This window comes from Maricaulis sp., from assembly GCF_017642925.1.
Taxonomy (GTDB): Bacteria; Pseudomonadota; Alphaproteobacteria; order Caulobacterales; family Maricaulaceae; genus Maricaulis.
Genome location: NZ_JAEPOL010000011.1, coordinates 1 through 56,592 on the forward strand (window position 1 = coordinate 1; position 56,592 = coordinate 56,592).

The window sequence follows — 56,592 nt, forward strand, 5'->3', positions numbered from 1 at the left end:
TGCCGCAACCGTGTTGGATCCCGCCCTCAAAGAGCGTCACCCTGACGAAGGTCAGGGCCCAGGTCGGAAGGCTGGGTAGCGCCAGACTGGCTCCAGCTCGCTTTGTGAACTGGGTCCCGATCTTCATCGGGATGACGGTGTTTTGGGTGGCGGTGGCGCTGATGTTGAAGCCGCACCGCCTGCCGCAATCGTGCTGGCCGTTGCCCTCAAAGAGCGTCACCCTGACGAAGGTCAGGGCCCAGATCGGAAGGCGGGATCGTGCCAGACCTGGCTCCAGCTCGCTTTATGAACTGGGTCCCGACCTTCGTCGGGATGACGGTTGAGCGGAAAGCCCGGACCAATTGGCCGATGTCGAGCTCCATGACGGTCGTCACAGCGTGTCGCGTCGACACCAGCTATCGTTTTGCTGACAAGGACGGGATGACAGTTTGAAGGCAAGCGGGCATGGCCAGACATCCGTGTGTCTACATGATGGCCAGCCAGCGCAACGGGACGCTCTATATCGGCGTGACGGGCGATATCGCGATGCGGGTCATGCTGCACAAGCAGGGCAAGGGCTCGGCCTTCGTTCGCAAGTACAAGGTCCATCGCCTCGTCTGGTGCGAGTTCCACCAGGACTTCGGATACGCCATCGAGCGCGAGAAACGCCTGAAGAACTGGCATAGGGCCTGGAAGATCAATCTTATCGAAGCGACCAACCCCGACTGGGTGGATCTCTACGAGAGCATCCAGATGTGGGCGCCGATCGACTGAGGGGAATTGGCGATGTCTGCGCCTACTTCCCCGCCCGTTCGTCCGGTTCCCATTGGGGGCGCAGCCAGACATCACCCTGGGCGTCTGGCTTGCCGTCGGAACCGTAGCGGCCGCGGCGGAGATTGCGGCGGCGGTTGATTTCGCTGGGGGCGGGCTTTTTCTCGCCATCGCCGAGGGCGGCTTCCAGGATGCGCAGATCGGCGATCATGGCGGCGAGTTCGTCGAATTCCATCGCAAAGGGATGATCCGGCCCGTCGAGCGAACGGTCGAAGGTGACATGTTTCTCGATCACCGTGGCGCCCAGCGCGGCGGCGGCGATGGGGGCGGTGTGGCCGGGCGAGTGATCGGACAGGCCGACCGGACGGCCCAGCGCGGTTTTCAGCGTGGTGATGGCAGACAGGTTCATGTCGTCCCAGCCGGGCGGATAGCTGGCGGCGCAATGCAGCACGGTAATGTCGTGACAGCCGGCATGCTTGAGCGTGGTGACGGCGTCCTCGACCTCGTCGAGATAGGCGGCGCCGGTCGACAGGATGACCGGCTTGCCGGTGCGGCCGAGCTTTTCCAGCAGCGGGACAAAGGTGAGATCGCCCGAGGCGACCTTGTAGCGCTTGACCCCGATCCCCTCCATCAGATCGACGGCGGCCAGCGAGAAGGGCGTCGACATGAATTCGATACCATTATCCTCGCAGCACGCCTTCAGCGGGGCATGCCAGTCGTCCGGCAGGCCGGCATTTGAAAAGGCGGCATGTTTGGGATTGGCGACGATCCCGCCGCTTTGCGGATCGCGCACGAAACGGGCGATCAGCCCGTCGCGGGTGAGGGTCTGGAATTTGGCGACATCGGCACCGGCGCGGGCCGCGGCCTCGATATAGCGTTTCGCCGTGTCCAGATCGCCGCCGTGATTGGAGCCGATTTCCGCGATGATATCGATATGGGGCATTACGAGGCGAGGCTTTCCAGGCTGGCGTTCGGACCGCGCTTCTCGTCCATCAGGCGGCAGATATGCACCGTGTCGACGGGCCAGTTGCGGGCATTGAGTTCGGCCAGGACCGCGCGGGCACTGGCCAGATCGGCGGGCGTGTCGACCGACAGGTCGATCTCCGGGTGATGAAGCGCGTCAGGGAAGGTGACGGTGTGGATGCGGTAGGCCTCGCGGTTTTCCCGGATGCGCAGGGTGACGTGCTCACGGTCGCGGTCGGTCGTCGCCGGGTCGGCTGCGATCTGGCGCAGCACGGCGGTCTCGACCACTTCGGCGCGCAGCCCTTTGGGCAGATGCCCGTCGGCCGGACGGGTGTACTCGGCACCATGGGCGCGATGCCCGGCGACACAGGCCTCGATCACCGCCGGATCGCGGAACGGGCTGTCCGAGGTGATGCGCACCAGCGTGGTGGCCAGCGTGGCGTCGGCGACGGTGAGGAAACGGCTCAGCACATCATGCTCGGAACCGCGGAAGACGCGCAGGCCTTCGGCTTCGCCCAGCGCGACCAGGGCGTCGTCATCCGGGTTTTCCGTGGTGGCGATCACCAGCTCGTCAATGCCGGGAATTTGGCGCAGGCGGCGGCATTGATAGGCGAGCAGCGAGGTGGCGTCCTCGATCGGTTCGAGGACCTTGCCCGGCAGCCGGTTGGAGCCGGTGCGGGCCTGAATGACGGCGACGGTACGGGTCACGTATCACCCTCCTGGAGCGGCGGGAGCGCAATGTCCTGCCAAGTACGAACCATACGCGCGGGAGCGTAGGGCGGAAAGGTTGACGGGATATGGCCTGTCAGGTGTTCCCGGCCGGCCAGCATGCGCACGAGCAGGGCCGGCACGTTCAGCCCGGCCAGGGTCATCAGATAGCCGAACCCCCACATGCGCGGATTGATCTCCAGCAGGAAGGCCGGCTCGCCCGGCGCCGGGCGTTTTACCTCGACGGCGGCGAGCCCGTGCCAGGGACCACTGGCGCGCAGCACGGCGAGGCCGGCATCGCGCAGGCCTTCGTCGGCCACGGTCTCGCCCGCGACAGCCACGCCGCCCGTGGGCGGGTTGGTCTGAAGCTTTCGGTGCAGGGTGGACACGATCAGTTCGCCGCGATCCCACAGCGAGCCGATCGTGTAGACCGTGTCGGCGCCGCCGGGGATATATGTCTGGACCACGCAGGGCCCGTGTTCCTCAGCCGTGTCGGCCCAGATGCGGCGCAGCTCGTCCATGCCCTGCGGATAGGAGACGCCGCGGGCGCCGCGCGAGCAACGCGGCTTCACCACACAGGGAAAACCGCCGGTCCAGGCGTCCAGATCGGCCAGGCTTTCCGGCTGCAGGGTGACAGGGCAGGGCAGGCCGGCCTCGGCAGCGCGCGCCAGCAGCTTGCCCTTGTCGATGCCGAATTCGAGCACGTCCGGATCCGGCACGGGCACGCGCAGGCCTTCGGCTTCCCATTGACGGGCGACGGGGGCCAGGGCGGCGGCTTCGGCCTCGGAGCCGGGAATGATCGTGTCCAGGCTCTGCAGGGCGCACAATTCGCGAACGGCATGAAGATAGGCTTCGCGATTGCCGGCCGACGGCAGCACACAGCGCCCGGCGCCGGGCTCGTAGAGCCCGCCGGCGAGCGGATTGATGTCGGCAGCGACGAGTTTGAGATCCGCATCGGCCTGGCGCAGCGAGCGCAGCGTGCCCAGGCCCGGCGGTGCGCCGACCCCGGTGACCAGCACGCCGGTGGAGAGTTCGGAGAGCCTCATGAGGCCCGCCAGTCCGGGATATCCCGGCCGATCAGGTCTTCCAGGGCGGCGATCTCCGGCGCGAAACGGTCTTCCAGCATTGCGCGGATGGCCGGATCCATGGGCGGTACGGTGACCTTGTCCTGCTGGATGGGCGGGTAGACGCCATCGGCCGAGGTCGCGCCCGAAATGCCGCTGACCGGCGCGACGAGTTCGGCGTGCAGGGTTTCGAAGGGCGTGTCCGCGCGGCCGTCACAGAGGCCGTCGAGGATCGGGATTTTCGAGGCGGGGATGCCGCCGGTATTATAGCGCTTCTCCATCGCAACCGGCACGGGATCGAGTTCGAGGAAGCGGAAGATGCGTTTCATGACGGCCTCGCCATCGCGGTCGAGTTCGTCCTGCAGCAGGATCAGCGTATCGAACCGGTCGGCATAGTGGCGCAGGCGGCCGGCATAGCGGCCGGTGTCGGTATAGAGCCACTGGAAGCCCCAGTTTTGCGCCACGCGCTGCGGCTCCACCTCGAGCGTCTTCGCGAAGGAGAGAAATTCCGCATCGCGGCGGACATTCTGGAGATAGTGGGAATACGCCCGGTCGACCGGGTTGCGCAGGATGGCGATGATCTTGGTGGCGGGGCCGCAATAGCTCATCACCCGCGGTGCCGCGATGGGCGCGTAGGCGTAGTAGTCCGGCGAGACGTCGCCGATGCGCGCCGCGCCGTCATAGTCCGCGAACAGGGCCTGGTAGGCCTCGACGGTCGGCGCGGTGTCGAAATGATAGAAGCCGGGCCAGTAGACCGAACCGTCGCCGACGCCGGAGAAGAAACGCCCTTCCTTGCGGACTTTGGACAGGAAGATCTCCGGATGCTGGCTGAGATAATGGTAGAGCGAGGTCGTGCCGGATTTCGGCGCGCCGATCACCAGGAAGTTCGGCCACACCTCGCGGGGCTTGTCGGTCTGATTATCGCTCGGATCGGTCACGCGGGGCTCTTTGATGGACTGGGTCAGGACGGTCGAATCAGGGGTGGAACCGGGCACAGGAGCGCCCGGCCGGTCTTAAGAAATTACTGCATCGCCGCGCCGGCCGGCAGGACGCGTTCGATCAGCCGGCGCGCCACGCGTTCGGCACCCCGTCCGTCGACGAGCGTCTGGCCGGCGCGGGCCATGGTGCTGCGGCGCTCCGCATCGGGGATCAGGGCCTCCAGCGCGGCCGACAGACGTTCGTCGAAAGCCTCGCCCGGCGCGATGGTGAGGCCCAGGCCCAGCGGTTCGATCTGGGCGGCCCGGTCTGCCTGATTGCTGGCGATGGGTACGCAGATCACCGGCAGGCCGGTGGCGGCCGCCTCGTGCAGCGTGGTGCCGCCGGCGAGAATGCCGATATCGGCTTTCTCCAGCGCAGGCCGCAGGCGCGGCGGCATGCCGGGCCGGGCGCCGGGACGGCGGATTTCCACCTGCAGGCCGTGCGCGATCGACAGGCGGTCGAGCACATGTTCGATCATGCCGAGAAGCGGTGTGTCGGTACCGCCCAGGCTGACCAGGACGCGCTGCGCCTTCGGCGCAATCCCGCGCGGCGGCAGGCCGGCATAATCGGGATGCAGCAGCAGGACTTCGGGGCCGTCGAGCACGGGGATGGCCGGCTCCGACGGGCTTTCGACCAGGGTCTGGCGGATCAGGAGATCGGGTGTGGCGCCGTCGGTGCGGCCGCCGACCAGAACGGTGAGGATGCCGGAGGCCCGCACGGCAGCGACAAGGGCGGCATCGACCTGCTGCCAGTCACCGACCAGCAGCGCGGTGCCGGCACTGGCGAGATAGCCGGTCAGGCTGGCCCCGGTCTCATCGCCGTCCAGGCAGCGGATATCGGCGACGGCGTCGAGGCCTGCGGGCAGGTATTCCGGTGTGGCGGTGATGAAAAGCGGGCGCTGGCCCTGGCTGTTGAAGGCGCCGGCCAGCGCGCTGCAGCGCATGACATGACCCAGGCCGATCTCCCCGCCGCCATCGGCGCGAATTGCGATGCGGCCGGGGAGGGGCGGGGTCATCAGCGGGCTCCTGCCTCTTGCGCAAGAGCTTGTTCGACCTTGCGCATCGTGTTCTCCCAGTCCTGGAAGCCGGTGCCGAAGAAGGAGCGGCTCTGGGGATACCAGTGCTGCTGGCCGGTGCCGAGCAGGGTCCAGGCGCTGGAGCGGGCATGGACGAACCACACCTTGCCGCCGCAGGCCGCGGCGAGGTTCGAGGTGGCGTTCATCGGTGCGATCACCAGATCACAGACGCTGGACAGGGCGGCCACCTTGTCGAGATCCATCTTCAGATCGATATCGCGCGGCTGGTGGATGGTGATGCCGAAGCGCTTGCCGGCCAGTTCGAGTTCTTCCTCGACGTCGCCGTATTGCAGGTTCACGAACTGCACGCCCGGCACGCGCAGCACGCCTTCCCAGGCATCGAAGGCCGAGAAGAAGCGCGAGCGGCGCGGATCCATTTTCAGCGACTTCCAGAGAATGCCGACCTTGAGGCCCTCGCCGAAACTGTCGAGCTGTTTGCGGAAGGCGGCCTGGTCGGCCGGATCGGCCTTGAGGAAGCCGGGTTCGGACGGGAAGTCCTCGATCTTGTTGCGGAAGGCGCGCAGCGGCGTCGCCATCGGCGTCCAGAAATCGGCGCCATCGCCGATCTTCGGCACGGCCCGTACTTCGCGACCCTCGACGGTGGCCGACATGTGGTGGCCGACAACGGCCTGCGGGAAGGAGCGTTTGACGATCGGCATCAGGCGGTATTCGCAGGCAATGCGCAGCTCGCCGTCCGGGCCGATGGCCTCGATCAGGTCCTTCACCGTGTTCATGAACAGGACTTCGTCGCCCAGACCCTGCTCGCCGACCAGGACGAGGGTCTTGCCGCGGATCTGTGCCGGGTCGACGCCGTCCCACATGGGCGCGTCGATGGTGAAGAGTGTCGCCTGGGCGCGGTTCGGGTCGAGGCGGGCGGCATTGGCGGCCCAGCCTTCCTCCAGCTTGCCGCAGGCCAGGAGCACCATGGAGCGGGAGTGGCGCATCGAGGCCTCTTCCATCTCGTCGGCCGGATCCTTTAGCGCCATTTCATAGTGCGGCAGGGATTTTTCCGGCTCGCCCAGCAGCTCATAGACATTGGCCATATTGTTGTGGGAGCGGCCATAGCCCGGATTCAGGCGCAGCGCTTCTTCATAGAAGGTGATGGACTCGAGCGGCCGTCCGGCATCGTTGAGCACCGTGCCCATCGAGTTCCACAGCTCGTAATTCTCCTGGTGCGCATAGATCGCGGTGCGCAGGAGTTCGATGGCTTCCTCGAACTTGCCCTGGTCGCGCAGCACGCCGGCCAGGTTGATGATGGCGTTGGGATTGCCCGGCGCGAGCTGGCATTCCAAGCGGTAGAACTTCTCCGCCGCCGGCAGCATGTCGAGCTTCCAGGCGACGAGGCCGAGCTTCTGGTAGATTTCCGCATCCTGGGGGTCGATCTTCCAGGCGGCCTCGAAGAAGTCGAGCGAGCGCGACAGGCGGCCCAGCCGGTAGAGCATCAGCCCCATGACGTGATTGGTCAGGGCAAGGTCGGGCGCGATCGTGACGGCCTTGTAGGCAATGCGCGCGGCTTCGGAATGCTGGTTTTCGGCAGAGAGCTTCAGGGCCCGCTTGGCCTGGGCGACGACTTTCTGATAGTCGCGCCGGCGGTTCTCCGGAATGCGCAGGGCCGTCTTGTCGAGCTGCAGGGACGTGGCGTCCAGCGGGACGGCATCACGGGCCTCGTTCTTCTCGACTTCGGCGTCTGCGGCGAGTTCCGCATCCAGATCCAGCGCGGGTGCGTGGGCCATGATCAACAAACCTGTCCTTATTTTCCTCGCATGAGGGCCGGGATTCGCTTTAAGAAGTTGCTAACGATACAGGCGCGGCAGGCTTTCAAGGCGGAAACGATTTCTTCACCCCGACTTGCCAACCTGCCGCCAGTCCGGCTGTGACCGCCGTCCTGCGCAACGGAGTTTGCTCATGCCCCTGAAGATCTCGCTCAAACCCGGCGAGAAGTTTGTCCTCAACGGGGCCGTCATCGAAAACGGTGACCGGCGCGCCAATCTTGTGCTCAAGAACAAGGCCGCCGTCCTGCGCGAAAAGGACATCCTCCAGGAAGGCGATGTCACCACGCCGGTCCGCCGCATCTATTTCCCCATCATGATGATGTACCTGTCCGACAGGAAGGATGACTCCCTTTACGACGAGTTCGTGCTGCGCATGAACGAGTTCATGGGCGTCGTGTCGGATCCGGGCGTGCTGTCGATCTGTGTATCGGTCAGCCGCGATGTCATGGCGGGCGAGCATTACAAGGCCCTGATGGGCTGCCGCAAACTGATGACCTACGAAGCCGAGAGACTGGCCTGATGTCACTTCAAGCTTACCAGCAGGCAAGCCAGCGCAGCGAGGACCCGCGGGCAACCGAATACCGGTTGTTCGCCCAGGTCACGCGGGCACTGATGGCGTCCAAGACACTTCCCAAGGAAGACGTGAAGGGCCGGGCCGAGGCGCTCGACTGGAACCGCCGCGTCTGGAGCAATCTGGCGATCGACTGCGCCAGCCAGGACAACAAGCTGCCGGAGAGCCTGCGCGCCGCGATCATCTCGCTCTCCATCTTCGTGTCCAAGCATGCCAGCGTGGCGCTGCGCAATCCCGATGCGGTCGACGACCTGGTCGATATCAATCGCACCGTGATGCAGGGGCTGATGCCCCAGGCCAATGCCGGCGCCGAGGGCCAGGCCGTCGGGTAGGAATTGCCGCCCCGGCAAAAAACGACAGGCAGGAAAGGGCGTCTCCGGTGAGGAGGCGCCCTTTCCTTTTCCAACCCACTGAAATTTCGAGGTGATTTGTCAGGCCTGCGCGGCACGCTGCTTGCGAAGTCGTGCGCAGGACAAAACGTCCACGGCCGAAAAATTCGGTTTGGATACTTCCAGAATGGAGGACTGACAAAATGGCACTTTCTGTCAACACCAACGCTGGGGCGATGATCGCCCTGCAGAACCTGAACAAGACGAACTCGGAATTGGGAATGGTCCAGAACCGTATCAATACCGGCCTCGAGGTCTCGAGCGCGAAGGACAATGGCGGCATCTACGCCATCGCCCAACGCATGCGCTCGCAGGTCGCAGGCTATGGTGCGGTGAGCAACTCGCTCGACCTGGCGATTTCCGTGACCGATGTGGGCCTGGCTGCCGGTGAGGCGATTTCGGACCTGCTCGTCGAAATGAAGGAAAAGGCTCTTGCTGCAGCCGATGCGTCGCTCGACTCGGCCTCGCGCACAGCCCTGAATGAAGATTTCAAGGCGTTGCGGGACCAGATCACGACCATCACCAGCAATGCCGAGTTCAACGGTACGAACCTGATCAACGGGTCCGTCACCTCGATCTCGGCTCTGGCCAATGCCGATGGCTCCAACACCATCACGGTCTCCGATGCGAACCTTACGCTCGGCGGCGGTATCGTGACGGTGGCGGCCACGGCCTCCTTCGCTTCGGCTGGCGACGCGTCCACGATGGTGACCACCATCGAGACCTCGCTCGACAACCTGAATGCCTCGCTGGCGAAACTCGGTACGGCGTCGAAGTCGCTGGAGGTCCACAAGACCTTCACGTCCAAGCTGTCCGACTCGCTGGAAAAGGGCATTGGCAATCTGGTCGATGCGGACCTGGCGAAGGAAAGCGCCCGGCTCCAGTCGCTGCAGGTCAAGCAGCAGCTGGGTGTCCAGGCGCTCTCGATCGCCAATCAGGCCCCGCAGACCATTCTGTCGTTCTTCGGCTAAGTTCGCCCGTCGGGACCGCCTTCTGGCGGTCCCGACTTTTTTTCTGCATCGCCGGCGCTGGCGCATTCGCGTGCCCGAAATCCGGAATTAACTCATTTTTAAGCATAAATTCTTGCCGATCGGCAAAAATTGCCGGCCATTTTTGCCGGTTTGCCCGGCAGATTTTTCCCAGTGAATGGTTACCGCGGCAGGCCTTGCCGGGTGAAAAGGTCCAGCCGAATCAGGGGCGGCCGCATTAACCAGATATAGCAAGGGAAAACTGGCCCCGGCTTTGCTCTCTTCGTTGATGGGTCAGAAGACCTGGCGAGCAAAACGCTCGTTACATCACTAGAATGGAGAGGGCCAAGAAATGGCTACCATCAACACCAATGCCGGCGCCATGGTTGCGCTGCAGAACCTGAACCAGACCAACCGTGACCTGGAGCAAGTCCAGAGCCGCATCAACACCGGTCTGGCGATTTCCTCCGCCAAGGACAATGGCGGTATCTACGCGATCGCCCAGAAAATGCGTTCGGACGTTGCCGGCTACGGCGCTGTCCGCAACTCGCTGGACCTCGCGCAGTCGACGACCGACGTGGCCCTCGCCGCCGGTGAAGCCATCTCCGACCTGCTGGTCGAGATGAAGGAAAAGGCCCTGGCCGCTTCCGACACCTCGCTCGACACGGCCTCGCGTACCGCTCTGAACGAAGACTTCAAGGCGCTCCGCGACCAGATCTCCACGATCACGTCGAACGCCGAATTCAACGGCACGAACCTGATCAACGGTACCGTGACCTCGATCTCGGCCCTGGCCAATGCTGACGGCTCCAACACGATCACCATCTCCGACGCGAACCTGACGCTCGGCGGCGGTACCGTGACGGTTGCTGCCACGGCGTCCTTCTCGTCCGCTGGCGATGCGGCGACGATGGTCACCACCATCGAAACCTCGCTGGACAACCTGAACGCTTCGCTGGCCAAGCTCGGCACGGCGTCGAAGTCTCTGGAAGTTCACAAGGGTTTCGTCGGCAAGCTGTCTGACGCCCTGGAAAAGGGTATCGGCAACCTGGTCGACGCGGACCTGGCAAAAGAAAGTGCCCGCCTTCAGTCTCTGCAGGTCAAGCAGCAGCTGGGTGTGCAGGCGCTCTCGATCGCCAACTCGGCGCCCAGCACGATCCTGGGCTACTTCCGTTAATCGCGGGATTTGGGATGGCGGAGCCTCGCTCCGCCATCCACGTCCGCGGTTGACGTGAGGGATTAGGAGGCGTCGGCGCCTCCGCGTCGACGATTAGGACAATGGCAGAAACGGGGTTCAATCCAAGAACTGTTCCGGTGTCCGGCTACACCGAAAACAGGGATCTCAGCGTCGACCGTCCACGCGAAGGCGTGCGGCGGGTCGAACCGCTTGAGCAAGCCGACAAGCCGGCCGAGGCTGGTATCGGCCAGGAACAACGCGCTGAAGAGATCGCGCGCATGGTGGAATCGGCGCTGAGCAATTCGCGCCTGAAAATCCTCCAGGACGAAGCCGATGGCGACTATATCTATCTGATGGTCGACCAGGACACCGGTGAGACTGTCCGCCGCTGGCCGCCGGAAAAGCATGGCGACCTTCTCGAATATCTCCGCACCCGCCAGGCCGGTCTGATCGACCGTCTCGCCTGAGCCTGACCGGCAGGTCGGCGACCCGGCAAAAACTGACCGGTCCGGCCGACCTTGCTGGGCAAATTCCGCAAACCAAAAAGACGCGCTCCGGCAGGCCTTTCCGTAACCTGCTGATTTTTATCGCTTTGCCGGTTTAACCATAACCGGCACGGCATTTGCGCTTGTGTGTTCGAACCGCCGCTGAAGGTGGCGAATTGGATACGCGGGAGAATGTCGCATGACGATGAGCGTCCACACCAACACCGGGGCCATGATCGCCCTGCAGAACCTGAACAAGACCTCCTACGAGATGCAGGACGTCCAGAACCGCATCAATACGGGTCTGAAGATTTCGGGTGCCAAGGACAATTCGGCGATCTACGCCGTGGCCCAGGGCATGCGTTCGGATATCGGCGCGCTGGATGCAGTCAAGAACGGTCTCGACCGGGCCTCCACCATCGGCGATGTCGCCCTGGCGGCCGGCGAGTCGATCTCGGACCTGCTGGTCGAGATGCGCGAAAAGGCGACGGCGGCGATGGACCCCTCGCTCGACGCCTTCTCCCGTCAGGCCTATGACGCCGACTTCAAGGCCCTGCTCGACCAGGTCCAGGTGATCATCCAGAACGCCGAGTTCGACGGTGCCAACATCCTCAACGGCTCGATCACCGGCGGTATCGAATTCCTCGCCGACGCCGATGCAGCCCGCACGGTCACGCTGAAGTCGCAGGATCTGAGCGTCGGCGGCACGGTCATCACGCTTGCCGCGACGGCCAGCCTGACCTCGGTGACCCTGGCCACGGCCGCGGTGACCGCGATCAAGACCAGCCTGGAAAACGTCAACCAGGCGCTCGCCAATCTCGGCTCGGATGTGAAGAAGCTGGAAGCCCACTCCGGCTTCGTCGACAAGCTGCGCGACAGCCTGACCGAGGGCGTCGGCAATCTGGTCGATGCGGATCTCGCCCGGGAAAGTGCACGCTTGCAGGCCCTGCAGGTGAAACAGCAACTGGGTGTGCAGGCGCTGTCGATCGCCAACTCCCAGCCGCAGACCATTCTCAGCCTCTTCCAGGGCTGATCCGGTCTGGCAACACTCTCCACCACCACGGCGCGGCCTCCGGATTTCCGGAGGCCGTTTCCGTTTGGGCGACTCATTTCATGATCGCTGTCTCAAGGAGGCCCGCCGATGTCCGCATCCTTCCTGCCCTATGGCCGCCAGGCCATCGACGAAAGCGATATCGAGGCCGTTGCCGAGGTCCTGCGCGGTGACTGGCTGACGACGGGACCCGCGGTCGATGCCTTCGACGCAGCCTTTGCCGAAGCCGTCGGCGCGCGGCATTCGGTGTCCTGCTCGAACGGCACGGCCGCGCTGCATCTGGCGCTGGCCGCGCTGGGTGTGAAAGAGGGCGATACCTGTGTTGTGCCGGCCATCACCTTCATGGCGACGGCCAATGCCGCGCGCTATTGCGGTGCGGAAGTGGCCTTCGCCGATGTCGATCCGGATACCGGGCTGATGACGCCGGAAACGCTCGACGCGGCCCTGGGGCGGGCCGAGGGCACGGCCCGGGCGGTGCTGCCGGTGCATCTGGCCGGCCAGTGCGGCGCGCTGGACGAGCTGGCTCATGCGGCGACGCTGGCCGGTGCGGTTCTGGTCGAGGATGCCAGCCATGCGGCGGGTTCCTTCTATCAGGGCGAACCGGTGGGCAATGGCCGCTATTCGGCGGCGACCACCTTCTCCTTCCACCCGGTCAAGACGATCGCGGCCGGCGAGGGCGGGGCGGTGACGACAAATGACGATGCGGTCGCCGCACGGCTTCGTCTTCTGCGCAGCCATGGCATTGAGCGCGATCCGGCGCGGCACCGCCGGCAGGAAGGCGAGCCCTGGTGGCACGAAATGCACGCGCTGGGCTGGAATTACCGGCTGAGCGACATCCATGCGGCGCTGGCGCATTCCCAGCTGAAACGCCTGCCGGCCTTCATCGAACGGCGCCAGGCGCTGGCGCGGGCCTATGACATGGCGCTGCAGGACCTGCCGGATACGGTGCGGCCGCTGGCGCGCACGCGCGACTGCAATCCGTGTCTGCATCTCTATCCGGTGCGGATCGATTTCGAGGCGGCCGGACGCTCGCGCAGCGCCGTGATGGAGGCGCTGCGGGCGCACGGTATCGGCACCCAGGTCCACTACATCCCGGTCAATGAGCAGCCCTATTACCAGGACCGCTATGGCCGGCAGGACCTGCCCGGCGCGCGCCGCTACTACGAGCGCACGCTGTCGCTGCCGCTGTTTGTCGGCATGGCGGATGACGATCCGAAACGGGTCGTTGACCGGCTGGCGCAGGTGCTGGGATTCTATAACCGGACCGGTTCCGACTTCACCTGATCACGCTTCACTTGAGCGGTCGCGTGATCGAACCGGTGAACCGGTACCCACTTCACCTGATCACGCTCGACTTGAGCGGTCGCGTGATCGAACCGGTGAACCGGTTTCCACTTCACCTGATCACGCTTTATGCGGCTTCGGCCTGTCCGATCAGGCGGCGCAGGGCCTTGCCGTCCAGCTGTTCCGGATTGGTGTTCGAGGCATAGCTGAACCCGTCCGGCACGAGGTGCGCGCCGGTGGCCAGATAGCGGGCCATCAGCTTGGCGCTGTGTGCGGGCAGGATGGCGTAGCGGTCCTCGAGCTCTACCGTGGTGCGCGAGTCGTCCTCGGGGATCATGATCTCGTGCAGCTTCTCGCCCGGCCGGATGCCGATGATGCGGTGGGGCACGTCCGGCGCCATGGCGCGGGCCAGGTCGGCCGTACTCATCGAGGGGATTTTCGGCACGAAGACTTCACCGCCGCGCGCCATCGCCAGGCTGGACATGACGAAGTTCACGCCCTGCTCCAGCGTGATCCAGAAACGCGTCATGCGCGGATCCGTGATCGGCAGTTCGCGGGCGCCGTCTTTCACGAGCTTGCGGAAATAGGGAATGACCGAGCCGCGCGAGCCGACGACATTGCCGTAGCGCACGACCGAGAAGACCGGTCCGCCATCGCCGCCCATGTGCTGGGCTGCCGTGAATATTTTATCCGCGGCCAGTTTCGAGGCGCCATAGAGATTGATCGGGTTCGCCGCCTTGTCCGTCGACAGGGCGCAGACATTCGAGACGCCGCGCTTGATCGCGGCGCGGACCACGTTTTCCGCGCCCATGACATTCGTCTTGATGCATTCGAACGGGTTGTATTCGGCGATCGGGACGTGCTTCAGCGCCGCTGCGTGGATGACGATGTCGACATCGCGCATCGCCTGGTCCAGCCGCGACTCGTCGCGCACATCGCCGATGAAATAGCGCAGGAAGGGATAATCGCTGGGCGAAAAATCCTGAGCCATTTCATACTGTTTCAGTTCGTCGCGTGAGAAGATGATCAGCTTCTTCGGCTTGAACTCGGCACAGATCGCCGCGGTGATCTGGCGCCCGAAGGAGCCGGTCCCGCCGGTGATCAGAATGGTCTTGCCGTCCAGCGGCATGCGCGGTTCGAGAAAGCTGCGCTGCGGCAGCAGTTTCTCGAGGGGCGTCTCGGGCGCAGTCCTGTCAGACATGCATGGCCTCGCGATTCGATTTCGATGACCGACGCTGCGCCGACAGGGTTAACGGCGCGTTAGGCCCCGCCGGAGCCGCGATCCTAGCAGGTTTTCGCCCTGCGGGCCGCAGCTGCGGTATCCGGCGTCAAAAAAAGTGTTTCGGAGCAAGTTATTTACGCTGTCTGGCAACACTTTGTTTGCGTTCTCCGCCGACACTCTGCAACCAGGATAAAAGGGTATCGGATCGTGGCAATCGTCGGGATCAACCAGTCACTGCTGACCAGCTGGTATTCAGCGCGGGTCACCACCGCAACGGTGGGCTCGTCGCCGCTTGCCCAGTCGGCTGCCGGCCGCAACCAGGCGGGCGAGGATGTGGCTGCACCCTGGGAACTCGAATCCGAAAACCTGCAGACCCTCGAGGAGATGCGCCGCCGCGTGATGGCGACGCAGGATTTCTTCCTCGATCCGGGCCGTGAATTCTCCGATGTCGATGCACCGGACGATCACAAGGCCCTGTTCTCCCTGCACCAGGGCCTCAAACGCCTGGTCTCGCTGGCCGAAGAAGCTCGCGACAAGACCACCAATGACGCGCGCCGGATGATACTGGAGAAGGCTTTCCAGAACGGTCTCGGCCAGCTCGACGAATACTTCCAGGGCATGCGTCTGGAAGAGCTGACCCTGCTGAAGGGCGAGGAGCTGCGCAAGATCGAGAGCGATGTCGCCGTGTCGCGCGGCCTGTCGCAGTTCAAGTCCGGCATCATTCATACCGGCGAGTACGACGCCGAAGTGCCCAGCCTGACCGGCGATGTGCAGTTCAATATCTCGGTGAAGAAGAATGGCGTCACCACGGATGTCGCCATCAATCTTGCCGATATGGGCGGCCAGACGCGCAATCTCGACAACATCGTCGCCCACATCAATACCGAGCTGGAAGCGGCCGGCATGGTGACGCGTTTCGAGCGCACCAAGATCGGCGAGAAGAACGATATCGGCGTCATCCCCGGAAACGATCACGGCTTCCTGGTGCGCGGTGTGTCGACGGAACAGATTTCCTTCTCCGCGCCTGCTGCCCAGCCTGCGCTCTACTTTGCCGGCGTGTCCGGCATCAACGAGACGGCCGGCGGCCAGATCGTCAAGCTGACGGACCTGGCCAGCGGCGACCCGTCGATCGGCTATTCCACCCGCTTCTCGGCCGACCCGACCAAGAGCGAGGTCGATGTTGTCGGCGGCGAGGACGGCGAGACCCGCACCAAGCTGGTCGACAATCCGCTCGAGATCCAGGCGACCGCGGCCGCTGCCGATGGCGGCATTTTCGTGGTCGGCAAGACAACGGCCTCGACCGACGGCCAGACGCTGAAGGGCGAGCAGGACCTGGTCCTGGCCAAGTATGATTCCGCCGGCAATCGCGTCTGGAGCCGGGTGCTCGGTGCGGCCGACGATGCCGAGGGCGCCAGCGTCGCTGTCGATGCGGACGGCAATGTCGTCGTGACCGGCCAGGTGACCGGCGGTCTGGGCGACACCACCGATATCGGCGGCTCCGACAGTTTTGTGGCCAAGTATAATGCGGCCGGTGTCGAGCAATGGGTGCAGCGCTTCGGCGGCACCGGCGACGACAAGGGCACGGCCGTTGCGGTCGGCGATGACGGCACGATCTATGTTGCCGGCAAGGCGGCCTCGGCCTTCGGCAACCAGCCGCACCAGGGCGGGGTCAGCGACGGTTATCTGCGCGCCATCGGCACCGACGGACAGACATTGTGGACCCGCCGCATCGGCGATACCGGCGACGAGACGGTGTCCGCGATCGCGGTCGCCGATGACGGCAATATCCTGGTTGCCAGCAATGAAGGCGGCACGGCCGTCTTGCGCAAGTTCGATGCGTCCGACAATACGGCGCCGGCCCTGTGGGAACAGTCGTTGGGCGATCTGGACGACGGCTCGATCGGCGGCATCGCGGTCGACGGCACCGATGTCTACATCACCGGCGCGGCCGGCAGCGCTTTCGCGCCAAGCGCCCCGGTGGGCGCCCACAATGGCGGCGTGCGCGATGCCTTCGTGGTCAAGCTGACCGACGGCGCCAGCGCCAGTGTCGATTACACGACCTTTGTCGGCTCCGACTCCGATGACGGCGCGGCCGGCATCCAGGTCTTCAACGGCAAGGTCTATATCGCCGGCAAGACGCTGGGCGGGATCAATGGCGATACGCTGAACGGCGAGCGCGATGCCTTTGCGGCGCAGCTCGATGCGGCGACCGGCGCGCTCGACTGGTCGCACCAGATGTCCGGCCGCAACGGCCTGTCCCAGGCTACGGGCCTGGCGATCGGTGCGGGCGACGACTCGGTGCTGGACGCGCTGGGACTGCCGTCCGGCACGCTGACCTATTCCGACACCCGCGTGGTGACCGACCGCAGCTCGGCGCGCGAGGGCGATCATTTCTACGTGTCCGTGGATGGCGGTCGCCGCAAGAAGATCACCATCGACGGCGACGATACGATGCGGTCGCTGACCTTCAAGATCAACGCGGCCCTCGTGCTCAACGGCACGGCCGACGTGCGCCGCTCCTCCGATGGCGACCAGCTGCGGATCAAGGCGGCCGAAGGCAAGACGATCGAGCTGTTTGCCGGCGCCGATGGCCGCGATCTGCTTGAGTCGCTGGGCATCCAGCCGGGCGCCATCGTCAATACCGGCTCCCTGCTGGACGATGACGAGAAGACCTCCGACAGTCCGCCGCTCTTCGCGCTGGAATTGCCGGTGTCGATGTCGCTGGCTGACGAGAAGTCCGCGGAATCCGCCTTCGAGGCGATCCAGGATGCCATGTCCAAGGTGCAGCGCGCCTATCGCGAGATCACCATGGATCCGGCGCTGAAGGCGCTGCTGGAAGGTCCGCAGGCGGGCAAGAAGGGCGGCACGGTTCCGGCCTATTACAGCGCCCAGCTGGCCAATTACCAGGCCGGCCTGTCGCGCCTGAGCGCCGGCCCGCCGGCCGGTGCCGGCCTCTTCCTCTAGTTCTGACCCGTCGCGGTCAAAGCGGTTTCGAGAAGGTGAGGGCGAGCAGGCGCGGCGGGGTGTCCTCGTCGACCTCGGCACCGGCCTCGATGGCCTCGTTGAGACCCGTCAGCACAAGACCCGCAGCCTCGGCGCCCGCCACATAATCCGACACGGAATGGACATAGGCCTCGACGAGCGCGGCTTCGCCATTGCGCTCGAACTGTGCCCGGCTGCCGCGCATCTGGCGGTCCGGATGAAGTTCGCAAATGAAGAGCAGGCCGCCGGGCTTCAGGGCGCGGCCGATCTCGGCATAGACCGGCGCCAGATCGTCGACATGCTCCAGCACGAGATTGCCGATGACCAGGTCGGCGACCGCATCGGCGCAGGGCCAGGGACGGGTGATGTCGTGTTCGGCAAAGCGCACATGATCGCCCAGCCCGCGGGCCCGGGCACGTTCCAGCATGGCGGGTGACAGATCGAGGGCCAGCACGGAGGCGGCGCGCGAGGCGAGATATTCGGTATTCTTGCCGGTGCCGGCACTGATCTCGATCACATCGGCGCCGTCGAGCGGCAGTTCAGTGGTGCGCAGGACCAGGGCATCGAGATCGCGGGTGCGGTTCTCGTTGCTGTCATAGATCTTCGCCCATTCGGTATAGGCGTCGCGGGTCGGAATCGGCTCGGTCATGATCGGCTCCTTCACCGTATGACCGCTTGCCGCGATTGGCCCGGCAAGTAAAGGCCGGGCCGGCTTGCGGCGGATGTTCCGGGCAATCAGGCGGTATGATTGACCGCCATCGCGAAACCGCTGGTGGGGGCGGACGGACGGTTGCCATTGGCGCCATAGCCCGAGCCGGCATGACGCTGGCGGGCGGCCTCGTCGGCGATGGCTTTCACCACGCCTTCGGTCAGTACTTTCATGGCGTTGACCACGCGTCCGTTTTCGTCGAGCGCCGTGTGGAAGGCCTTCGTTGCTTCGCGCAGCAGGGCCTTGGCCTGTTCCGGAGCACCGGAAAAGCGGCCCGGTTCCTGGCGGGCGCGAGCGACTTCGGCGCGGTAGATATTGGCGAGCTCGGTCTTTTCGGTCTGCAGCTCGATCGCCTCATGGGGACGGCGGGCCTTGAACAGGCGCGTCTCCTCCTGGATCAGCGCGGTCAGGCGCTGGGTCAGCTTGAGCAGGGCCTGGGTGCGTTCCGACCCGTTTGCGGCTGCCAGTTCCGTCATGTCAATTCCCTCCTCCGGCTTCCTGATAGCGCAGGATCTCGGCCGTCAGCCGGTCGGCCAGGCCCAGCCCGCCCGATTGCGCCATCACTTTTGCGTATTCCTCGTGCAGCAGTCCCTTGAAGGCCTTTTCGCCCGGACCGCCGCCAAACGGATTGTCCTCGCCCACGCCCGAGAACATCTGTTCGAGCATCTGGGAGAGGAAGAAGGCTTCGAACTCCTCGGCGGCCGCGCGGGCCTCGGTCTCGGTGCGCGCAGCGGCGGTGTTCGGGGCGCCCTGGGAGCGTCCCGCCGCGGCGGCATTGGCCATCTGGAGTTCGAACAGATTGTCCATGGTGCCTACAGGACCTCGATATCGGCCTGCAGGGCACCGGCCGCCTTGATCGCCTGGAGAATGGTGATCATGTCGCGCGGGCTGACACCCATCGCGTTGAGGCCGTCGACCAGCTCGCTCAGCGAAACGCTGCCGCGGTCCAGCACGCCCAGCTGCATCGTGTCTTCCTCGGCGGTGACATTGGTGCGCGGCAGCACCACCGTCTCGCCGGCGTCGGCGAAGGGCGAGGGCTGGCTGGCGACCGGGGTCTCCGAGACGGTGATGGTCAGATTGCCCTGGGCGATGGCGACGGTGGAGACGCGCACATTCTCGCCCATGACGATGGTGCCGGTATTCTCGTCGATCACGATACGGGCCGGCAGGTCGGGCTGCACACGCAGCTGCTCGACTTCGGCCAGCAGGTCGATCATGTCGCCGTCATAGCTGGCCATGCGGTTCAGGCGGACCGTGGACGGGTTTTCCGCCCGCGCGGCGCCGCGGCCGATATAGGCATTGATGGCGTCGGCCATGCGGCGCGCCGTGGTGAAGTCGGGATTGCGCAGGGACAGGCGCAGGCTGTCGCGGTTGGCAATCTCGGCCCACGGGTCGATACCGGTGCCGTCGAACGGGTTTTCCACGATACCGCCATTGGCGATCCGGCCGGAGGTCGGCACGCCGCGGGTGATCGTCGCCGCATCGCCGCCGGCTTCGAAACCGCCGACGGTCAGCGAGCCCTGGGCGACGGCCCAGGCGCGGCCATGGCTGTCGAACAGCGGCGTGGCGATCAGCGTGCCGCCCTGCAGGCTGTCGGCATCGCCGATGGCCGAGACCGTCACGTCGATGCGCGAGCCCTGGCCGGAGAAGGCCGGCAGGCTGGCAGTCACCATCACGGCGGCAACATTATTGGTGTTCAGGTTGGCGTCGCGGGTATTGACGTTGAAGTGTTCCAGCATCGCGTTCAGCGACTGGTTGGTGAAGGCCGAGTTGCGCAGGCTGTCGCCCGAGCCGTCGAGGCCGACGACCAGGCCGTAGCCGACCAGCGGGTTTTCGCGAACGTCTTCGACGTCCACCATGTCCTTGATGCGCGAATTGGCCAGGGCCGGGGTGGCCAGGGCGAGGGCGGCGATCAGGGCGGTCAAGATGCGCATTTTGCGGTCTCCGGAACGGGTTCGCCCACGTCCTTGCGAAGACCGTGCCAGTCTGGCAAACTTGGTTAATATAATAAAACACTGAAAAATATAGGGTTTGGCGCCAGGTTGGCTGCGGATGGGGCGGAAAACCTGACCTGTGCGGCCGATTGCCGGGCATAAATTGCCGGGCAAATCGCGTCGGTTAAGCCTCTATTAAGTGGCCCGGTTCATCCATTAACGCATTGCAGAGAGGCATCGATTCTCGCCATGAAGATCCAGGGACCCAGCTCGAACTCCGCCGTTTCGGCCGGCAAGCGCAAGACCACGTCCGGCGCGTCCTCCCAGGGATTCTCGGTCGATACGGGCAGCCCGGCGGGCCGCACGGCCTCGACCGGTGCCGCGGGTGCGACCTCGGCGGTCCAGTCTGTCGATGCGATCCTCGCCCTGCAGGGTGTGGAAGATGCGACCCAGGCCAAGAAAAAGGCGACCGAGCGGGCGATGGATCTGCTCGATGTGCTCGACGAGCTGAAGCTCGCCCTGCTTGAAGGCGGCTTGCCGCGTGCCAAGCTGGTGGCTTTGATGAACCTGCTTCAGACCCGCCGCGACCAGACTCACGATGCCCGGCTGGAAGCCGCGCTGGACGAGGTGGAGACGCGTGCCGCGGTGGAACTGGCCAAGTTCTCCTGATCGTGACTGCCTCGCGCAGGTCTGAAAACTCACACTATTTCTGATGCTTTCCGCTGCGGCCGCTGAATTGCAGTGCCGCCAACAGCGCCTGCGCGTTGACTTGCGGGGATCGGCGCATATTCTCCGGCCCGCTTTCAGGGGAGCGTGGGAAACCGTATTGTGGTGAGTGGAAAGCGATGAGTGAATCAGAACGCATCGAACTGCCCAAGAACTATTTCCCGTCGGACGACGAGCCGTTCATGAATGACCGGCAGAAAGAGTATTTCCGGCGCAAGCTTATGGCCTGGAAGGAGGAGATCCTTCGCGAGAGCCGTTCGACCATCTCCAACCTCCAGGAAGACATGGGCTCGCTGCCCGATCTGGCCGACCGCGCCTCGACCGAGACCGACCGGTCCCTGGAGCTGCGGGCCCGCGATCGCCAGCGCAAGCTGATCTCCAAGATCGACAGTGCCCTGCGCCGCATCGAGGAAGACAATTACGGCTATTGCGAAGAGACCGGCGAGCCGATCTCCCTGGCCCGCCTCGACGCCCGCCCCGTGGCGACCCTGAGCCTGGAAGCCCAGGAACGCCACGAACGCAAGGAACGCGTCCACCGCGACGAATAGGATTTCGCGCGGACGAGAGCCTGCGGGCTCTGCTTTCCTTTTTGCATCGCTTTCCCCGGCCTTGTTGTTCAGCCCGGGGAAAGCGGAAGTGTTCATTTCAACCTCTCCATTTTTCCCGGATGCAAGCCTGCGCAGGCAGGCTGCAGATCCGGGATCGACCGAAGATCACTTCAGGCGATGAGCTTCCTGTAGATCCCGGCACGCCGCCCGGCCTGCGCCGGGCGTCCGGCCGGGAAAAATGCGGGTGGTGTTTTGGGGGCTGTCATGGCTCCAGCCCCGCGCTGACCGACCGTCACCCTGACGAAAGTCAGGGCCCAGTTCACAGAGCGAAGTCGTCACGATCTCGCGCCTGGCCTGCTTTCTGGCCTCGCTCCGATAGAGCCTGCCCTGCCTGAATCTGGCTTTACGATCTGGGTCCTGACTTTCGTCAGGATGACGGTGGCTGTAGCGGTTTCCGCGGGCGCCATCTCCCCGGGAGGAGAGAAGGGCGTATCGTCTCGCAAAAAAATAGGCCGCCGCGAGTGAACGCGACGGCCTCAGTGGAACCCGATGGTGGCGGGGTCTTTGGTCCTAGAACGGCATCAGGAGGTCGTAGATCTCCTGGCCGTAGCGGGGGCGCTGGACGTCGGTGAGATGTCCGCGGCCGCCATAGGAAATACGGGCTTCGGCGATCTGGGTGTGGGCGATCGTATTGTCCGAAGCGATGTCCTGCGGGCGCGCGATGCCGGTGATCAGCAATTCGCGCACTTCATTGTTCACACGCACTTCCTGACGGCCGGCGATCACCAGATTGCCATTGGGCAGGACCGAGGTGACCAGGGCGGCCACGGTCAGGGAGATGCTTTCCGTCCGGTTGACCGAGCCGGCGCCCTGCGAGGAGGAGGACGAACCCAGGCTGGCGAGCGAGGACGGGTCGATATTGTCGTTGAAGAAGCCGGTCAGGTCGGCGCCGAAGAATTGCGTCAGGTCGGCATCTTCCGCCGAGGAGCGCGTCCGGTTGGTCGAGTTCTGCAGCTGGGCGCGGTCGGAAATGTCGATATTGACCGTGACGATGTCGCCGACGCGGGCGGCGCGCGGGTCGCCGAAGAAGGTCGGCGAGTTGGCGTTCCACAGCGAGTTGGTCTGCGAGGTGTGCTGACGCGGCGTCGCATAGACCGGCGGCATCGGGATCTGCTGCGGACCGGCACCGGCGAGGACGGCGGGGTTCTCGATCGGCGTCATGGGCGGCGTCTGGCCGACATAGGACAGGCGGTCGGTGGCTGCGCAGGCCTGCAGGGTCGCCGCGCCGATGATGAGGATTGCGATTTTGCGGATCATGGGGGTTCTCCCTGGATATCAGAAGCTGGCAGCCGGCGAGGCGCCGACGCGGGCACGGCCCGGCCCGTCGACGAGGGCCTCCACCGTGCGGCTGGATTGCAGATTGACGAAGCGGGCCACCTCGCCGTCGGCGGCGTTTTCCATGGCGCGGGCGCGCACGGAGAGCTGGATGCCCGGAGCTTCGAAGACGAGGGTGACGAGTTCGCCGCGTTCGATCATCAGCGGGCGCTGCAGGTCATAGCCGCGCAGCGGCTCGCCCGGGCGCAGGGCGCGGCGGGTTTCCAGGCCGATGATGGCATCCGGATCCAGCAGCGAGTCCGGACGCAGGCGGTCCGAGCGCAGCGAGACCCATTCGATGTCGGCGTCGGAGATCTCGGCGCCGGCCGGAATGGCGCGGGCCAGGACCGGCACGTCGACCGTGACATAGGCGCGGCCGGTGATGCGCACCGTCTGGGCGCCGTCATAAGGCGTGATGTCGGCGACGAGCATGCCCGAGCGCGGGTCGAAATTCATCGATGCGACCTGCAGCCCTCCGGTCGCATCGACCGGAGCATGCAGGGCCAGCGCGGTGTTCGACAGACGCACTTCGTGGACGCGGCCCTCTTCGGCGAACAATTCGCCTTCCAGAAGGTCGGTCAGCGTGGCGGCGTCGATCACCTGGCTGTCGCGGGCCACCGTGATGCGGCGGACGCTGGCGGCATTCGCCCAGTCCAGACCATTCTCGGCGGCGATGCGGCGGACATATTCCACCGTCAGCGAGGTGCGCCCGCCCGGTTCCGGGGCGCGGGCGACCACGATGTCGGCGGCTTCGCCGTCGACCGTGAAGAGATCGCCGAGCGTGATGTGTGCACCATCGACGAGGAGTGTTTCGCGCAGCACCACCGCGTCGCTGGCCAGGGCCTGCGGCGCAATCAGCGCCGAGGCGGCCAGGCAGGTGAGGGCGAGGAGAGACTTGCGGGTCATCTATTCGCTCCGTTAGCGCAGGTTCGAGGAAGCAGCGAGCATCTCGTCGGATGCCGTGATGACGCGGGCATTCATCTCGTAGGCGCGCTGCGCCTGGATCAGGGCCGTGATCTCGGCGACCGAGTTGACGTTGGAGCCTTCCACGAAACCCTGGCGGATGATGCCGTAGCCCGGCGAGCCCGGCGTGCCGACAGAGGCGGTGCCGGAAGCGGCGCTTTCCAGATAGAGATTGTCGCCCGTGGCTTCGAGGCCGGCCTCGTTGAAGAAGGTCACGAGTTCCAGCTGGCCCACGGTGGACGGTTCGGTCTGGCCGTCGATGAGCGCCTGGACCTGGCCCTGGGCGTTGATCGAGACTTCGCGAGCGCCCTGCGGAATGGCGATGCCCGGTGCGACCGTGTAGCCGTCGGAGGTGACGATCTCGCCTTCCGGGCTCAGGGCGAAATTGCCGGCGCGGGTATAGGCATCGGAACCGTCAGGCAGCTGGACGCGGAAATAGCCGCGGCCCGAGATCGCCAGGTCGTAGGTATTGCCGGTGTTCGACAGCGGACCCTGTTCGGTGATCCGGTAGATGGCGTCGGCCTGGACGCCGAGACCGACCTGGACGCCCGTCGGCACGATGGTGCCGGCGTCGGAGGAGTTCATCCCCATGGCCTGGACGTTCTGGTAGAGCAGGTCCTGGAACTGGGCACGCTGGCGCTGGAAGGCCGTCGTGTTCATGTTGGCCAGGTTGTTCGAGATCACTTCGACATTCAGCTGCTGGGCCTGCATGCCGGTGGCGGCGGTGGTGAGGGAGCGCATGGTTCAACTCCTCCTTAAGAGACGCGGCCGAGGCGCTCGATGGCGCGCTTGTTCAGGTCTTCGGCGTCGTTCAGGAATTTGGACACGGACTGGTAGGTCCGCATGATGCTCATCATGTCGGTCAGTTCGGTGATCGACTCGACATTGGAGCGCTCGACATAGCCCTGGCGCACGACCGGATCGAAGGCCGGCTGGGGCTGGTTTTCCGGATCGTCGGCATTGGCGACCGTGTAGCGGCCATTGCCTTCCTTGGTCATCAGCGAGCGGTTGGGCACTTCGAACACGCCGATGCGGCCGACGGCCTGGCCGTCCTGCATGATCACGCCGCCGTCGACCACAATGGTCTCGGTCGCGTTGGGGTCGAGCAGGATCGGGGCGCGGGTGTCGGCGTCGAGCACCGGGGCACCGTCGGCAGCGACCAGCTGGCCGTCGGCATCGGTGCGGAAGCGACCGTCACGCGTATATTGTTCGGTGCCGTTGAAGTCGACGGCGAAGAAGCCTTCGCCCTCGATGGCGACGTCGAACTGGCGGCCGGTGAAGTCGAGCGCACCCTGGCTGAAGTCGCGGCCCATGCCCCAGTTCGTCACGTACTGAAGCTCTGACGGTCCGTCGGCGTGTTCGGCGGTGCGGGCGGGCTGGTTCTCGAGAAGCAGCGACTCGACCTTGAAGCCGGCCGTGTTCGCGTTCGCGATGTTGTTGGCGATGACGTCCATGTCCCGGCGAAGGGTCATCTGGCGCGTCAGGCCGATCATGATTGCGTTGTCCATCGGGCGGTTTCCTTTCTGGATACCTGGTGTCGCCGTCGTATCGCAGCGATTGCCCGACAAGTTGCACGCAGCGTGCCAAGGTTAATTTTGTTGGTTATCAGCCACTTGGCCCGATCGCCTTGGGGGACAGGCCTGCCGGGTCCGGCAATCCTGTCCGGGCGGGTGGGAAGAAGTTGCCGGGGCGGGGGGAGCACTACGAAACGTTAACCGCAGTGACCGTTAATAGGCCCAGGACGATTCCCCCGTTTGGAGCCCGCAATGGCCGACGAAGAAACAGAAACCGAAGACGGCGCCGAAGGCGAAGAAAAGGCCAAGAAGAGCCCGATAAAGCTCATTCTTTTCATTGGCTTGCCTGTGCTGATCCTGCTGCTCGCGGGTGTCGGCGGCTTCCTTCTGTTCTCCGGTGGCGGCGACGATGCGGCCGAGCATGCCGATTCGTCGCATGGCGAATCGGGGGGTGACGGGCATGGCGGCGATACGCATGCCGCGGCCGAACAACATGCCGAACCGCATTATTTCGACCTGCGCGAGGGCGATGGCGAGGTGGAGACGATCACCACCAACATCCGGTCTTCGGATGGCCGCCCGGTTCTGGTGCAGCTTAAATTGTCCTTCGAGTCCACGAATCCGGAGATGGAGAGCATTCTCCAGTCCCATGTGGATCCGATCATGGACCAATTCATCATGTTCCTGCGCGAGCTGCGCGAGGACGATCTCTACGGGTCGGCGGGTATGCACCGCGTGCGGCTGGAATTGCTGCGCCGGGTGAATCTGGCGATCGAGCCGGCCCAGGTGGATGCCGTGCTCATCCAGGAATTCCTGATTGTCGACTAACGCTTAACTGGACGGATTTCGATGTCTGACGACTTGGATCAAGACGCGCTGGCCGCCGAATGGGAGGCAATGGCCGAGGACGGTGACGACCTCGACCTGGCGTCCGAATGGGAGGCAATGGTCGGCGGCGGCGACGATGACGACCAGGATCTTCCCACCGTTGGCGGCGGACCCGAGCGCATCCTCAACCAGGACGAAATCGACAGCCTGCTCGGCTTCTCGCTGACCGACGACGATGCCGCCGACAAGTCCGGCATCCGCGCGATCATCAATTCGGCGCTTGTAAGTTATGAGCGCCTGCCGATGCTGGAAATTGTCTTCGACCGCTTGGTGCGGCTAATGACGACCAGCCTGCGCAATTTCACCTCGGACAATGTCGAGGTGTCGCTCGATAATATTTCATCCATCCGCTTCGGCGACTACCTCAACTCGATCCCGCTGCCGGCGATCCTGGCCGTGTTCCGGGCCCAGCAGCTGGACAATTACGGCCTGCTGACGGTCGACTCCAACCTGATCTACTCGATCGTGGACGTGCTGCTCGGCGGCCGCCGCGGCACGTCGGCCATGCGGATCGAGGGGCGTCCCTACACCACGATCGAGCGTATGCTGGTGCAGCGCATGATCGAAGTCGTGCTGGGCGATGCCAAACAGGCTTTCCAGCCGCTGACCGAAGTCGATTTCGATCTGGAGCGCGTGGAGACCAATCCGCGCTTCGCCGCGATCGCCCGCCCGGCCAACGCCGCCATTCTCGTCAAGCTTCGCATCGACATGGAAGATCGCGGCGGCCGCATCGAATTGCTGCTGCCCTATGCTACCCTGGAGCCGATCCGGAAGATGCTGCTGCAGCAGTTCATGGGCGAGAAGTTCGGCCGCGACAATATCTGGGAAGGCCACCTGGCCACCGAGCTGTGGTCGACGAACATGGAAGTCCAGGCCGTTCTGGACGAACAGCGCCTGCCGCTCGGCAAGGTGGCCGATCTCAAGGTCGGCGACACGCTTTTCCTCGACGCCACCCCGAACAGCGAGGTGGAGTTGCGTTGCGGCCAGGTGCCGCTCACCCGCGGCCGCATGGGCCGTATCGGACACAATGTTGCCCTGCGCCTGAGCGGTCCGCTCTCGCCGGGGGCCAAGAAAGCGATGATGAGGTTCGCATGACGCTCGCAGCTCTGGTTTTCGAAGGCCTGGTGGCCGCGCTTCTCGTCGTTGCCGTCGTGATGTGCTTGCGTGTCGACCGTCGTCTGAATGCCCTGAAGAAGGGACAGGACGGCGTGCAGTCCTCCGTGATCGCGCTCAATGAGGCGACCGATCGTGCCCGGGCCAGCCTGGCTGCCCTCGAGCGCGCCACCAGCCAGTCCGGTGATGTGCTGGAAACGCGCGTCGCCGAGGCCCGCAAGCTGGCCGACGAGCTGCGGCTGATCACCGGCGAGGCCGATCGCCGGGCAGACAGCCTGTCGTCGCGCCGGGCCCCGGCTCCGAGCCGCCGCCGCGCCAGCGAGATCTTTCCCGAAGGCGCCGGCTCGCGCGTCATCAACGATCTGAAGGATGTGAGATAGGTCATGCGCGAACCGGTTCGTCTGCTCGCCGTTCTCGCCGTCCTGATGGGCGGCCTGTTCGGCCTGAAAGCCCTGTCGGTCGCCAATGGCGCCGCCGATTGGTGGGAAGCCCATGCTGCCACGCTGCTCGCCGAAGAGGCGACGCCGCAGGAAAGCGGTGACGGCCATGACACGTCTGCCGATGCGGACGCCGCACATGATGCCGAAGAGGGCGAACACGCGGCGGAGACGCCGGCCGCATCGCCTGTTCCGGACACGGCGTTCCAGCCAGCCGGTGACGTGTCTGCCGCCTTCGCCGAACGCATTGCCAGCGGCATGCGCACGGCCGAGGAAGACCGCGTCTTCTATCGCCTGCGCGAACGCTCTGCCGAACTGGACCGCCGTGAACAGGAACTGGAAACCCGCGAAGCCCTGATGCTGGCCATGGAACAGCGCGTCGACGGCAAGATCGAGGAGCTCAACACGCTACGCACGCAGATCATGGAGCTCACCGACAGCCTGTCCGAACGCGAAGGTCAGGACATGCAGGTGATCGTCGACTGGTATGGCGCCATGGATCCGGGCGATGCCGCCGAGCGGATCGCCAGCCTGGACATGGAAACCCAGATCCAGATCGCCTCGCGCATGTCGCAGCGCAAATTCGGGCCGATCCTGGCCGAGATGACGCCGGACGCCGCTGCCGCGGTGACCCAGCGCATGGCGACCCGCAGCGACCTGCCCGATACCGTGGCGGAGCTGGAGGCCCGGCTTGCCGAAGGCGGCTAGACATATCGCCTCTCTGACCGGCGGGCTGACCCTCGCCTTGCTCGGTTCGACAGCCCTGGCCCAGACGGCCGGGGCGTTTGTCGTCGAGCGCACGGGTGCGGGCGCGCGCATCGTCATTGACTATGACGATGCGATCGCGAATGCGCGCCCGTCTGCGGCTGCCGATGTCGAACACACTGTCCTGATCGTCCGCCTGAGCGAACCGCTGGAGGCGGATGTCGCCGGTCTGGCCGATCAGCTTGGCAATCTGGCAGCCCGTGCGCGTCTCGATCGCGACGGCTCGACCCTGCGCATCGCCCTCAACCAGACCGCCGACGCCCATGTGTCGTCGAGCTATGACCAGGTGGCGATCGATATCGTTCCTGTCGGCGCGCCGGCGCCTGCACCGATCGTGTCGCCGCGCGAGGCGCGCGAGCGCGAAGAGGCGCGTCAGGCTGCCGAGCGCGCGGCCAATCCGCCGCCCGTGCCGTTGGTTGACGCACTGCCGGTGCAATACCGCGTCGGGCAGGCGACCGAATACACACGCATCGAGTTTCTCTGGCCTCGCGAGGTCGGTTTCGAACTTGCGCAGAGCGGCAATACCGCGACCATCCGCTTTGACGCCCCGGCCGATATCGAGCTGGGCCGTCTGCGCGGATCGCCGCCGCGCTTCCTGGAAAACGTCCGCGGCGAACGCGATGTGAATGACTGGGTTCTCACGCTGGACGTGACGGACGGTGTCGAGGTGCGGGCCTGGAATGAAGGCGGCCGCGTCGTTGTGGACCTGCCCGATCCGGACGTGGCAAGCGCGGCAGCCCTGCTGGCCCAGCTCGGCGATCTGTCAGCCGAAACGGGCGGCGAAGCCGAGCCGGAAGAGACCGTTCCGGAAGAGGCTGCCGATACAGTGTCCGTCGCGGATGCCACAGAGACGCCGGCCCGCGGTCCTGCACAGCTGCAGCCGGAACCGGCGGCCGAGCCCCGGCCCGCAGAAGACGAGCCGGTTGCAGACACCCAGTACGTCTCGGCCGACGCCCCGATTGTCGCTGAAGGCGGCGACCCCGTACCGGCCGATGGCCGCGTGCGCGCGAATGTCTCCGAGTTCAATGGCGACCTGCGGGTCGAGTTCGACTGGGCGGCGCCTCTGGGCGCGGCCGTCTTCCGCCGCGGCGAGGCGGTCTGGATCGTGTTCGATGCGGCGGCCGATATCGACCTGCGCGAGATGGAAATGGCCAATCGCCGCCATGTGCGCGACTACACGGCCGTGCGCGGTGAGGACTGGTCGGCCGCGCGCATCGCCGTGCCCTCGACCTCGCAGGCCGAGGCACGGATCGAAGGCGCGCGCTGGACGGTGGTTTTCTCCGAACGGATCGACTCGCCGCCGCGTCCGATCAATGTGCGCCGCGATGCCCGCCGCACGAGGCCGGGCCGCATCCTGATGGATATCGCCGATCCGCGCGCCATCCGCTGGATCGAGGACCCCGTTGTGGGAGATCGGATCGGCGTGGTCACGGCCGGTGCGCCGGTACAGGGCCTGACCGCCCGCCGCGACTTTGTCGGCGGTGCGCTGTTGCCCAGCGCCCAGGGCGGCGCCGTGGAAGCCATCGCCGAAGATATCGAGATCAGCCTGATTACCTCGGGTGTGGCGATCAGCCGCCCGGAAGGGCTCAACCTGTCGCCGGCATCGGAGGCCGCTGCGGCGGGCGCGGAGAGCTCGGTCCTGTCGAACATTTCCTCGCCAGCACTGATCTATTTCGATGCCTGGGACGGCGACAGCTACTTCCGGCGTGACTGGAATGCCCGCCTGCGCCGTGCGGCGCTGGAAGAGGGCACCGACGGCAAGATTGCACTGGCCCGCTTCCTTCTGGCCAATGAGCTGGCACCGGAAGCGCTCGGCATGCTCGATCTTGCAATCCAGCAGGACGCCTCGCTGGCAAACGATCCCCATGTGCGCTCGCTGCAGGGCGTGGCCAGCTACATGATGGACCGGCTGACCGACGCCCAGACCTATTTCTCGCATCCCGCGCTTGCTGTCGATCCGGCAGCCGATCTCTGGCGTGCGATGACAGCCGTCGGCGAGGAGCGCTGGGCCGATGCCCGCCGCCGCTTCGCGTCCGGTGACAGCACGATCTATTATTATCCGCCGGTCTGGCAGTCGCGGTTTCTGGTCGCCCACGCCCGTGCTGCGATGGAGTTGCGGGACTATGCGGCCGCCCAGGACCTGCTCTACCAGGCTGAGGCCGGCGAACCGGATGACCGGACGCGTCGCGAGGCGCAATACATCCAGGCACGCCTGGCCGAGGCCGACGGCCAGATCGAGCAGGCGATCGCGCTGCTGCAGGATCTGTCGGATTCCGGCGACGCACAGATGGAAGCCAAGGCGCTGTCCGACCTTTATCGCCTGCAGCTGGCCGCGGGGCAGATCACCCGCACCGAGGCGATCGACGCGCTGGAAAACCTGCGCTTCCGCTGGCGCGGCGACACGATCGAACTGGATACGGTGCGTGCGCTGGGCGAGCTCTATGTCAGCGCCGGCGAATATGCGCGCGGGCTGGAAACGATGGACACCGCCCAGGCGCGCTTCCCGGATACCGAAGCCGGCCGCCGGATCGGCGAGGACATGGATGCGATCTTCCGCCGTCTCTTCCTCGATGGCGAAGCCGATCGCATGGATCCGGTCGAATCTGTCGCCATTTTCTACGAATATCAGCACCTCGTGCCGATCGGCGCCGACGGCGACCGCATGGTGCGCCGCCTGGCCGAACGCCTGATCGCCTTCGACCTGCTCGATCCGGCCTCCGAACTGCTGCAGCACCAGGTGGAATACCGCCTGCGCGAGCCGCTCGCCCGGGCGCGTGTCGCGACCGATCTTGCGGTCGTCTACCTGATGGACCGGCGCTATGAAGACGCGATCAACGCCTTGCGGACATCCCGCATCGCCGGCCTGTCCGAAGAGCTGCGCAATGAGCGCTACCTGCTCGAAGCCCGTGCCTATTCCGAGCTGGGCCGTCACGAGCAGGCGCTGGAACTGATCGCGTCCGATCGCTCGGCCCCCGCCAACCGGCTGCGTGCCGATATCGCCTGGACCCAGCGCGACTGGCCGATGGCCGGCCGGCGGCTCGAGGCCCTGCTGGGCAACCGCTTTGCCGATACCGAGCCGCTGGATGCGTCCGAACAGGCCGATGTCATGCGTGCGGCGATTGCCTATTCCTTGGCCCGCGACACCGAAGCCGCCGTGCGGCTGGGCGAGCGTTATGGCGAGGCCATGGCCGGGACGGAACAGGCCGCAGCGTTCGAGCTGCTGACCGACGAAAGCGCGCCGGCGGGCAATGCCCGCTTCTCCGATCTCGCCACGCGGATCGCCAGCATCGACACGCTGGACGCTTTCATGGAGCCCTTCCGCGACCGCTTCACCAATAGTGGCGGACCGAGCTAGGGCTGTTGCTCCGGCTGCGCTGACATATCTCTCATCGGAACGACACTGGCCTGCGCGGACGCGCCGCGGAGCGTGATGCGTCGTGGGCGACCGGCCCGGGTCAGCCCCCGCCTATCGTCCCGAAACTCTGCATCAGCGAGCCGGTGACGAGGCGCCAGCCGTCGATCAGGACGAAGAAGATCAGCTTGAAGGGCAGGGAAATCACGATCGGCGGCAGCATCATCATACCCATCGACATGAGGATGGAGGAGACGACGAGGTCGATGATCAGGAAGGGGATGAAGAGCAGGAAGCCGATCTCGAAGGCGCGGCGCAGTTCGGAGATCATGAAGGCAGGCGCGACGATCCAGAATGAGGTGGCTTCCGGCGTATCGGGCAGGGGCTGTTCCGACATCTCGATGAACAGCGCCAGATCGTCCTCGCGCGTGTGGGCCAGCATGAAGGTCTTCAGCGGACCGGTCGACAGGTCGAAAGCTTCGGTCAGCTCGATCTCGTCTTCCATCAGCGGCTGGATGCCCTGTTCGTATGACTGGGTGAAGACCGGTGCCATGATGAAGCCGGTCAGGAAGATCGCCAGCGAGACGAGAACGGCGTTCGGCGGGCTCTGCTGCAGGCCCAGCCCGGTGCGCAGCAGGGACAGAACGACGATGATCCGCACAAAGCTGGTCGTCATGATGACGATGGAAGGCGCCAGCGACAGGACGGTGAGCAGGGCGACCAGCTGCAGCACGCGCTCGGTCAGATCGCCCTCGGTGCCGGTATCGATCGTGATGCTCTGTGCCTCGGCGCCCGCACCCAGAAGGGTGATGATGCCCAGGACGAAGAGCGCAGCGCAGACCCAGAAGCCCTTTTTCATGCCGCATCCCCCGTCTCGATGGCCTGTGCCGGGCGTGCGGCGGCCGGCCGGCTGGCCAGCACGGTTTCCGCTTCCGCTCCCAGAAGGACCACATGTTCGGTGTCGTCAGCCTGCACGATGACCACGCGGCGGCGCGGGTCGATCACCAGGGTTTCCTTGAGGCTCAGCCGGCGCTCCATGCCGGCGCCGAAGCCGCGCAGACCGGTCATGCCCTGCAGGATCCAGCCGCGGCGCACGGCATAGCCGAACAGGCCGAGTGCGCCGACCAGCACGGCAAGCACCGAAACGGCGAAGAAATAGTGGGTCCAGTCGACGATATCGGTCATCGGGCCTTTGCCTCATAAGAGATTACCCGCTTGTCCGGTGATGCGGTTAAGTGCGCGTTAACTGTGACGGCGCACCTTCGTTAACGGTAGAAAAGGGGATTCGCGGATGCGGCCCGACGACGTGTCAGTGCTGGCACTTCTTCGACAGTCGATGAGCTTCAACACCGAGCGCCAGCGGGTGATCTCGGAGAATGTGGCCAATGCGAACACGCCCGGCTACACCGCGAAGGATCTCGACGAGAGCGAATTCAATCGCGCGGTACAGCGCCAGTTGCGCGGCCACGAGGCCGGCAATGGCCCGTCGCGCGTGCGCATGCTGACCAGCGAGGCCGGGCACATGTCCGGTTCTGCCGGCGGTTCGGCGTCGCGCAACTGGGAAGCGTCCGACGCGCCGGATTCCGAAACCACGGTCAACGGCAATTCGGTCGTGCTGGAAGAACAGATGGTGCGGGCCCAGGAAACGCGCATGCAGTACGAGAGCGCGCTGACCCTGTACCAGAAGAGCCTGGGGCTGATCCGTATGGCGATCAAGCCGGCCGGCCGCTAAGTGAGGAGCTAGAGGATGAGCGACGCATCTGACGCCATGTCGATCTCCGCTGCCGGCCTGCGGGCCCAGGCAGCGCGCATGCGCATCATCTCGGAAAACCTGGCCAACGCCGATTCCACGGCGCGCGAGCCGGGCGGGGATCCCTATCGCCGCCAGATCCCGGTCTTCGAGGCCGAGCTGGATCGCGTGACGGGGCTGAACCATGTCCGCATGAATGATGTCGCCTATGACCAGACCGAGTTCACGCTGGAATTCGACCCGGGCCACCCGGCCGCGGATGAAGCCGGCTATGTGCGCACCTCTAATGTCGAGACCCTGGTCGAGATGATGGATATGCGCGAGGCGATGCGCTCCTACGAAGCCAATCTGAACATGATCGAAAACAGCCGGCGCATGCAGGAGCGTACGCTGGACCTGCTGCGCCGCTAGAACCGCGCGCGCCGCTCTCAGAATGAGGATGTGAGCCCATGGCTGCCGATCTTTCCGCCGTCCAGGCCTATCAGGCCGCGGTCCGTGCCGCCCAGCAATCAGTGGGTGGCGCCAAGGAAGCCGAAGCGACACCGTCGCTCGACTTCGGCAATATGGTCTCCTCGGCCATTGCCGATACCTCCGGCGCCCTGGCCAATGCCGAACAGATGACCGCCGCCGCGGCTGCCGGCGAAGCCGAGTTGCTGGACGTAGTCACGGCCGTGTCCGCCGCCGAGATCTCGCTGGAAACCGTCGTTGCCGTGCGCGACGAGGTGGTCCGCGCCTACCAGGAAATCCTGCGCATGCCGATCTAGCGCCGCTGACAGATACAATCAGATAAAAGACCCCGGCCGTGGCCGGGGTCTTTTTCTTTCTGCTTCTATTGCGCGGACTGGACCGAGGCCGTCCAGGCCTCGACTTCCTCGGTCAGCATCGACAGCGGGATCTGGCCCGAGGCGAGAACCGTGTCGTGGAAGGCGCGAACGTCGAAGGCATCGCCCAGCGTGCGCTCGGCCTGCTCGCGCAGGGCGACGATATGGTTCTTGCCGACCTGGTAGGCTGTCGCCTGACCGGGGAAGACCACATAGCGCTCGACCGCCGGGATGATGTCGGCGTCGGAATTGGGCGTGTTCTCCTGCAGGTAGGCGATGGCCTCTTCGCGCGACCAGCCATTGGCGTGCAGGCCTGTATCGACCACCAGGCGGCAGGCCCGCCACAGCTCCATCGCGATACGGCCGGCATTGAGATACGGGTCTGAATACAGCCCCATCTCGACCGGCAGGGATTCCGCATACAGACCCCAGCCTTCCGCATAGGCGGTGTAGCCGACAAACTGGCGGAAGCGGGGGAGGTTTTCCATTTCCTGCTGGATCGAACGCTGCAGGTGGTGGCCCGGAATGCCTTCATGATAGGCCAGCGTTGCCATCTGGTAGATGGGCACGCTCGTCATGTCGCGCAGATTGACATAATAGACCGCGGGCCGTGAGCCGTCGGGCGTGGCGTTCTCGTAGAAGGCCAGGCCGGCGCCGGCTTCGCGGAAGGGTTCCACCCGCCGCACGACCAGTTCCGCTTCGGGCAGGGTGCCGAAGAATTCGGGCAGGCGTTCGCGCACCGTCTCAATGATTTCCGTTGCACGTTGCATGTAGGCCTCGCGGCCCTCATCTGTATCCGGATAGTAGAATTGCGGATCCTCGCGCAGGAAGACGAAGAAGTCCTGCAGGCTGCCCTCGAAACCGGTCTGCGCCATCACCTCGCGCATCTCCGCATGCAGCCGGTCGACCTCTGCCAGGCCGAGCGCGTGGATCTCCTGCGCCGTCATGTCGGTCGTGGTGAAGCCGGCGAGCAGATTGTTGTAGAAGGCTTCGCCATCGGGCAGGTCCGCGACGCCATCGGCCGTCGCCGAACGGTCCCGATGATCTACCAGCATGGCTTCAAGACGCGCATAAACCGGTCCGAAGTCTTCGAGCAGTGCCGTGCGGGCCTGGTCCAGAAGGGCGGCCTGTTCGGTATCTGTCAGGTCGAGTGCGCCGACCTTGCGCTGGAAGTCTGCCCAGAGGGGATGATCCGGACCGTCATCGAAGGGGGCACCGGTCTGCAGGCCCTGCACGGTGGACAGGACGCGGTCATAGACCCAGGCGGGCGCCTCGATGCCCTGCGCGAACCGGTATTCGGCCTCGGCGATGTGCATGTCCATCACATCGTCCAGGGCCGAGAGGCGCTGGATATAGGCTTCGGCATGGCCGGCGGTTTCGATGCGGTGCTGGCCGATCAGGAAAGCCAGATAGCCGGTGTGCGGTCCGAACAGCTGGTTGAAGACATAGCCGTAGCGGTCGAAGGGTTCGGACTCCGCCGCGCGTTCGGCGCTGTACTCGAACAGGCGCCAGGACATCTGGCCCACCGGGTCGAGTGCGTCGAAGTCGAACCGCGTGCGCATCTCTTCAAGCCGGGCCAGGCTGCGCTGGTTCGCGGCCTCAAGTGCCTCCGGGCTGATATCGTTCCAGCGGCCATAATCCTCGTCGATAATGCCCAGGCCGGTCTTGTTGGCCGGGAAGTATTCCAGTTCTTCCTCGAAATTGCCTGCGAACCAGGCGTTCAGACGGTCGGTCTCCGTTTCCTGCGAGATGCTCTGGCGCGCGGTGTCCTGTGCGAATGCAGGTGCCGCGGCGGCTCCCGTTGCGATGATGCAGGTCGCCAGCACGACAGCACGCAGCGGTGCGATTTTGGCAAATGACATGATTTCCCCTCAGCCAGTTGAATCGGCAAGATCGGGGAGGCTGTCCTTCGGGACTCTGGCGCCGTGCTTACAGCGCCGTAATGGCGCGCCCGCTACCGCACAAGAAAAGGCCCTCCGGGTGAGCGGAGGGCCTTTCTTTGACTGTCGACTGGGAAGGACGGCTTATTCCGCCGCCTGCGTCTCCGCGATCCAGTTGTTCACGCGCTCTTCCAGCACCGCCAGCGGCATGGCGCCCTGGGTCAGGACGACATCGTGGAAGTCGCGGATGTCATAGGCCTCGCCGAGGGCCTCTTCGGCCACGCCGCGCAGGCGCAGGATTTCCAGCATGCCGACCTTGTAGGCATTGGCTTGGCCCGGATAGACGATGTAGCGGTCGATGGCATTGCGCACATCGCCTTCCGGATTGGGCGTGTTTTCCAGCAGGTAGTCGACCGCTTCCTGGCGCGTCCACTGGTGATGGTGCAGGCCGGTATCGACCACGAGGCGGCAGGCCCGCCACAGCTCCATCGCCAGCCGGCCGAAGTCGGAATAGGGGTCGGAATAGAAGCCGAACTCCTTGGGCAGGTATTCGGTGTAGAGCCCCCAGCCTTCGGTATAGGCGGTGTAGCCGCCAAAGCGCCGGAAGGCCGGCACGCCGTCCAATTCCTGCATGATGGCCAGCTGCATGTGGTGGCCCGGAATGCCTTCATGATAGGCGAGCGCTTCCATCTGGTAGGTCGGCATGTCGGCCATGTCGCGCAGATTGGCGTAGTAGACGCCGGGGCGCGTGCCGTTCGGGGCCGGGCGCTGGTAGAAGGCCTTGCCCGCCGCGTTTTCGCGGAAAGGCTCGACGCGGCGCACTTCCAGCTCGGCTTCCGGGAAGGTGTTGAACATCTGCGGCAGCGTCTCGCGCATCGTGTCGATGAGCGCGGTGGCGTCGGCGAGATAGTCGGCCCGGCCTTCATCGGTGTTGGGATAGTAGAACTGCTCGTCGGTGCGCATGAACTCGAAGAAATCCTGCAGGGAGCCTTCGAAGCCGACCTCGTCCATGATGGCGCGCATCTCGCCATGAATGCGCTCGACCTCGGACAAGCCGAGCTGGTGGATCTCCTCGGCCGACAGATCCATCGTCGTGTAATTGTTCAGGAGGTAGTTGTAGAACTCGCCGCCATCGGGGTGTTTCCACACACCGTCATCGTCGGTGGCGACTTCCGCCTGCTCCTCGAACAGGGCGATGATCCGCTGATAGGCGGGTTCGACGACGGTCGTCAGGGCCGCCTCGGCTTCGGCGATCAGGCGGTCCTTCTCGGCCTGGTCGATGTCCAGCGCCTCGACCTTGCCACGGAAGTCGGCCATCAGCGGGCTGTCCTCGCCGCTGTCATCGAAGGGGGCACCCGTGATGACATTGCGCGCGGTGGCGATCATCGGCTCGTAGGTCCAGCGCGGCGTCAGAATGCCCAGCTCGGCCGAGCGGCGCGAATTGGCGATATTCTGGTCGAGATAGTCGCCCATGCCTTCCAGCCTTGCGACATAGGCCTCGGCGTCAGAAAGCGTGTCCACCCGGTGATTGTTGATCAGGAAGGTGGGCGTGTTCATGTGCGGGCCCGAGCGCGGCGTGAATGTGTAGCCGTGATCGCGCCAGCGCCAGCCGGCTTCGCTTCGCTCGGCATCGTATTCGAACAGGCGCCAGGAGAGCTGGGCGCTCTCGTCCAGCGCATCGAAATCGAAATTCTCGCGCATATGGGCGAGATTGGCCTGGCCGATCTCATAGCTCTCGGCCTCGAATTCCGGCGAGGCGTCGTTCCAGCGATTGTAATCCGTCTTGCGGCCCAGATAGGTCTGGTACATCGGATTGCGGGCCAGGTTTGCCTCGAAGACTTCGTCGAACCAGGCGTTCAGGCGCTTGCTTTCGGTTTCGGTCGCATCGGCTGTCTGCGTGGTCGCATCAGCGACCTGGGCGCCGCCGGAACCCGTTTCCGGCTGATCGGCCTCGGCCGGGTCGCGGCCGGCAACAGGATGATCCTCGGCGGGTTGCGAACAGGCAGCCAGCAGGGCCAGCGCCGACGCTCCGGCCAGCCAGGTCATTGCGGTCTTCGTCATAACTCTTCCCCTCACTCTTGGCTCTCGCCACGCTTCTCGGCGACATAATCATTGACCAGCTCGGTCAGCACGGGCAGCGGCAGCGACCCGTTGGTCAACACGACATCGTGGAATTCGCCCCAGTCGAAATCCTCGCCCAGCTCTTCGCGGGCATAGTCGCGCAGGTCGCGGATGCGCATCTGGCCGATCTTGTAGGACGTCGCCTGGCCCGGCCAGACGATGTAGCGCTCGACCTCGCGGACGATCTCCTCCTCGGTGAAGGAGGTGTTGGCCATGAGATAGTCGATGGCATCTTCGCGCGACCATTGCAGAGAGTGGATGCCCGTATCGACCACGAGGCGTCCGGCGCGCCAGAGCTCATAGGCGAGGCGGCCGAAATCCTGATAGGGATCGGTGAACAGGCCCATCTCCTTGCCCAGGCTCTCGGCATAGAGCGCCCAGCCTTCGCCGAAGGCCGACAGGTAGAGCAGGCGCTGGAACATCGGCGTGCCTTCACGCTCCTGGGCGAGGGCGAGTTGGAAGTGGTGGCCGGGAATCCCTTCGTGATAGGCCAGCGTTTCCATCTGGTAGGTCGGCAGGTTCCGCATGTTCAGCGTGTTGGCGTAGTAGATGCCGGGACGCGACCCGTCGAGTGCCGGCGAATTGTAGAAGGCGCTGGGTGAACCGGCGGCGCGGAAGGCCTCGACTTCCCGGACAACGAGCGGCGCTTCCGGCATGGTGTCGAAATAATCCGGCAACACTGTGCGCACGCGATCGAAAATGGCATTGGCACCGGCGATGTACTCGGCGCGACCCTCATCCGTGTTCGGCAGGTAGAACTGCTCGTCAGTGCGCATGAATTCGAAGAAGTCCTGCAGCGAGCCTTCGAAGCCCACCTGATCCATGATGGCGCGCATCTCGCCATGGATACGGTCGATCTCGGCGAGGCCGATATCGTGGACTTCCTGCGGCGACAGGTCGGGCAGGGTGGTGAAGCTGGCCAGCTGGCTTTCGTAATAGGCCTGGCCGCGCGGCAGTTTCCAGGCGCCATCGCGCGTATCCGTCATCTCGGCATGGCGCTCGAACATGTCGATCAGGCGGCGATAGGCCAGGCTGACAGAGCTCTCCAGAGCCTCGGTCGCGCGGGCGATGAGATCGTCCTTCGCGTCCTGGTCGATATCCAGCGCCTCCACCTTGCCGCGGAAATCGGCCAGCAGCGGGCTCTCGCTGCCGCTGTCGTCAAAGGGCGCACCGGTGATCAGGGCCTGCGTGTTGCCGATGAGATAGTCGAAAGCGAAACGCGGCGGCAGGACGCCGGCCTCGGCGCGTTCGTCGGCGCGGGCGATCAGCGTGTCGAGAACCGGGCCCAGTCCTTCCAGGCGGCGGATATAGGCCTCGGCGTGATCGGCATTCTCGATCCGGTGCTGGCTGATCAGCAGGGTCGGCATGCCGGTGTGCGGACCGAACATCTGGGTGAAGACATAATTCTGGTCGCGGAATTCATACTGCCGGATGCCGGTTTCCTGCAGATATTCGAAGACACGATAGGAAACCCGGGCGTCGGCATCGAGCGCGTCATAGTCGAAACTGTCGCGCATATAGGCGAGGCGGTCGACGCGGCGCTGCTGGTCGGCGGCGGCGGCCTCGTCTGTCACGGCATCCCAGCGGCCATAGGCGTCCAGATTGTCGATCCGGCCGAGCTGGGTCTGGGTTTGCGGCGAGCGGACCAGATCGGCCTCGAACAGCTCGTCGAACCAGGCATAGAGGCGTTCGCTTTCGCTCTGTTCGGCCTGGGCGGCCCGGGCCGCCTCAACAGCGGCGCCGGACAACTCGTTCTGCGGCGTGGCGCTGTCCTCGGGTTGAGAGCAGGCCGCCAGCAGGGCAAGGAGTGAAACGGCAAGCGGTGTGCGGATCGAATACTTCATGTCGGTCTCCCCAGACCGGCGGCGGCTGGGTCACAGGCCGGCGCCATTATCCGAATTGGCTACGATCAAACAGACGTCAGCCGCTGCGCCGGCAGCGGCTGACCCCTGTCACGTCCTGTCCGGCAGGATAGCCCTGTGAGGGCCCCGCCTGTCAAACGCGGTTCGTCTATTCGGCAGGCTGGTTCGCCGCAATATAGTCGTCGACCAGCTGTTCCAGCAGGGTGAGCGGGATCGAGCCGTTGGTCAGGACCACATCGTGGAACTCGCCCATGTCGAAATCATCGCCCAGGGCATCCATGGCGCGCTGGCGCAGTTCCAGGATGGTGAGCATGCCGACCTTGTAGGACACGGCCTGGCCCGGCCAGACCATGTAGCGGCGCACTTCATTGACGATATCGCCTTCCGGCATCGGCGTATTGGCGACCATGTAGTCGATCGCATCCTGCTCGCTCCACTCCATCGAGTGGATGCCGGTGTCGACGACCAGGCGTGCGGCCCGGAAGACCTCGTAGGAGAGACGGCCGAAATCCTGATAGGGATCGGTGAAGCCGCCCATCGTCTTGCCGAGATTTTCCGCATAGAGGCCCCACCCTTCGGAGAAGGCCGAATAGCCTTGCAGGCGCTGGAACATCGGTACGCCTTCGAGTTCCTGGGCGAGGGCGATCTGGAAGTGATGGCCCGGCGCGCCCTCATGGTAGGACAGCGTCTCGATCAGATAGTTCGGATTGTCCCGCATGTGGGCGAGGTTGACGTAGTAGGCCCCCGGGCGGGAGCCGTCGAGGGCGCCGGACTCGTAGAAAGCGCCGGTGGCCGTCTCGATGCGGTATTGCTCGACCGCGCGGACTTCCAGATCCGCCTCCGGCAGCGTGTTGAAGTATTGCGGCGCGATTTCCATCACGTGATCGACATAGGCGGTGGCCTGGTCGAGATACTGCTGACGGCCTTCCTCGGTATCGGGATAGTAAAACTGGTCGTCGGTGCGCAGGTGGACGAAAAAGTCCTGCAGCGTGCCTTCGAAACCGACTTCGTCCATGATGGCGCGCATCTCGTCATGGATGCGGGCAACCTCGTCCAGTCCGGTCTGGTGGATATCGGCCGCCGAGAGATCGGTGCGGGTCGTGTAGTTGTTCAGCTGGCTGCGATAGAAGCTCTCGCCTTCCGGCAGCGCCCAGGCACCCTGGTTGCGGCCATCGGCCATCTCGCCATGACGCTCCATCGTCTCGACCAGCGCCGCGTAGGCCGGGCCGACTTCGGACGTCAGGGCTGCTTCGGCTTCGGCGATCAGGCGATCCTTCTCGGCCTGGTCGATCTCCAGCGCCTCCACCTTGCTGCGGAAGTCGGCCAGCAGCGGGCTGTCCTCGCCGCTGTCGTCAAACGGCGCGCCGGTGATGAAACGCCGGGCGGCGGTGACCACGATCGGATAGGCGAAGGCCGGGGCCAGCACGCCGTCTTGCGCGCGGGCATCGGCCTGGGCCGTATAGGTCTCGATCACATCGCCCAGACTGTTGAGGCGGCTGATATAGGCCTCGGCGTGCTCGACCGTATCGACACGGTGATAGCCGATCAGGATGGTCGGAAGCTGGGTGTGGGGACCGAAGAACTGGGTGAAGATGTAGCCGTGATCCCAGAACTCGCCCTGCTGGGCGTTGTTGGCCGCGATGAATTCGGCAAAGCGCCAGGCGACCTGGCCCTCATGGGTGAGGGCGTCATAGTCGAAATTCTCGCGCATGTAGCGGGTGCGGGCTGCCTCGCGGGAGAGGGTGTCACGGAAGGCTTCTTCCGACACGTCATCCCATTCGCCATACGCCTCGACATCGTCGATCATGCCCAGATAGGTCTTGAACAGGGGCGAGCGGTCGAGCTCGTCCTGGAACTGTTCGTCGAACCAGGCAAAGAGACGCTCGGTCTCGGTCTGTTCGCCGGCATCAGCCTGTTCGGCGGATTGTGTGTCCGGTGCAGCCGTCTCGGCTGCCATCGTGTCGGACGATGCCGCGGTTTCGGCGGTATCGTCGGTCGGTGCGCAGGCGGCCAGAAGGGCCAGACAGGACGTACCGATCAGAAAGCTGCGAAGACGCATAATGGATAACTCCCCCGATTAAGCTGAATTGACTCTTTCTTAACGCGCGGCGCGCATTCGTAAACATAATTAACCGTAAACCCGATTCTCCCCGCAGAAGGTGAGGCGAGGCGTGACCGGACCGGAAGTCCTCGATTTTGCACGCGAAGCGATCTGGCTGATGCTGGCCATGTCGGCCCCGATCATGCTGGTCGGTCTGGCTGTGGGTGTCACCATTGCCCTGTTCCAGGCGCTGACCCAGGTGCAGGAGATGACGCTGGTCTTCGTGCCGAAAATCATCGCCATCTTCATTGCGCTGCTGATCTTTCTGCCGCTGATGGGCGGTCTGATGTCCGGCTTCATGACGGTGATCTTCGACCGGATATCCACGCCATGATCCCGCAGGCGCCGGAACTCGTCTTCGCGGGCGGTCTCGTCTTTGCACGGATCGGTGCGATCCTGATGCTGATGCCGGGCTTCGGCGAGCCGAGCATTCCGATGCGCATCCGCCTGTCCTTCGCGCTCCTGGTGTGCGTGGTGATCGGACCGCTGATCGCGCCGCGCCTGCCGGCCCTGCCGGACCAGCCGCTGATGCTGGCCGGACTGGTGATGGGCGAGGTGGTGACCGGGCTGATGATCGGCGCTGTGGCGCGCATCTTCATGTCGGCCGCGGCCGTGGCCGGCCAGGTGATCGGCATGCAGTCGGGCCTGGCCATGGCGCAGAGCTTCGACCCCTCGCAGGGCCAGCAGGGCGCGCTGGTCGCGACCTTGCTCAATCTCACCTTCCTGCTGCTGCTCTTCGCGACCAATACGCACCACCTCCTGCTGGCGATGATGGTGAATTCCTACGACGTGTTCGATCCGGGCCAGATGCCCTCGATGGCGGACGGCGCGCAATGGGCACTCAACGCCTTCATCGATGCCTTCAATATCGGCGTCCAGCTGGCTGCGCCGCTCATCGTGTTCGGGCTGGTCTTCTATCTGGCGCTGGGGGTGCTCTCGCGGCTGATGCCCCAGGCGCAGATCTTTTTCATCGCCATGCCGTCGAATATCATCGTCGGCCTGTTCATCCTCACCATCTCCCTCGGGGCGATGAGTGCTGTCTGGCTGGAGCGCATGCAGCGCTTCGCGACGGACATGAATTAGGGAGGCTGGCGTGGCAGAAGGCGAAGATGACAGCCAGAAAACGGAAGAGCCGACACAGCGGCGTCTCGATGACGCGCGCGAGAAGGGCGATGTCGCCAAATCCCAGGAAATCCCGGGCTGGTTCGTACTGGCTTCCGGCCTCGCCCTGATCAGTTTCGCCTTTCCGCCCATGGCCCGTGCGCTCGCCTCGGACATGCAGGTCTTCTTTGCCGAGCCGCACAACTTCGACGTCGATCCCAATGCCGTCATGCGCATGATGCGCGATACGGCCTGGCATGTGACGGGCATTGTCGGCCTGCCGATTGCGCTTCTGGCGGTCGCCGGTTTCGCCGGCCACTACGTCCAGCAGGGCATGCTGTTCACCACCGAGAAGATCCAGCCCAAGCTGGACAAGCTGAACCCGATCGAGGGGTTCAAGCGCAATTTCGGACCCCAGGGCATCGCCAACTTCCTCAAGGGGATCGGCAAGATGGCCCTGGTCGCGGCGGCGGCCTTCGTTGTGCTCTACCCAAAGCGCGAAATGCTGGCGGGTCTGCCGGCGCTCGATATCGCTTCGGTGCTGGCCATCGTTCGCCAGTCGGCGATCGAGCTGATGCTGGCTGCGCTGATCGTCTACGCGATCATTGCCGGGCTGGACTACATGTTCCAGCGGCAGAGCTTCATGAAGCGCAACCGCATGTCCAAGCGCGAGATCAAGGACGAGCTGAAGCAGTCCGAGGGCGATCCCATGGTGCGCGCCAAGCTGCGCCAGATCCGCCAGGAACGCTCGCAACGCCGCATGATGGCGCAGGTGCCGGACGCGACGGTGATCGTCACCAACCCGACCCACTATGCCATCGCCCTGAAATATGAGCAGGGTGTCACCCCGGCGCCGATCTGCGTCGCCAAGGGCGTCGACGCCGTGGCCCTGCGTATCCGCGAGATCGCGACCGAGCACTCCATTCCCATCGTCGAGGATCCGCCGCTGGCGCGCGCCCTGCATGCGACAGCCGACCTCGACACGGAAATCCCCACCGAGCACTTCCAGGCCGTGGCCAAGGTGATCGGTTATGTTCTCTCGCTCGCACAGGGACGCCGCGCACGCTATCGTCCGAGCGAGTCGACCGACTAGGCTTACGCCTTCCACCGATCCGTGCCGGAGCATCCCATGGCCGAGACGTCCGCCCCCGATCCCAAATCCCGCAAGCCGCTCTGGTCGCGGCCGATCGGCCGGGTGGCCTTCTGGGTCTGCGGTGCCATCGCCGTGGTCGCCTTCGGGGCGGCCGTCGTTGCAGCGGGCGAGGACGGCTGGCAGGGCTTTGTCTATCTGTCCGGCCTGGCTGCCGTCGGTTTCCTGGTGCTCTATGCCATTGCCGCCGGAGAGACGGCCGGCCGCAATCTGCGCCGCAAGATCGAGAAGAACCGCACCCCCACGCCGGCGGCGCTGGCCTTCCGGGCCATCGAAACCTTCCCCGAGCCCGTGCTGATCTCCGACCGGCGCGGCGCGCCGCGCTGGGGCAATTCCGCCTATCACGCGCTGGCCCGCAAGGCGGGCGGCTTCGGCCAGAGCTTCGGCCTGCCGAGTATTGACCGCCTGTGGGCTGGAGCCGGTGGCGGTGACGGCACGGTCTACCGTCTCGCCCGCGCCGCGGCCCGGGGCGAAGGTGCCTGCGAGATGATGCCGCCGCTCGATCTCGGCGAAGGCGATATCCGGCGCTTCCACCTGGAAGCCTCGCCGCAGGCCGAGGGCCTGATCCTGTGGCGTCTTGTCGGTGCCGGCGAGCGCAGCGGCGAATCTGGCGCGGAACCGGTCTCCGCCGACTGGAGCTTGCATGCGCCCGTGGCGCTGTTCTCCCTGCGCGCCAATGGCGAGATCGTCGGCGGCAATGCCACCTTCCGCGAATGGCTGGGCCTGGCTGAGGGCGCGCCTTTCCCGTCGCTGCGCGATATCCTCGCCGGCGATGGCGCCCGTAGCGTGCTTTACAGCCGTGGTGGCGAGGGCGCCGCTCGGATCGACGCCCGCCTGAAGGCGCGCGACGGTATCGAGAGCCCGGTTGCGATCGTGGTCGAATGGCTACCCGGCGAGGGCGCGCTGGGGCGGGCCGTGATGTACGGCCTGTCGCGGACCGGCGCGCCTCCGGGCATGGCCCCGTCCATGACCGAGAGCGGTGCGGCAGCGGGTGCGGCCATGGAAGACATGTTCGCCACCACGCCGTTCGGGGTGGTGCGCCTGGATGGTGCCGATCCGGAAACCGCCATTATCGAGGATACCAATCCGGCGCTGATGCAGCTCACCGGTGGCCGCGCCATACCCGGCACGCGTTTCTGCGACCTGTTCAACTGGGATGACGGCCGCTCGCCGGTCGATGCCTTTTCGGCCGCCATGGCTGGCAGCGGCGATCCGGCCGAAGCCCGGCTGGTGACGCCGGACGGTCAGCTTTACGTCCACCTCGCCTTTGCGCCGGCGCGTGGCGGCAAGCGCGTTGCCTACGTTATCGACGTGACGGCGTGGAAGGAGATGGAGCGTCAGCTCTCCCAGTCCAACAAGATGCAGGCGGTCGGCCAGCTGGCCGGGGGCGTCGCCCACGACTTCAACAACCTGCTTACCGCCGTGCGCCTGAACACGGACGAGCTGCTCAATCGCCACCCGGTCGGCGACCCCGATTATTCCGAGCTGCAGGCGATCAACCAGACTGTCGCCCGCGCGGCCGGCCTCGTGCGCAAGCTGCTGGCCTTCTCGCGCAAGCAGACTTTCCGCATGGAGACGCTGGATATCGGCGATCTCCTGTCCGACGTTTCCGTGCTTCTGCGCCAGATCGTCGAGGAAACCGTGCGGCTGGACATCATCCATGGCCGCGACCTGCCGATGATCAAGGCCGACAAGGGCCAGCTGGAAACCGCCATCATCAACCTCGCTGCCAATGCCCGCGACGCCATGCGCGAAAAGGGCGGCGGTTCGCTGACCGTGAAGACCTCCCGTGTCAGCGACGACATCGTGCGCAATGCCGGCGCCCCCAATCCGCGCGAGGGCGACTGGCTGGCCATTGCCGTCACCGACGAGGGGCACGGCATGGACAAGGCGACGATGGAGAAGATCTTCGAGCCCTTCTTCACCACCAAGGAAGCCGGCAAGGGCACAGGGCTGGGCCTTGCCACCGTCTATGGCATCGTCAAACAATCCGGCGGCTTCCTGTTTGCCGATTCCGAGGTCGGTGTCGGCACGACCTTCACCATCTACCTGCCCGGTCACGAACCGACAGAGGAAGAGACGGTCGAGCTGCGCGAGGCAGAAGCCGAAAAAACCGTCGAGAAGGCGCCCGAGGACCTGTCCGGCCGCGGCCGCATCCTCCTGGTCGAGGACGAGGACGCGGTGCGGGCCATCGCCGCCAAGACGCTGGCCAAGCGCGGCTATGATGTGGTGGAAGCCTGTGACGGCGAGGAAGCCTATGAAATCCTCGAGGATGACGAAGAAGGGTTCGACCTCCTGATCTCCGACGTCGTGATGCCGGGCCTCGACGGTCCCGGCCTCCTGGAAAAGGCCCGCGACATGCTGGAAGGCACCCGCGTGGTGTTCATTTCCGGCTATGCCGCCGAACAATTCTCCGACACGCTGTCGAAGGAACAGGACGTCTCCTTCCTGCCCAAACCCTTCACGCTGACGCAGCTGGCGGAGAAGGTGAAGGAGGAGCTGGGGGAACAGGGGGCGTAGGGGGGCGGTTTGAGCAGGAGTCAGTAATTCTGAAGTCTGGCCATTTTCTATTGCAAGCACTCAAATTTTTGCAACTTTAGAGATTGACGACAGAATAGGAATTGTTGATCGTCAGATCATGACGCCTTTCTCGACTGAATTTCCTGTCCGCGCTAGCGATAACCGTGCCGCATTCGTTGCCGAAGTGATTGCTTGGCTTCGTGGTATGGAGAACCAGACAGTACTTTCGAGTAGATCTAATGCGGAACTGGATCAAGCTAATGTTCACCTTCGCTCTAGTACAGGCGAAGAACTCCGTATGCGGCAGCTTGATTCCCGAGATGGCTGGACGGCCGTAGGGGCGCGACATGATCTTCCTGACCAAGGTGGCGCGTTTGGCGAACAGAGTGCGTACTTAAGCGTTCTGCCGCGAACGATGGCCAAGATCTTGTACGGCTTCGAACTCAGTGCATCGCCACCAATCCGGCCGCGCATTTGGAGACGCCGCGAAAACCCTATCTTATTAAAGCGCTACTTAAGAACGGATGGGGCGGCTCGGATCAAGGGTTCACAGTTTCTGACCAACCCGTCTGGCTGAAAGATGACGATGACGGTTTATTGACCGCAAAAGCCGTGACACTCGGAGACGCAGCGAAGTGGCTTCCGACAGTTTATGTTTCTGCTACGGGAAATTCTTCGTGGTTGCTTAGTCGGCGTGAGATCGAAAAGCTGGCGTACGACCTTGGCGGTATAGCGCATGTTGTTGTGGAGCCCGCGCGAACTTTTTCTTTCGCTCTCCGAGAAGCAACCGAGGCGCGAAATGCGTATGGTGGCACTTTGGGTGTGTCGATACCTGGGCAGGGGATCGCGAGACGATATTATCTGGGATGGCAAATTCAAAGCGGAGAAGAACTCGCTGTAGCCGTTAAGTCTGCTGCATCTGCTTTGCGAAGTCTGATGCCAGCATTCGGCTGGGATTGGACGGAGCTGCAGGAACAGGCTCTCCGTGCTCAGCGTGAGCGCGATAAGAATAGACTGACAACCGCAGAAAGCGAGCAGCTTTACGTCGAAGAGATTGAGAATTTGCAAGACAGAGTTCGTCAGCTGGAACAGCAACTCAGCGCCGCCTCTCCGGACAATCTTGGCACCGATGAGGGCGAGTTCTCAGCCGACAATCTGGTTCGTCGAGTGGGGCCTGAGGTTTATTCTGGTGAGATATCTGATCGACTTCGTCTGGCGGCTAAAACCACTTTGTCGGTTGCAGATCAGATTGGGCTCGATACGAGGTCGAAAGCGGTTTTGCAGAGAGTTGTTGACCGGCTGCCGGTTTCGCCCGCGCTTGAAGAATTGTCCCAAGATCTTGCAAGAGCAACTAAAGACCCCAAAAGGGTTGCTGGTGAACTGATTTCATTGCTCCGTCGGCATGGCTATTCAGAAAAAGCTGACAACAAGCACATCAGATTGCAGGCGACCAACGGCTATGATGGTCTGGATTCAATCACGCTGCCGAAAACACCGAGCGAGCATAAAGGGTTGAGAAATCTGCATAAGCAGATTGAGCGTACACTGGGCATCAATAAGTTAGGGGATTGAAGTATATCAAGTGGTAGTCTTGGCGCTTTCTCTGAGATTCGTCCCTGTCGCTTGCTTTAGGGTTAGGTTTTTGGCTATCGCAGTCGCGTTACTATATGCTGATCTTCGGCCTAAGGGTGCGAGTTCACAAACTCATTTTTAGGAAATCGTTGCGCCGATCAAGCTGCCATAACCACCTTCTCCCCGGCAGGGAGAAGAGGGCACGACACCTGTCGAAACGTGCCCAAAGTGACAAAAATTGCAATGTGCCTGACCCTTAGGCCGGCAGGATGACCCCATGGCCACCATGAATATCTCCCTTCCCGATGCGATGAAGCAGTGGGTGGAGGCCCAGAGTGCAGACGGACGCTACAGCAATGCGAGCGATTATGTCCGCGACCTGATCCGCCGCGACCGCGAGCGCCGCGAGAAGATCGCGCACATGCAGTCGCTGGTATCCGAGGCCTTTCAAAGCGGTGCCGGAGACCGGTCGATGGATGCGATACGGGCGGCCGCGCGTGCACGGCTGGACAATCCCGAGGACTGCGTCCGGTCATGGGGTTCAAGCTGAGTCGGGCCGCATCCGTTCCTACCCCGCCTTCCTCTCCGTGTGCAGGCGCACCCAGTCGGCGAAGTCGGCCATCAATTCCTTGACGAAATCGCGGCTTTCCTCGTCGACGAGGCGGCCGTCCTCGATCTTGCTGCCGGCCTTCATCACCAGCACTTCGTCATAGGGCAGCAGCGGCATGGCATTGTAGAACACGACCTGGCGCAGATGCGCCTGGGCGCGGGCCGTGCCGAACGGGCTGGGCGATGCGCCGATAATGGTTGCCGGCTTGCCGGTGATCGGGCCCTTGCCGGTGGGGCGGGACAGCCAGTCGATGGCGTTCTTCAGCACGCCCGGGATCGAGTAGTTGTACTCCGGTGTCGCAAACAGCACCCCGTCCGCCGGGGCGACTTTCTCGCGCAGCGCGGCAACGCCGTCCGGCCAGCCTTCGGCCTCGGTGTCCTCGCTGAACGGTTCGATATCGTGCAGCGTGAGCAGGTTCACCGTCACCTTGTCCGGGGCCAGTTCGGCCGCGGCCTGCAGGGCCGCCGTGTTGAAGGAATCCTTCCGCAGGCTGCCGGAAATGCCGGCAATCGTGATGGGGCGGGTCATGACACACCTCCTCTATATTCTAATGGTTGCGCAGGGCGTCGATCAGCGCTGACTTGTCCATGTCGGAGCGGCCTTCGATGCCGATCTCCTGCGCGCGGTCGTAAAGCTCCTCCTTGGTCCAGTTCTCGTAAGGCGGCGACTTGCCGCCAGCCTGCATCGGCCGGTCGCCCGCCGCTTTTGCATTGGCGATACGCGCGGCCTTTTCTTTGCTCATGCCCTCGTCGCGGAGCTTTTCGTAGAGTTCGTCATCCTTGACCGAGGGGCCGGGATCTCTCTGTGGCATGGCAGACTCCTTGTCTGACGTGCCCATGCAACGGGCGCGGGACCGGTGGAGTTCCGTTGCATCTGTTTGCCCGCTCCCGGGCATCTCCTGTTCGAGACGAGAGGGAGCTACTCATGTTGCGAACAGTCATCACGGCCGCGATTACGCTTGCCGCCGCCGCGACCACCACGCTTGCCCAGACGCCACCGCGGCCCGAACCGGTCGCCGAAGTGCTGATCCTGGGGACCTATCATTTCTCCAATCCGGGGCGGGACCAGTACAATGCGCGTGCTGACGACATGCTGTCGGAGCGCCGCCAGGCCGAGATCGCAGACCTGCTCGATGGTCTTGCCGTTTTCGCGCCGACCATGGTCGCCGTGGAGGCCGGCCGGTCATCCCCCGTCAATGAGCGCTATGCCGCCTGGCGGGCGGGCGAGGCCGAGCTGACGGTCAATGAACGCCAGCAGATCGGCTTCCGCATGGCGGATCGCATGGGGCTGGACCGGGTTGCGCCGATCGATGCCGATCATCGTTTCATGGCTTATGAGGACCTGCTCCTTGCCTACCAGCAACTCGCCGGATCGGAGCCGGATCCGCACCTCGCCGGTGTCGAGGCCGCAACCAATGCGCTCGGGCGCGGCTTCACGGCCGAGACCGAGGCGCGGCAGGCGGCGCATACCGTGGGTGAAGTGCTGGCCTGGATGAATACCGATGCAGCGCTCGACGCCAATCTGGATTTCTATCTCGCCTACCAGATCCGCCGCTGGGAGCCCGATGGCAGTCCCGCCGGCGCCTATACGGTGGGCAACTGGTACACGCGGAACATCCTGATGCTGCAGAACCTGCTCTACGAGCTGGAGGGACGGGAGGACGAGCGTGTTCTCATGATCGTCGGCCAGGGGCATGCGGCGATCCTGCGCGATCTGGTGGCGGCCTCGCCCTGGCTGATGCTGGCCGATCCGCTGGACTACCTGCCGGATGTCCCGCCCGCGCCGGCGGCAGAGTAGGGGGGTCTAAATCCCCTGGGCGTCCAGCAGGGCGCGGTATTCCCGCACCTTCTCCACATAACGCACCGGCTCGTGGCCTCGGGCATAGCCATGGCGCAATGTCTCGTAATAGCGCGGGTCCGAGAGCAGGGGGAGGGTGCGGGCAAGGTCGTCCCAGGAATTCTTGTCGCGCCCGAGGCGTTCGGCGAGCGCCCGCGCATCATACATGTGCCCCATGCCGACATTGTAGGCTGCGAGGGCGAACCAGATCCGGTCCTCGCCCGTCACCCCGTCCGGCACGCGCTCATAGAGATCGGCGAGATAGGCCGTGCCGCCGGCGATGCTCTGCTCGGGGTCATTGCGGTCCTCGATGCCCACCCGGCGCGCGGTCGACAGGGTCAGCATCATCAGGCCGCGCACGCCCGTCGCACTGACGGCGTCGGGATCCCAGTGGGATTCCTGATAGGCCTGCGCCGCCAGTAGCTCCCAGTCGAAGGGCAGTTCTGCGGCGGCCCGTTCGAAGGCCGGGCGGTATTGCGGCAGACGGCTCTGCACACGGCGTACGAAGCGCGCCACATCGACATAGTCGAAAGCGCCGAACCGGCCGAACCAGCGTTCGTCCAGATCTGCGAGCAGGCCGGTTTCGTGCGCCGAGGCAAACCAGTCCGCCATCGCCTGGTCCAGGCCTTCGATACGGCCCGTATGGGCCCAGGCGAGCGGCCGTTCCTCGGTCAGCGTCATGGCGACATCCAGTTCGGGATGCCGGCGGCGCGCGAAGTCCGCGAGATGGCTGTCGGAGATGGTACAGTCGAACGTGCCGCGATCGACGCCTTCCAGGAGCGGCATGGCCGAGCCGGCGGTTCGCGCGCTCCAGCGCACCCCCGGCTGCTGCCGCGCCAGGGTTTCCAGGGTTTCCTCGTAACTCGACCCGGCCAGCACGCGGATCGTGGTGCCGGGCAAGGCGTCCGGCGTGGTCGGCTCGCGCCCGCCACGGCGGCAGATCAGCTGTTCGGTGACGGACTTGTAGGCCGGGCCGAACGAGACCCGGGTCCGCCGCGCCGGCGTGACGGTGAGGTTGGCGGCGGCGATATGGCCTTCGCCGGCGTCCAGGCTGTCGAACAGGCTGTCGATGTCGCGCCGCGGTTCGAACCGGGCGGCAACCCCCAGACTGTCCGCGAAGGCCTGCGCCAGCTCGACCTCGTAGCCGGCCGGCGTCTCGCCACCAGGTTCGAAACTGGTCGGTCCCTCCAGCGTGAGCACGACGAGCTCTCCGCGGGCCTGGATATCGGCCAGAGAGGTGTCTTCCAGACCCTGCCGGCCCGGCGCGCACTGAACGAGGATGAGCCCGGCAATGACGGCCAGCACCGCCTTCGCCACTGACAGAAACGGACGTCCCATGATCCCGGACTGTAGCGCGAATGCGCCGTTGTGCAATCGGAATGTACCCGTTTGTTCCGTTTTGTTAACCATAAATGTTCCACTTGTGTTCCCGGAACAAAGCTGGTACGTCTGACATCGGTTGCCCGCACCCCAGGGGCGTGAAATAAGGGATGAAGGCTATGAGCAAGGGCGCGATTCGACTCGTGAAGGACGACAAAAACACCGACAAGCAGAAGGCCATCGAGGCCGCGCTGAGCCAGATCGACAAGGCCTTCGGCAAGGGCTCCGTGATGAAGCTCGGCCAGCGTCCGTCGATGGATATCGAAGCGATTTCCACCGGTTCGCTGGGGCTCGACATTGCTCTGGGCATCGGCGGTCTGCCGAAGGGCCGGATCATCGAGATCTACGGTCCGGAAAGCTCGGGCAAGACCACGCTGGCCCTGCACACCGTCGCCGAGGCCCAGAAGGCTGGCGGCGTGGCCGCTTTCGTCGATGCCGAACACGCGCTCGACCCGGTCTATGCCGGCAAGCTGGGCGTCGATGTCAGCGAGCTCCTGGTCTCCCAGCCGGATGCCGGTGAGCAGGCACTCGAGATCGCCGATACGCTGGTGCGCTCCGGTGCGGTCGACATCCTGGTGATCGACTCCGTGGCGGCCCTCACCCCGCGCGCCGAGCTGGAAGGCGAGATGGGCGACAGCCTGCCGGGTCTTCAGGCGCGACTGATGAGCCAGGCGCTGCGCAAGCTGACGGGCTCGATTTCCAAGTCGAAATGCCTGGTGATCTTCATCAACCAGATCCGCATGAAGATCGGTGTGATGTTCGGCTCTCCGGAAACCACGACCGGCGGTAATGCGCTGAAATTCTACTCGTCCGTCCGTCTCGATATCCGCCGTATCGGTGCGATCAAGAACCGTGACGAGGTGATCGGCAACCAGACCCGCGTCAAAGTGGTCAAGAACAAGGTTGCGCCGCCCTTCCGCGAGGTCGAGTTCGACATCCTCTATGGCGAAGGCATTTCGAAGATGGGCGAGCTGCTCGACCTCGGCGTCAAGGGCGATGTGATCGAGAAGTCGGGGTCCTGGTACTCCTACAATTCCGAACGTATCGGTCAGGGTCGCGAAAATGCGCGTCAATTCCTGCTCGACAACCCGGATATCTCTGACGAGATCGAAAAGAAGGTCCGGGCCAATGCCGGCCTGATCGCCGACGAAATGCTGACCGGGCCGGATGCAGATGACGAGGCTGCGGCAGGCTGATCGTCCGAGCTGCCGGAACGCGGTTGGCGCGGGCCGGTTCTTGTTGACGGTCCCCAGTTTCCAATCCCCGGTTCTTGTTCACGGTCTGCAGTCCCCAGTCTCCGATCCCCGGTTCCTGGTCTCCAGTCCCCGGTTCCCGGTTCCCAGCCCCCGGTCTCTAATCACCGGTCCCCGGCGGGCTGGTAGCCGGGCCGGCTGAAGAGGCCGGCAAGGCGACGTTGAAGAGGCAAAAGAAGCGGCAGGAGCGGGTCGTACGGGCGCGGAACAGGCGCCAGCGACACACCGCTCCGGCAATCGCAGCTTGATTGTAAACGGGTGCTTGGCTAGGCCGGGCACCCGTTTCTATATGATATCCAGAAAAATCGGCGGGTTTGCGACCATCACGGTCTCGCCCGCGCCCGCAACACGACGGACCGTAATCCATGGCCAGCCTGCGCGACATCCGTGCCACCTTCCTCGACTATTTCGCGAGCCACGATCACGAAGTGGTGCAATCGGCTCCGCTGGTGCCGCAGGACGACCCGACCCTGCTTTTCGTCAATGCAGGCATGGTGCCGTTCAAGAATGTGTTCACCGGCAAGGAAAAGCGCGCCATTCCGCGCGCGACCTCGTCGCAGAAATGCGTGCGCGCCGGCGGCAAGCACAATGACCTCGACAATGTCGGCTATACGGCGCGCCACCACACCTTCTTCGAGATGCTGGGGAATTTTTCCTTCGGCGACTATTTCAAGGAGCGCGCGATCAGCCATGCCTGGGAGCTGGTGACGAAGGAATTCGCCCTGCCCAAGGACAAGCTCCTCGTCACGGTCTTCTCCGAGGATGACGAGGCCCGGGCGCTCTGGCGCAAGATTGCCGGTCTGCCGGACGAGAAAATCATCGGCATCTCCACCTCCGACAATTTCTGGTCCATGGGCGATACCGGTCCGTGCGGTCCGTGTTCGGAAATCTTCTTCGACCATGGCGAGGATATCCCGGGCGGCCCGCCCGGCTCGCCCGACGAGGACGGCGACCGCTTCATCGAGATCTGGAATCTCGTCTTCATGCAGTTCGAGCAGATCGATGCCGGCACGCGGATCGACCTGCCCAAACCGTCCATCGACACGGGCATGGGGCTCGAGCGGATCGCGGCGATCCTGCAGGGCAAGCACAATAATTACGATGTCGATCTGTTCGCCAATCTGATCCGCGCCGGTGAAGACGTGCTCGGTGTGAAGGCGCAGGGCGACGCCCTGGCAAGCCACCGGGTCATCGCCGACCATCTGCGCTCGACCTGTTTCATGATGGCCGATGGCGTGTCTCCGTCGAATGAAGGCCGCGGCTATGTGCTGCGCCGGATCATGCGCCGCGCCATGCGTCACGCCCACCTGCTGGGCGCGACCGAGCCGGTGATGTGGAAGCTGGTGCCGGCCCTGAAGGCCGAGATGGGCGATGCCTATCCCGAACTCGGCCGCGCCCAGGCGCTGCTCGAAGACACGCTGAAAGTCGAGGAAGAGCGTTTCCAGCGCACGCTCGGCCGCGGCCTGTCCCTGCTCGAAGAGGCTACCGAAGGTCTGGGCGAGGGCGGTGTGCTGCCTGGCGAGACGGCGTTCAAGCTCTACGACACCTACGGCTTCCCGCTCGATCTCACCCAGGACGCGCTTCGCGCCAAGGGCATGACGGTCGACGAGGCCGGCTTCGACAAGGCGATGGACAAGCAGCGCGCGGATGCCCGCGCCAGCAAGTTCTCCTCCGGCGACGCGGCACCCGAGGCCGTCTGGTTCGGCGTGCGCGACACAGCCGGGGCGACGCAATTCCTCGGCTATGACGGCACCGAAGGCGAGGGGCGTCTCGCCGCCATCGTCTCCGGCGGGGCCGAGGCCGGCAGCCTGGCGGACGGTGAGACGGCAGAACTCGTCTTCGACCGCACGCCCTTCTATGGCGAAAGCGGCGGCCAGTGCGGCGATACCGGCGTCATCCTGTTCGAGAACGGTGCTGTGTTCCGGGTGGAGGACACGCAAAAACGCGCCGGCGATCTGCATGCCCATATCGGCGTGCTGGAGAAGGGCCAGGTGAAGACCGGCGATACGGCACGCCTGTCCGTGGATGCGCCGCGCCGCGTGTCGACGAAGGCGAACCACTCGGCCACCCACCTGCTGCACGCCGCCCTGCGCGATGTGCTCGGACCGCACGTCACCCAGAAGGGATCCTATGTCGGTCCGGACCGGCTGCGCTTCGACTTCAGCCACAACAAGTCGGTGACCGCCGACGAGATTGCGGCGATCGAGGCGCAGGTGAATGCCGTGATCCGCCAGAATGTCGCCGTGTCGACCGGCGAGATGAGCCCGGACGCGGCCATCGAGGCCGGTGCGCTGGCCCTGTTCGGCGAGAAATACGGCGACAAGGTGCGCGTGCTCACCATGGGCCGGGCCCTGGCCGATGCCGACACGGCCTATTCGGTGGAACTGTGCGGCGGCACCCATGTCGATCGCACCGGCGATATCGCCCTGTTCAAGATCGTATCCGAGAGCGCGGTGTCCTCGGGCGTACGCCGGATCGAGGCGATGACCGGCGAGGGCGCCCGCCGCTATGTCGACGAGCAGATCGGCTTCGGCCGGGCCGCGGCCGACGCGCTGAAGGTCACACCGGCCGATCTGGCGGCACGCGTCACCTCTTTGATGGAGGAACGCAAGAAGCTGGATCGCCAGCTCGCCGAGGCCAAGAAACAGCTTGCCATGGGCGGTGGCAGCGGCTCCGCGCCGGCCGGTCCGGAAGAGATCGCCGGCACCAAATTCATCGGCCGCGTGGTCGAGGGCGTCGGTGGCAAGGATCTGCGCGGCCTGATCGACGAGGCCAAGGCCTCGATGGGCTCGGGCGTCGCCGCCTTTATCGGTGTCAATGAGGGCAAGGCGGCTCTGGCGGTCGGCGTGACCGACGACCTGACAGGGCAGTTC

The 56,592-nt window shown here is 64.6% G+C and carries 52 protein-coding genes (1 of these 52 only partly in view); 28 read left to right on the forward strand and 24 right to left on the reverse strand.

Going from position 1 to position 56,592, the window contains the following annotated elements:
- Positions 1–444 precede the first annotated feature (444 nt).
- Positions 445–753, forward strand: a complete 309-nt coding sequence (locus JJ918_RS10155; RefSeq protein ID WP_291886633.1) for a GIY-YIG nuclease family protein — start codon at positions 445–447, stop codon at positions 751–753.
- A 22-nt stretch (positions 754–775) separates the two neighbouring features.
- Here JJ918_RS10155 and JJ918_RS10160 read toward each other — a convergent pair whose 3' ends face one another.
- The 6 genes from JJ918_RS10160 to JJ918_RS10185 all read right to left on the reverse strand — a co-directional run bounded on the left by JJ918_RS10160 (position 776) and on the right by JJ918_RS10185 (position 7,271).
- A complete protein-coding gene (locus tag JJ918_RS10160) occupies positions 776–1,693 on the reverse strand; it encodes an N-acetylneuraminate synthase family protein (protein WP_291886635.1) in 918 nt (305 codons plus the stop codon).
- Positions 1,693–2,421, reverse strand: a complete 729-nt coding sequence (locus tag JJ918_RS10165) for a hypothetical protein (RefSeq protein WP_291886637.1) — start codon at positions 2,419–2,421, stop codon at positions 1,693–1,695. Before JJ918_RS10165 ends, JJ918_RS10160 begins: the two co-directional genes overlap by 1 nt.
- Positions 2,418–3,467 carry a hypothetical protein gene (locus tag JJ918_RS10170; protein WP_291886639.1) on the reverse strand — a complete coding sequence of 350 codons (1,050 nt, stop codon included), beginning with the start codon at positions 3,465–3,467 and terminating at the stop codon, positions 2,418–2,420. Before JJ918_RS10170 ends, JJ918_RS10165 begins: the two co-directional genes overlap by 4 nt.
- The gene (locus JJ918_RS10175) at positions 3,464–4,423 is read right to left on the reverse strand and encodes a sulfotransferase (RefSeq protein ID WP_291886641.1); all 960 of its coding nucleotides are present in this window, start codon (positions 4,421–4,423) and stop codon (positions 3,464–3,466) included. Before JJ918_RS10175 ends, JJ918_RS10170 begins: the two co-directional genes overlap by 4 nt.
- Positions 4,424–4,506: 83 nt before the next feature.
- Positions 4,507–5,478, reverse strand: coding sequence for a glycosyltransferase (locus JJ918_RS10180; protein ID WP_291886643.1), 972 nt, complete (start codon positions 5,476–5,478; stop codon positions 4,507–4,509).
- Positions 5,478–7,271 (reverse strand): tetratricopeptide repeat protein, encoded by a 1,794-nt coding sequence (locus JJ918_RS10185; RefSeq protein ID WP_291886645.1) that lies wholly within the window; start codon positions 7,269–7,271, stop codon positions 5,478–5,480. Before JJ918_RS10185 ends, JJ918_RS10180 begins: the two co-directional genes overlap by 1 nt.
- 172 nt (positions 7,272–7,443) lie before the next feature.
- On the opposite strand from JJ918_RS10185, the gene flbT reads away from it, so the two are divergent.
- From flbT to pseC, 7 genes are all read left to right on the forward strand, one after another.
- A complete protein-coding gene (gene flbT, locus JJ918_RS10190; RefSeq protein ID WP_271185882.1) occupies positions 7,444–7,830 on the forward strand; it encodes a flagellar biosynthesis repressor FlbT in 387 nt (128 codons plus the stop codon).
- Positions 7,830–8,213 (forward strand): flagellar biosynthesis regulator FlaF, encoded by a 384-nt coding sequence (gene flaF / locus JJ918_RS10195; RefSeq protein WP_291886649.1) that lies wholly within the window; start codon positions 7,830–7,832, stop codon positions 8,211–8,213. Before flbT ends, flaF begins: the two co-directional genes overlap by 1 nt.
- Positions 8,214–8,413: 200 nt before the next feature.
- Complete coding sequence (locus JJ918_RS10200; protein ID WP_291886653.1) at positions 8,414–9,241, forward strand: flagellin; 828 nt, start codon at positions 8,414–8,416, stop codon at positions 9,239–9,241.
- A gap of 349 nt (positions 9,242–9,590) precedes the next feature.
- Positions 9,591–10,415: a flagellin gene (locus JJ918_RS10205; RefSeq protein WP_291886654.1), complete on the forward strand. Its 825-nt coding sequence runs from the start codon at positions 9,591–9,593 to the stop codon at positions 10,413–10,415.
- Positions 10,416–10,552: 137 nt separating this feature from the next.
- Positions 10,553–10,882 carry a flagellar protein FlaG gene (locus JJ918_RS10210; protein ID WP_291886656.1) on the forward strand — a complete coding sequence of 110 codons (330 nt, stop codon included), beginning with the start codon at positions 10,553–10,555 and terminating at the stop codon, positions 10,880–10,882.
- Positions 10,883–11,099: 217 nt separating this feature from the next.
- Positions 11,100–11,933 (forward strand): flagellin, encoded by an 834-nt coding sequence (locus JJ918_RS10215; protein WP_291886658.1) that lies wholly within the window; start codon positions 11,100–11,102, stop codon positions 11,931–11,933.
- 108 nt (positions 11,934–12,041) lie between these two features.
- Positions 12,042–13,235 (forward strand): UDP-4-amino-4,6-dideoxy-N-acetyl-beta-L-altrosamine transaminase, encoded by a 1,194-nt coding sequence (pseC, locus tag JJ918_RS10220; RefSeq protein ID WP_291886660.1) that lies wholly within the window; start codon positions 12,042–12,044, stop codon positions 13,233–13,235.
- Positions 13,236–13,362: 127 nt separating this feature from the next.
- Here pseC and pseB read toward each other — a convergent pair whose 3' ends face one another.
- Positions 13,363–14,436, reverse strand: a complete 1,074-nt coding sequence (gene pseB / locus JJ918_RS10225; protein WP_291886662.1) for a UDP-N-acetylglucosamine 4,6-dehydratase (inverting) — start codon at positions 14,434–14,436, stop codon at positions 13,363–13,365.
- Between the two features lie 228 nt (positions 14,437–14,664).
- Between pseB and JJ918_RS10230 the strand changes: the two genes are divergently transcribed.
- Entirely contained in the window at positions 14,665–17,421 is a 2,757-nt protein-coding gene (locus tag JJ918_RS10230) for a hypothetical protein (RefSeq protein WP_291886664.1), read from the forward strand.
- Between the two features lie 16 nt (positions 17,422–17,437).
- Here JJ918_RS10230 and JJ918_RS10235 read toward each other — a convergent pair whose 3' ends face one another.
- The 4 genes from JJ918_RS10235 to JJ918_RS10250 all read right to left on the reverse strand — a co-directional run bounded on the left by JJ918_RS10235 (position 17,438) and on the right by JJ918_RS10250 (position 20,082).
- Positions 17,438–18,088, reverse strand: coding sequence for a class I SAM-dependent methyltransferase (locus JJ918_RS10235; RefSeq protein WP_291886666.1), 651 nt, complete (start codon positions 18,086–18,088; stop codon positions 17,438–17,440).
- 86 nt (positions 18,089–18,174) lie between these two features.
- The gene (locus JJ918_RS10240; RefSeq protein ID WP_291886668.1) at positions 18,175–18,624 is read right to left on the reverse strand and encodes a flagellar basal-body protein FlbY; all 450 of its coding nucleotides are present in this window, start codon (positions 18,622–18,624) and stop codon (positions 18,175–18,177) included.
- 1 nt (position 18,625) lies between these two features.
- On the reverse strand, positions 18,626–18,955 hold the full coding sequence (locus JJ918_RS10245) for a rod-binding protein (protein WP_271185893.1): 330 nt from the start codon (positions 18,953–18,955) through the stop codon (positions 18,626–18,628).
- A gap of 5 nt (positions 18,956–18,960) precedes the next feature.
- Positions 18,961–20,082 carry a flagellar basal body P-ring protein FlgI gene (locus JJ918_RS10250; RefSeq protein ID WP_291886671.1) on the reverse strand — a complete coding sequence of 374 codons (1,122 nt, stop codon included), beginning with the start codon at positions 20,080–20,082 and terminating at the stop codon, positions 18,961–18,963.
- A gap of 249 nt (positions 20,083–20,331) precedes the next feature.
- Between JJ918_RS10250 and JJ918_RS10255 the strand changes: the two genes are divergently transcribed.
- Together JJ918_RS10255 and dksA are read left to right on the forward strand one after the other, a co-directional pair.
- Positions 20,332–20,751 (forward strand): flagellar assembly protein FliX, encoded by a 420-nt coding sequence (locus JJ918_RS10255; RefSeq protein ID WP_291886674.1) that lies wholly within the window; start codon positions 20,332–20,334, stop codon positions 20,749–20,751.
- Between the two features lie 176 nt (positions 20,752–20,927).
- Entirely contained in the window at positions 20,928–21,356 is a 429-nt protein-coding gene (gene dksA, locus JJ918_RS10260; protein ID WP_271185896.1) for an RNA polymerase-binding protein DksA, read from the forward strand.
- Positions 21,357–21,926: 570 nt separating this feature from the next.
- Here dksA and flgH read toward each other — a convergent pair.
- The 4 genes from flgH to flgF are packed head-to-tail and all read right to left on the reverse strand — an operon-like array spanning position 21,927 to position 25,201.
- Positions 21,927–22,673 (reverse strand): flagellar basal body L-ring protein FlgH, encoded by a 747-nt coding sequence (flgH, locus tag JJ918_RS10265; RefSeq protein WP_291886678.1) that lies wholly within the window; start codon positions 22,671–22,673, stop codon positions 21,927–21,929.
- A gap of 18 nt (positions 22,674–22,691) precedes the next feature.
- Positions 22,692–23,636, reverse strand: a complete 945-nt coding sequence (gene flgA / locus JJ918_RS10270) for a flagellar basal body P-ring formation chaperone FlgA (protein WP_291886681.1) — start codon at positions 23,634–23,636, stop codon at positions 22,692–22,694.
- Positions 23,637–23,648: 12 nt separating this feature from the next.
- Entirely contained in the window at positions 23,649–24,434 is a 786-nt protein-coding gene (gene flgG / locus JJ918_RS10275) for a flagellar basal-body rod protein FlgG (protein ID WP_291886684.1), read from the reverse strand.
- A gap of 14 nt (positions 24,435–24,448) precedes the next feature.
- Entirely contained in the window at positions 24,449–25,201 is a 753-nt protein-coding gene (flgF, locus tag JJ918_RS10280; RefSeq protein ID WP_291886687.1) for a flagellar basal-body rod protein FlgF, read from the reverse strand.
- 258 nt (positions 25,202–25,459) lie between these two features.
- On the opposite strand from flgF, the gene JJ918_RS10285 reads away from it, so the two are divergent.
- The 5 genes from JJ918_RS10285 to JJ918_RS10305 are packed head-to-tail and all read left to right on the forward strand — an operon-like array spanning position 25,460 to position 31,765.
- The gene (locus JJ918_RS10285) at positions 25,460–26,035 is read left to right on the forward strand and encodes a flagellar basal body-associated FliL family protein (protein WP_291886689.1); all 576 of its coding nucleotides are present in this window, start codon (positions 25,460–25,462) and stop codon (positions 26,033–26,035) included.
- Positions 26,036–26,056: 21 nt separating this feature from the next.
- Positions 26,057–27,190, forward strand: a complete 1,134-nt coding sequence (gene fliM, locus JJ918_RS10290; RefSeq protein WP_291886692.1) for a flagellar motor switch protein FliM — start codon at positions 26,057–26,059, stop codon at positions 27,188–27,190.
- A complete protein-coding gene (locus JJ918_RS10295; protein ID WP_291886695.1) occupies positions 27,187–27,588 on the forward strand; it encodes a DUF6468 domain-containing protein in 402 nt (133 codons plus the stop codon). Before fliM ends, JJ918_RS10295 begins: the two co-directional genes overlap by 4 nt.
- A gap of 3 nt (positions 27,589–27,591) precedes the next feature.
- Entirely contained in the window at positions 27,592–28,353 is a 762-nt protein-coding gene (locus JJ918_RS10300; RefSeq protein ID WP_291886697.1) for a hypothetical protein, read from the forward strand.
- Positions 28,337–31,765 carry a hypothetical protein gene (locus tag JJ918_RS10305; RefSeq protein WP_291886700.1) on the forward strand — a complete coding sequence of 1,143 codons (3,429 nt, stop codon included), beginning with the start codon at positions 28,337–28,339 and terminating at the stop codon, positions 31,763–31,765. The genes JJ918_RS10300 and JJ918_RS10305 overlap by 17 nt, the downstream gene beginning before the upstream one ends.
- A 100-nt stretch (positions 31,766–31,865) precedes the next feature.
- Here the strand turns inward: JJ918_RS10305 and fliP are convergent, their stop codons facing one another.
- Positions 31,866–32,621, reverse strand: coding sequence for a flagellar type III secretion system pore protein FliP (gene fliP, locus JJ918_RS10310; protein WP_291886703.1), 756 nt, complete (start codon positions 32,619–32,621; stop codon positions 31,866–31,868).
- Positions 32,618–32,947: a flagellar biosynthetic protein FliO gene (locus JJ918_RS10315; protein ID WP_291886706.1), complete on the reverse strand. Its 330-nt coding sequence runs from the start codon at positions 32,945–32,947 to the stop codon at positions 32,618–32,620. Before JJ918_RS10315 ends, fliP begins: the two co-directional genes overlap by 4 nt.
- A 106-nt stretch (positions 32,948–33,053) precedes the next feature.
- Here JJ918_RS10315 and flgB point away from each other — a divergent pair, with 106 nt between their 5' ends.
- Genes flgB through fliE form a run of 3 tightly spaced genes read left to right on the forward strand, consistent with a single transcriptional unit; the run spans position 33,054 to position 34,276 of the window.
- The gene (gene flgB / locus JJ918_RS10320; RefSeq protein ID WP_291886709.1) at positions 33,054–33,494 is read left to right on the forward strand and encodes a flagellar basal body rod protein FlgB; all 441 of its coding nucleotides are present in this window, start codon (positions 33,054–33,056) and stop codon (positions 33,492–33,494) included.
- A 15-nt stretch (positions 33,495–33,509) separates the two neighbouring features.
- Entirely contained in the window at positions 33,510–33,923 is a 414-nt protein-coding gene (flgC, locus tag JJ918_RS10325) for a flagellar basal body rod protein FlgC (protein WP_271185909.1), read from the forward strand.
- A 38-nt stretch (positions 33,924–33,961) separates the two neighbouring features.
- On the forward strand, positions 33,962–34,276 hold the full coding sequence (fliE, locus tag JJ918_RS10330; protein WP_291886713.1) for a flagellar hook-basal body complex protein FliE: 315 nt from the start codon (positions 33,962–33,964) through the stop codon (positions 34,274–34,276).
- A gap of 65 nt (positions 34,277–34,341) precedes the next feature.
- Here fliE and JJ918_RS10335 read toward each other — a convergent pair whose 3' ends face one another.
- The 4 genes from JJ918_RS10335 to JJ918_RS10350 all read right to left on the reverse strand — a co-directional run bounded on the left by JJ918_RS10335 (position 34,342) and on the right by JJ918_RS10350 (position 42,255).
- Entirely contained in the window at positions 34,342–36,195 is a 1,854-nt protein-coding gene (locus JJ918_RS10335; RefSeq protein ID WP_291886715.1) for a DUF885 family protein, read from the reverse strand.
- 162 nt (positions 36,196–36,357) lie between these two features.
- Positions 36,358–38,274, reverse strand: coding sequence for a DUF885 family protein (locus JJ918_RS10340; RefSeq protein WP_291886718.1), 1,917 nt, complete (start codon positions 38,272–38,274; stop codon positions 36,358–36,360).
- Between the two features lie 11 nt (positions 38,275–38,285).
- A complete protein-coding gene (locus JJ918_RS10345; RefSeq protein WP_291886721.1) occupies positions 38,286–40,178 on the reverse strand; it encodes a DUF885 family protein in 1,893 nt (630 codons plus the stop codon).
- A 166-nt stretch (positions 40,179–40,344) separates the two neighbouring features.
- Positions 40,345–42,255 carry a DUF885 family protein gene (locus JJ918_RS10350; protein ID WP_291886724.1) on the reverse strand — a complete coding sequence of 637 codons (1,911 nt, stop codon included), beginning with the start codon at positions 42,253–42,255 and terminating at the stop codon, positions 40,345–40,347.
- A 112-nt stretch (positions 42,256–42,367) separates the two neighbouring features.
- On the opposite strand from JJ918_RS10350, the gene fliQ reads away from it, so the two are divergent.
- The 6 genes from fliQ (at position 42,368) to JJ918_RS10380 (ending at position 49,190) form a co-directional block, all read left to right on the forward strand.
- Positions 42,368–42,631: a flagellar biosynthesis protein FliQ gene (gene fliQ / locus JJ918_RS10355; RefSeq protein ID WP_271185914.1), complete on the forward strand. Its 264-nt coding sequence runs from the start codon at positions 42,368–42,370 to the stop codon at positions 42,629–42,631.
- Positions 42,628–43,380 (forward strand): flagellar biosynthetic protein FliR, encoded by a 753-nt coding sequence (fliR, locus tag JJ918_RS10360; RefSeq protein WP_291886726.1) that lies wholly within the window; start codon positions 42,628–42,630, stop codon positions 43,378–43,380. Before fliQ ends, fliR begins: the two co-directional genes overlap by 4 nt.
- Before the next feature lie 10 nt (positions 43,381–43,390).
- On the forward strand, positions 43,391–44,491 hold the full coding sequence (gene flhB, locus JJ918_RS10365; RefSeq protein WP_291886728.1) for a flagellar biosynthesis protein FlhB: 1,101 nt from the start codon (positions 43,391–43,393) through the stop codon (positions 44,489–44,491).
- 36 nt (positions 44,492–44,527) lie between these two features.
- Positions 44,528–47,068: an ATP-binding protein gene (locus JJ918_RS10370; RefSeq protein ID WP_291886731.1), complete on the forward strand. Its 2,541-nt coding sequence runs from the start codon at positions 44,528–44,530 to the stop codon at positions 47,066–47,068.
- Positions 47,069–47,542: 474 nt separating this feature from the next.
- Entirely contained in the window at positions 47,543–48,640 is a 1,098-nt protein-coding gene (locus JJ918_RS10375; RefSeq protein ID WP_291886733.1) for a hypothetical protein, read from the forward strand.
- A gap of 277 nt (positions 48,641–48,917) precedes the next feature.
- A complete protein-coding gene (locus JJ918_RS10380; RefSeq protein WP_291886735.1) occupies positions 48,918–49,190 on the forward strand; it encodes a type II toxin-antitoxin system ParD family antitoxin in 273 nt (90 codons plus the stop codon).
- Positions 49,191–49,208: 18 nt separating this feature from the next.
- Here JJ918_RS10380 and JJ918_RS10385 read toward each other — a convergent pair whose 3' ends face one another.
- Both JJ918_RS10385 and JJ918_RS10390 read right to left on the reverse strand, forming a co-directional pair.
- Complete coding sequence (locus JJ918_RS10385; RefSeq protein WP_291886737.1) at positions 49,209–49,778, reverse strand: NADPH-dependent FMN reductase; 570 nt, start codon at positions 49,776–49,778, stop codon at positions 49,209–49,211.
- A gap of 19 nt (positions 49,779–49,797) precedes the next feature.
- Complete coding sequence (locus tag JJ918_RS10390) at positions 49,798–50,061, reverse strand: Rho termination factor (protein ID WP_291886740.1); 264 nt, start codon at positions 50,059–50,061, stop codon at positions 49,798–49,800.
- Positions 50,062–50,174: 113 nt separating this feature from the next.
- Between JJ918_RS10390 and JJ918_RS10395 the strand changes: the two genes are divergently transcribed.
- On the forward strand, positions 50,175–51,047 hold the full coding sequence (locus JJ918_RS10395) for a DUF5694 domain-containing protein (protein ID WP_291886743.1): 873 nt from the start codon (positions 50,175–50,177) through the stop codon (positions 51,045–51,047).
- A gap of 6 nt (positions 51,048–51,053) precedes the next feature.
- Here the strand turns inward: JJ918_RS10395 and mltF are convergent, their stop codons facing one another.
- Positions 51,054–52,424, reverse strand: coding sequence for a membrane-bound lytic murein transglycosylase MltF (gene mltF, locus JJ918_RS10400; protein WP_291886745.1), 1,371 nt, complete (start codon positions 52,422–52,424; stop codon positions 51,054–51,056).
- A 161-nt stretch (positions 52,425–52,585) separates the two neighbouring features.
- Here mltF and recA point away from each other — a divergent pair, with 161 nt between their 5' ends.
- Both recA and alaS read left to right on the forward strand, forming a co-directional pair.
- Positions 52,586–53,662, forward strand: coding sequence for a recombinase RecA (recA, locus tag JJ918_RS10405; RefSeq protein WP_367277691.1), 1,077 nt, complete (start codon positions 52,586–52,588; stop codon positions 53,660–53,662).
- A gap of 422 nt (positions 53,663–54,084) precedes the next feature.
- On the forward strand, positions 54,085–56,592 hold the 5' portion of the coding sequence (gene alaS / locus JJ918_RS10410; protein ID WP_291886751.1) for an alanine--tRNA ligase. It continues 147 nt past the right edge of the window; only the first 2,508 of its 2,655 coding nucleotides appear in the window; it begins with the start codon at positions 54,085–54,087; its stop codon lies beyond the right edge, outside the window.

Excerpts from the sequence above, each read along its gene's own strand:
- JJ918_RS10155 (WP_291886633.1), top strand. The coding sequence starts at position 445 with ATGGCCAGACATCCGTGTGTCTACATGATGGCCAGCCAGCGCAACGGG.
- JJ918_RS10160 (WP_291886635.1), bottom strand. The coding sequence starts at position 1,693 with ATGCCCCATATCGATATCATCGCGGAAATCGGCTCCAATCACGGCGGC.
- JJ918_RS10170 (WP_291886639.1), bottom strand. The coding sequence starts at position 3,467 with ATGAGGCTCTCCGAACTCTCCACCGGCGTGCTGGTCACCGGGGTCGGC.
- JJ918_RS10180 (WP_291886643.1), bottom strand. The coding sequence starts at position 5,478 with ATGACCCCGCCCCTCCCCGGCCGCATCGCAATTCGCGCCGATGGCGGC.
- JJ918_RS10185 (WP_291886645.1), bottom strand. The coding sequence starts at position 7,271 with ATGGCCCACGCACCCGCGCTGGATCTGGATGCGGAACTCGCCGCAGAC.
- flbT (WP_271185882.1), top strand. The coding sequence starts at position 7,444 with ATGCCCCTGAAGATCTCGCTCAAACCCGGCGAGAAGTTTGTCCTCAAC.
- flaF (WP_291886649.1), top strand. The coding sequence starts at position 7,830 with ATGTCACTTCAAGCTTACCAGCAGGCAAGCCAGCGCAGCGAGGACCCG.
- JJ918_RS10200 (WP_291886653.1), top strand. The coding sequence starts at position 8,414 with ATGGCACTTTCTGTCAACACCAACGCTGGGGCGATGATCGCCCTGCAG.
- JJ918_RS10205 (WP_291886654.1), top strand. The coding sequence starts at position 9,591 with ATGGCTACCATCAACACCAATGCCGGCGCCATGGTTGCGCTGCAGAAC.
- JJ918_RS10215 (WP_291886658.1), top strand. The coding sequence starts at position 11,100 with ATGACGATGAGCGTCCACACCAACACCGGGGCCATGATCGCCCTGCAG.
- pseC (WP_291886660.1), top strand. The coding sequence starts at position 12,042 with ATGTCCGCATCCTTCCTGCCCTATGGCCGCCAGGCCATCGACGAAAGC.
- pseB (WP_291886662.1), bottom strand. The coding sequence starts at position 14,436 with ATGTCTGACAGGACTGCGCCCGAGACGCCCCTCGAGAAACTGCTGCCG.
- JJ918_RS10235 (WP_291886666.1), bottom strand. The coding sequence starts at position 18,088 with ATGACCGAGCCGATTCCGACCCGCGACGCCTATACCGAATGGGCGAAG.
- JJ918_RS10240 (WP_291886668.1), bottom strand. The coding sequence starts at position 18,624 with ATGACGGAACTGGCAGCCGCAAACGGGTCGGAACGCACCCAGGCCCTG.
- JJ918_RS10245 (WP_271185893.1), bottom strand. The coding sequence starts at position 18,955 with ATGGACAATCTGTTCGAACTCCAGATGGCCAATGCCGCCGCGGCGGGA.
- JJ918_RS10250 (WP_291886671.1), bottom strand. The coding sequence starts at position 20,082 with ATGCGCATCTTGACCGCCCTGATCGCCGCCCTCGCCCTGGCCACCCCG.
- JJ918_RS10255 (WP_291886674.1), top strand. The coding sequence starts at position 20,332 with ATGAAGATCCAGGGACCCAGCTCGAACTCCGCCGTTTCGGCCGGCAAG.
- dksA (WP_271185896.1), top strand. The coding sequence starts at position 20,928 with ATGAGTGAATCAGAACGCATCGAACTGCCCAAGAACTATTTCCCGTCG.
- flgH (WP_291886678.1), bottom strand. The coding sequence starts at position 22,673 with ATGATCCGCAAAATCGCAATCCTCATCATCGGCGCGGCGACCCTGCAG.
- flgA (WP_291886681.1), bottom strand. The coding sequence starts at position 23,636 with ATGACCCGCAAGTCTCTCCTCGCCCTCACCTGCCTGGCCGCCTCGGCG.
- flgG (WP_291886684.1), bottom strand. The coding sequence starts at position 24,434 with ATGCGCTCCCTCACCACCGCCGCCACCGGCATGCAGGCCCAGCAGCTG.
- flgF (WP_291886687.1), bottom strand. The coding sequence starts at position 25,201 with ATGGACAACGCAATCATGATCGGCCTGACGCGCCAGATGACCCTTCGC.
- JJ918_RS10285 (WP_291886689.1), top strand. The coding sequence starts at position 25,460 with ATGGCCGACGAAGAAACAGAAACCGAAGACGGCGCCGAAGGCGAAGAA.
- fliM (WP_291886692.1), top strand. The coding sequence starts at position 26,057 with ATGTCTGACGACTTGGATCAAGACGCGCTGGCCGCCGAATGGGAGGCA.
- JJ918_RS10295 (WP_291886695.1), top strand. The coding sequence starts at position 27,187 with ATGACGCTCGCAGCTCTGGTTTTCGAAGGCCTGGTGGCCGCGCTTCTC.
- JJ918_RS10300 (WP_291886697.1), top strand. The coding sequence starts at position 27,592 with ATGCGCGAACCGGTTCGTCTGCTCGCCGTTCTCGCCGTCCTGATGGGC.
- fliP (WP_291886703.1), bottom strand. The coding sequence starts at position 32,621 with ATGAAAAAGGGCTTCTGGGTCTGCGCTGCGCTCTTCGTCCTGGGCATC.
- JJ918_RS10315 (WP_291886706.1), bottom strand. The coding sequence starts at position 32,947 with ATGACCGATATCGTCGACTGGACCCACTATTTCTTCGCCGTTTCGGTG.
- flgB (WP_291886709.1), top strand. The coding sequence starts at position 33,054 with ATGCGGCCCGACGACGTGTCAGTGCTGGCACTTCTTCGACAGTCGATG.
- flgC (WP_271185909.1), top strand. The coding sequence starts at position 33,510 with ATGAGCGACGCATCTGACGCCATGTCGATCTCCGCTGCCGGCCTGCGG.
- fliE (WP_291886713.1), top strand. The coding sequence starts at position 33,962 with ATGGCTGCCGATCTTTCCGCCGTCCAGGCCTATCAGGCCGCGGTCCGT.
- JJ918_RS10335 (WP_291886715.1), bottom strand. The coding sequence starts at position 36,195 with ATGTCATTTGCCAAAATCGCACCGCTGCGTGCTGTCGTGCTGGCGACC.
- JJ918_RS10340 (WP_291886718.1), bottom strand. The coding sequence starts at position 38,274 with ATGACGAAGACCGCAATGACCTGGCTGGCCGGAGCGTCGGCGCTGGCC.
- JJ918_RS10345 (WP_291886721.1), bottom strand. The coding sequence starts at position 40,178 with ATGAAGTATTCGATCCGCACACCGCTTGCCGTTTCACTCCTTGCCCTG.
- JJ918_RS10350 (WP_291886724.1), bottom strand. The coding sequence starts at position 42,255 with ATGCGTCTTCGCAGCTTTCTGATCGGTACGTCCTGTCTGGCCCTTCTG.
- fliR (WP_291886726.1), top strand. The coding sequence starts at position 42,628 with ATGATCCCGCAGGCGCCGGAACTCGTCTTCGCGGGCGGTCTCGTCTTT.
- JJ918_RS10370 (WP_291886731.1), top strand. The coding sequence starts at position 44,528 with ATGGCCGAGACGTCCGCCCCCGATCCCAAATCCCGCAAGCCGCTCTGG.
- JJ918_RS10380 (WP_291886735.1), top strand. The coding sequence starts at position 48,918 with ATGGCCACCATGAATATCTCCCTTCCCGATGCGATGAAGCAGTGGGTG.
- JJ918_RS10385 (WP_291886737.1), bottom strand. The coding sequence starts at position 49,778 with ATGACCCGCCCCATCACGATTGCCGGCATTTCCGGCAGCCTGCGGAAG.
- JJ918_RS10390 (WP_291886740.1), bottom strand. The coding sequence starts at position 50,061 with ATGCCACAGAGAGATCCCGGCCCCTCGGTCAAGGATGACGAACTCTAC.
- JJ918_RS10395 (WP_291886743.1), top strand. The coding sequence starts at position 50,175 with ATGTTGCGAACAGTCATCACGGCCGCGATTACGCTTGCCGCCGCCGCG.
- mltF (WP_291886745.1), bottom strand. The coding sequence starts at position 52,424 with ATGGGACGTCCGTTTCTGTCAGTGGCGAAGGCGGTGCTGGCCGTCATT.
- recA (WP_367277691.1), top strand. The coding sequence starts at position 52,586 with ATGAGCAAGGGCGCGATTCGACTCGTGAAGGACGACAAAAACACCGAC.